35 protein-coding genes are annotated in these 45,239 nt (G+C 50.5%); 15 read left to right on the forward strand and 20 right to left on the reverse strand.

The genetic code is table 11. The features are described 5' to 3' along the window. From L0156_00285 to L0156_00295, 3 genes are all read right to left on the reverse strand, one after another. The coding region (locus L0156_00285; protein ID MCI0601428.1) for a carboxypeptidase-like regulatory domain-containing protein at positions 1-503 on the reverse strand (503 nt) is incomplete at its 3' end. A gap of 263 nt (positions 504-766) precedes the next feature. Beyond that, positions 767-1,528 (reverse strand): LytTR family DNA-binding domain-containing protein, encoded by a 762-nt coding sequence (locus L0156_00290; protein MCI0601429.1) that lies wholly within the window; start codon positions 1,526-1,528, stop codon positions 767-769. Between the two features lie 16 nt (positions 1,529-1,544). Beyond that, the gene (locus tag L0156_00295; GenBank protein MCI0601430.1) at positions 1,545-2,579 is read right to left on the reverse strand and encodes a peptide-methionine (S)-S-oxide reductase; all 1,035 of its coding nucleotides are present in this window, start codon (positions 2,577-2,579) and stop codon (positions 1,545-1,547) included. Positions 2,580-2,892: 313 nt separating this feature from the next. Here L0156_00295 and L0156_00300 point away from each other — a divergent pair, with 313 nt between their 5' ends. Beyond that, positions 2,893-3,120, forward strand: coding sequence for a rhodanese-like domain-containing protein (locus L0156_00300; GenBank protein ID MCI0601431.1), 228 nt, complete (start codon positions 2,893-2,895; stop codon positions 3,118-3,120). Positions 3,121-3,316: 196 nt separating this feature from the next. Here L0156_00300 and L0156_00305 read toward each other — a convergent pair whose 3' ends face one another. The 4 genes from L0156_00305 to L0156_00320 all read right to left on the reverse strand — a co-directional run bounded on the left by L0156_00305 (position 3,317) and on the right by L0156_00320 (position 5,808). Next, a complete protein-coding gene (locus L0156_00305; protein ID MCI0601432.1) occupies positions 3,317-4,084 on the reverse strand; it encodes a sulfite exporter TauE/SafE family protein in 768 nt (255 codons plus the stop codon). An 83-nt stretch (positions 4,085-4,167) separates the two neighbouring features. Continuing rightward, positions 4,168-4,764 (reverse strand): dual specificity protein phosphatase family protein, encoded by a 597-nt coding sequence (locus tag L0156_00310; GenBank protein ID MCI0601433.1) that lies wholly within the window; start codon positions 4,762-4,764, stop codon positions 4,168-4,170. A gap of 82 nt (positions 4,765-4,846) precedes the next feature. Next, positions 4,847-5,653, reverse strand: coding sequence for a 4-hydroxy-tetrahydrodipicolinate reductase (gene dapB, locus L0156_00315; GenBank protein MCI0601434.1), 807 nt, complete (start codon positions 5,651-5,653; stop codon positions 4,847-4,849). After that, entirely contained in the window at positions 5,650-5,808 is a 159-nt protein-coding gene (locus tag L0156_00320; GenBank protein ID MCI0601435.1) for a hypothetical protein, read from the reverse strand. Before L0156_00320 ends, dapB begins: the two co-directional genes overlap by 4 nt. A 281-nt stretch (positions 5,809-6,089) precedes the next feature. Here L0156_00320 and L0156_00325 point away from each other — a divergent pair, with 281 nt between their 5' ends. Beyond that, positions 6,090-6,236 (forward strand): hypothetical protein, encoded by a 147-nt coding sequence (locus tag L0156_00325; GenBank protein MCI0601436.1) that lies wholly within the window; start codon positions 6,090-6,092, stop codon positions 6,234-6,236. 64 nt (positions 6,237-6,300) lie between these two features. On the opposite strand, the gene L0156_00330 is transcribed toward L0156_00325, so the two are convergent. Continuing rightward, on the reverse strand, positions 6,301-7,266 hold the full coding sequence (locus tag L0156_00330) for a hypothetical protein (protein ID MCI0601437.1): 966 nt from the start codon (positions 7,264-7,266) through the stop codon (positions 6,301-6,303). 106 nt (positions 7,267-7,372) lie between these two features. On the opposite strand from L0156_00330, the gene modA reads away from it, so the two are divergent. Both modA and L0156_00340 read left to right on the forward strand, forming a co-directional pair. Continuing rightward, the gene (gene modA / locus L0156_00335; GenBank protein MCI0601438.1) at positions 7,373-8,131 is read left to right on the forward strand and encodes a molybdate ABC transporter substrate-binding protein; all 759 of its coding nucleotides are present in this window, start codon (positions 7,373-7,375) and stop codon (positions 8,129-8,131) included. A gap of 70 nt (positions 8,132-8,201) precedes the next feature. Continuing rightward, entirely contained in the window at positions 8,202-8,570 is a 369-nt protein-coding gene (locus L0156_00340; protein MCI0601439.1) for a VOC family protein, read from the forward strand. Positions 8,571-8,634: 64 nt separating this feature from the next. Here the strand turns inward: L0156_00340 and L0156_00345 are convergent, their stop codons facing one another. Next, entirely contained in the window at positions 8,635-9,333 is a 699-nt protein-coding gene (locus tag L0156_00345) for an alpha/beta hydrolase (protein ID MCI0601440.1), read from the reverse strand. 93 nt (positions 9,334-9,426) lie between these two features. Between L0156_00345 and L0156_00350 the strand changes: the two genes are divergently transcribed. Together L0156_00350 and L0156_00355 are read left to right on the forward strand one after the other, a co-directional pair. Then, positions 9,427-12,225, forward strand: coding sequence for a peptidase (locus tag L0156_00350; GenBank protein MCI0601441.1), 2,799 nt, complete (start codon positions 9,427-9,429; stop codon positions 12,223-12,225). 60 nt (positions 12,226-12,285) lie between these two features. Then, on the forward strand, positions 12,286-17,883 hold the full coding sequence (locus L0156_00355) for a hypothetical protein (protein ID MCI0601442.1): 5,598 nt from the start codon (positions 12,286-12,288) through the stop codon (positions 17,881-17,883). A gap of 8 nt (positions 17,884-17,891) precedes the next feature. On the opposite strand, the gene L0156_00360 is transcribed toward L0156_00355, so the two are convergent. Further along, positions 17,892-18,308 (reverse strand): hypothetical protein, encoded by a 417-nt coding sequence (locus tag L0156_00360; GenBank protein ID MCI0601443.1) that lies wholly within the window; start codon positions 18,306-18,308, stop codon positions 17,892-17,894. Positions 18,309-18,344: 36 nt separating this feature from the next. Next, positions 18,345-18,596, reverse strand: a complete 252-nt coding sequence (locus tag L0156_00365; GenBank protein MCI0601444.1) for a hypothetical protein — start codon at positions 18,594-18,596, stop codon at positions 18,345-18,347. A gap of 175 nt (positions 18,597-18,771) precedes the next feature. Here L0156_00365 and L0156_00370 point away from each other — a divergent pair, with 175 nt between their 5' ends. The 6 genes from L0156_00370 (at position 18,772) to L0156_00395 (ending at position 30,775) form a co-directional block, all read left to right on the forward strand. Then, positions 18,772-21,033, forward strand: a complete 2,262-nt coding sequence (locus L0156_00370) for a hypothetical protein (GenBank protein MCI0601445.1) — start codon at positions 18,772-18,774, stop codon at positions 21,031-21,033. A 73-nt stretch (positions 21,034-21,106) separates the two neighbouring features. Next, on the forward strand, positions 21,107-22,528 hold the full coding sequence (locus tag L0156_00375; GenBank protein MCI0601446.1) for a hypothetical protein: 1,422 nt from the start codon (positions 21,107-21,109) through the stop codon (positions 22,526-22,528). A gap of 293 nt (positions 22,529-22,821) precedes the next feature. Then, positions 22,822-24,003: a metalloregulator ArsR/SmtB family transcription factor gene (locus tag L0156_00380; GenBank protein ID MCI0601447.1), complete on the forward strand. Its 1,182-nt coding sequence runs from the start codon at positions 22,822-22,824 to the stop codon at positions 24,001-24,003. 23 nt (positions 24,004-24,026) lie between these two features. Beyond that, entirely contained in the window at positions 24,027-26,165 is a 2,139-nt protein-coding gene (locus L0156_00385; GenBank protein MCI0601448.1) for a carbohydrate binding family 9 domain-containing protein, read from the forward strand. 458 nt (positions 26,166-26,623) lie between these two features. Further along, the gene (locus L0156_00390; GenBank protein ID MCI0601449.1) at positions 26,624-28,036 is read left to right on the forward strand and encodes an aminotransferase class V-fold PLP-dependent enzyme; all 1,413 of its coding nucleotides are present in this window, start codon (positions 26,624-26,626) and stop codon (positions 28,034-28,036) included. A 66-nt stretch (positions 28,037-28,102) separates the two neighbouring features. Next, positions 28,103-30,775 (forward strand): protein kinase, encoded by a 2,673-nt coding sequence (locus tag L0156_00395; protein MCI0601450.1) that lies wholly within the window; start codon positions 28,103-28,105, stop codon positions 30,773-30,775. 8 nt (positions 30,776-30,783) lie between these two features. Here the strand turns inward: L0156_00395 and L0156_00400 are convergent, their stop codons facing one another. The 9 genes from L0156_00400 to L0156_00440 form a co-directional block, all read right to left on the reverse strand. Next, entirely contained in the window at positions 30,784-31,791 is a 1,008-nt protein-coding gene (locus L0156_00400) for an NAD(P)-dependent alcohol dehydrogenase (protein MCI0601451.1), read from the reverse strand. A gap of 188 nt (positions 31,792-31,979) precedes the next feature. Next, positions 31,980-33,773, reverse strand: coding sequence for an amidohydrolase (locus tag L0156_00405; protein ID MCI0601452.1), 1,794 nt, complete (start codon positions 33,771-33,773; stop codon positions 31,980-31,982). Between the two features lie 39 nt (positions 33,774-33,812). Beyond that, positions 33,813-35,987, reverse strand: coding sequence for an ABC transporter permease (locus L0156_00410; GenBank protein MCI0601453.1), 2,175 nt, complete (start codon positions 35,985-35,987; stop codon positions 33,813-33,815). Then, positions 35,935-36,261: an ABC transporter permease gene (locus tag L0156_00415; GenBank protein MCI0601454.1), complete on the reverse strand. Its 327-nt coding sequence runs from the start codon at positions 36,259-36,261 to the stop codon at positions 35,935-35,937. Before L0156_00415 ends, L0156_00410 begins: the two co-directional genes overlap by 53 nt. A gap of 113 nt (positions 36,262-36,374) precedes the next feature. Continuing rightward, positions 36,375-37,385 carry a DJ-1/PfpI family protein gene (locus L0156_00420; GenBank protein ID MCI0601455.1) on the reverse strand — a complete coding sequence of 337 codons (1,011 nt, stop codon included), beginning with the start codon at positions 37,383-37,385 and terminating at the stop codon, positions 36,375-36,377. A 102-nt stretch (positions 37,386-37,487) separates the two neighbouring features. Beyond that, a complete protein-coding gene (locus L0156_00425) occupies positions 37,488-37,673 on the reverse strand; it encodes a hypothetical protein (GenBank protein ID MCI0601456.1) in 186 nt (61 codons plus the stop codon). Positions 37,674-37,714: 41 nt separating this feature from the next. Further along, a complete protein-coding gene (locus L0156_00430) occupies positions 37,715-38,923 on the reverse strand; it encodes a protein kinase (protein ID MCI0601457.1) in 1,209 nt (402 codons plus the stop codon). 161 nt (positions 38,924-39,084) lie between these two features. After that, positions 39,085-40,137, reverse strand: coding sequence for a DNA polymerase IV (gene dinB / locus L0156_00435; protein MCI0601458.1), 1,053 nt, complete (start codon positions 40,135-40,137; stop codon positions 39,085-39,087). A 99-nt stretch (positions 40,138-40,236) separates the two neighbouring features. Further along, complete coding sequence (locus L0156_00440) at positions 40,237-42,336, reverse strand: protein kinase (GenBank protein ID MCI0601459.1); 2,100 nt, start codon at positions 42,334-42,336, stop codon at positions 40,237-40,239. 164 nt (positions 42,337-42,500) lie between these two features. Here L0156_00440 and L0156_00445 point away from each other — a divergent pair, with 164 nt between their 5' ends. The 3 genes from L0156_00445 to L0156_00455 are packed head-to-tail and all read left to right on the forward strand — an operon-like array spanning position 42,501 to position 45,057. Continuing rightward, positions 42,501-42,764 (forward strand): arsenate reductase, encoded by a 264-nt coding sequence (locus L0156_00445; protein ID MCI0601460.1) that lies wholly within the window; start codon positions 42,501-42,503, stop codon positions 42,762-42,764. A gap of 17 nt (positions 42,765-42,781) precedes the next feature. After that, complete coding sequence (locus L0156_00450) at positions 42,782-44,224, forward strand: Nramp family divalent metal transporter (protein ID MCI0601461.1); 1,443 nt, start codon at positions 42,782-42,784, stop codon at positions 44,222-44,224. Positions 44,225-44,229: 5 nt separating this feature from the next. After that, positions 44,230-45,057 (forward strand): DMT family transporter, encoded by an 828-nt coding sequence (locus tag L0156_00455; GenBank protein MCI0601462.1) that lies wholly within the window; start codon positions 44,230-44,232, stop codon positions 45,055-45,057. Positions 45,058-45,239: the final 182 nt, after the last annotated feature.

The following is a 45,239-nucleotide window of genomic DNA, read 5'->3' on the forward strand; positions in this document are numbered from 1 at the left end:
ATACGGTCATTATCAACACCGGGGGTCTGTTCGATGATGACCCACGGGTCGCGACCGCTGGGAACTTTGTCCAAGTATTCCCGGTTGAATGTGGATTCATTACCGGTCTTCTTGGTATCCACAACCGGCGTATCTGCGACAACGACAAATTCTTCTGCCAGTGTCGGCTTCAACGTGATTTCCAGATTGACCGAACCACCGATGGAAACGCGCACGTCTTCCTGACGCACTTCTGTGAAGCCTTCAATGGAAAACGTCACAGCATACGTTCCCGGAGGCAGGTTCGCAAAACGGAAACCGCCGGTCGGACCGCTCGTTGCGGTCTGAGGCTGAATCTGTGTAGATTCAAGCGTAATACTTACGCCAGGCAGCGGAGCCCCTTTATCGTCTGTCACTTTACCGAAAACTGATCCCGCTTTCGTCGCAACCTGCGCCGAAGCGGAAAAGGCAAGCGCTAGAACGAATAAAGGCACCGCCACCAGTACAAACCACTTTAGTTTCATAGTTACTCCATATTGTTTTGAAATTCGTTTTATCTTGAGCAAGGGAGATGCCAGAAAGGCCGGCCGAGAATAGATCAAGATTTCAGGATCGGCAGAATCAAAGTTTAGTTCGCTATGAAAAACATTTTTCCAGACAGAACCGCGCGTTTCATTCCTGAAAGCGAATGATTCGCGCCATTTTCTGCATACTTCGCGCATGGAACGTAAAGTTGAATCAGGAATCCAAAGCAAAGACGCAAAGTCGAAGAAATTCTCGAAGAAATTTACAGCAGAGAAGAGGTTTCGTTAAGGCTCGGAATGATTTTTCCGCTGACTGCGCGAAGTTTGGATTTACGGCTCAGGACGAGATGAGTTCCGTCCTGTAGAGTTAACTGGTAGGTTCTTCGGTGATTCCAGGGTTGTATGCGGCGAACCCGATCGACGTTCACAATCGTAGAACGATGAATTCGCACAAACTGAAGAGGATCCAATTCCAATTCTAAAGCAGAAATACTGATTTTTAGAAAGAGCACTTCTTTCCCGATATGAAGGCGAACATATTTTCCTTCAGCGTCTGCCCAATCCAGTTCTTCCGGTTTTATGAAGATCACAGAGCGACCACTTTTAATTGCAATCTGCTTCGGATTCCGCCGCGTTGAAGGCCAGGCTCCCTGGTTCCTGGAGAATTCGATTTCTCTCCGGGCCCGCTCCAGAGCAAGAAGGAGGCGTTCGCTGCGAACAGGTTTTACTATGTAATCGGCCGCAGAAACTTCGAAAGCGCGCGAACCAAAGTGATCGAGATTACTGAGAAAGATGGTCACCGGTCTATCTTTAGCTGAAATAGTTTCCAGCAAAGCAAAACCGTCCAGGCCCGGGGTTTCCACTTCACAGATAAAAACGTCCGGCCTGAACTCGCGCAACGCAGGAATCGCTTCCAATCCGTTGACGCATTCTTCAATGATCCAGTTAGCAGAATCATTTGACAAAAGCTCGATGACTGCGGCCCGCACAACAGGATCGCTGTCCAGAACAAGAGCGCGCAACATAGTTTTTCCTATTTATTCAATCCTTTTCTTTCCAAATTGACCGCAAACGGCGTTCACGACCACATTGCATCTTGTAACGCTTGTATTGAAACGCATTCTTTTTGTAATAGTCCTGCTGTTTTTCATCGACTGGAGAAAACTGCGTGGCCTGGAGGATGGGAGTGATCACTTCCTCATTCAGCATCTTTTGAACCTCGCGTTTTGATTCTTCCGCCGCCGCCTTTTGCTTATCGTCATGATAGAAGATCGCGCTGGTATACTTAAATCCTCGATCACAGAATTGACCTTCGGAATCGGTTGGATCGATGTTTCTCCAGAAAGCTTTCAGTAAATTCTCGTAACTGATTTTCTCAGCATCATACAAAACCTGAATCGCTTCAATTTGGGCAGTGAAACCGGAACTCACAAAAACAACACCGTCCACATGCTCAAAAGCTTCTTCCATACACCAGTAACAGCCACCGGCAAATGTTGCCGTGCCCGTTTTTGTTTGCGCAGACGCAGTTTGGGCTAAAGTTAGAATGAATATAGTAGAGATCAGTAAACGGAAAGAATTGCTCATAGTTAACCCCGCGCGTTTTAAACTTGGATCGGGACGGTTCGAGAAACGGCTGACCGTCAGCGAAATGGGTAAACCTACACAAAAGATGTGTATGGTTAAACCGGTCACAAGGCTTTTTGGAAGAAGAGTGATGCTGTGGGGAAAAGCTGACAGTGGCACCACCACCAGTTGCATGAAGAAGTAAACCGCAATGCCATAAAGGATGCCGGAGATAACAGGCGCTTTCAAAAGCAGCGGTACTTTGCGGCTGGCGGCATAGAAGACGGTTGTGGCGCCGAACGCAATCGAGAAATGCAACAGAAGGCCCAGGTAAGCGGTAATCAAACCGCCATCGTAGGATTCAGAGCCAAGCAGGCCGCTAGCGACCGATTGCAGAATGCGCTCAGCGCCTCTTCCCCATAAAAGACCGTAAACCATGACTGCGGCAGTGATGTCCATAGTGCCGCATAGCAATCCGCCCCACAAAATGGCACGATAATTTTTCATCATGCGCAGAAGAGTACAGCACAGGACATTTAGACGACAATGGGATTGTCACAAGCGGTTTCCGTGAGAGAACAAGTGAGAGAACGCCAACTATCTCCGGTAAGAAGCGCATGCTGAGGTTGTTGAATAATCAATTGGAGCGCGGACTTCCAGTCCGCAAAAACGTGTTTGCTCGACAAGCATTTTGCGGGCAAGATGCCCGCGCTCCCACTCTAGGACCGCCCGCGATCTGAATTATTCAACAACCTCGGCTTCCAGCCTGCTTGGGAGTTGTCAGTAAGTAAATCGGGTATAACTTACATAGCAGAGGTGGTCCATGTCAGCGGAACCAACGATTAAAACGATTGATCGTGACGAGCTCGAAAAAAAAATCGAATCGGGAGAACATTTCTTTCTTGTGGAGACTCTGCCCGAAGAAAAGTATAGGAAAGCTCACCTTCCGGGCGCCCTGAATCTTCCACCGGATCGTTTAAGAGAATTGGCGCCATTCATTCTGCCGGACAAGAATGCACTGATAATTGTTTATTGCGCAAGTCCTACCTGAAACGCATCCGATAAAGCCGCCCGTGAGTTGGCGGCTATGGGGTACACAAACGTCGTTGATTATGCCGGCGGCAAGCAAGATTGGATCGATGCCGGCCTGCTTGTTCAAGAAACAAAGGGATAGAAGCTCATACCAAAAAATATCCGTTCTATCCTTTAATCCGGTTTATCTCCTATGTTTTTTGAACTTCTTTGTTTCAACGCATCCTGAAGAGCATCAAGATGCCAATCGTAAGTCCGATGAGAATGACAAGGCCCCGGACGAGAGATCTGTTTAAACGCCGCGCAACACTTGCTCCGAAATAGCCGCCCGCAACAGCTCCCATCGCCATCACAAACGCGGGAGGCCATGATATCAGTCCTGCAAAAATGAATCCGATAATCGCAACAATGTTTAAGCAAATTGCGAGAAAAATTTTGAGACCGTTGGCCACATGTATGTCGCTGATCCCCAGCAGCCCGAGAGCAGCTAAAATCAGAATGCCATTTCCTGCGCCAAAATACGCTCCGTAAGTAGCGGCCAAAAATTGAATCATCACAGCGGGAATCCGCCACGTATCATTCAGTGTGGAACGAGACTTCAACCACCGTGTGACCGGTTCTTGCAAGGTAAAAAGAAGCGTAGCGAACAGAATCAGAAAAGGAACGAGTCGGGCAAAAGTTTCAGAAGGCGTTTTAATCAATAGGAACGTTCCGAGGACTCCTCCGCACAGGCTGACCAACCCGAGTTGGATCATGAATGAACGTCCCGCTTGAAGCTCACGCCGGTATCCTAAAAGGCTACCCGCTAATCCCGGCCAGAGAGCCATTGTGCTGGTTGCATTTGCAATTTTTGGATCGAGTCCGATCGAAATCAATGCGGGAAAACTGAGTAGTGTTCCGCCCCCCGCTACGGCATTGATGGTTCCCGCTCCGAAGGCGGCCGCAAATAACAAAATAATATGGTAGAAGGAAATCCCGAACATCGCTCGTGTTCAGAATTATAGTCTGGATAACCACGCTGCGGAGATGCGTAAGAAGACGTACTCAATAAACCCTGAAAGACTTCTTAGTTGCCAGCTTTCGTGCTGACAACAGCTTGCGCCGGTGCAGTCTTTGTCTGCGTCAATCCGTTGTAATACTCGAAAACGAAACTCTTGAATTCAGGATGCAGGAAGCTGGGCCCAAAGTCATATTGTTTCATTTCCTTATATGCCTGATCAGCATCCCACCCTTGCGTCATTCGATACACGGCAGTCATCAGGCCGGTGCGATGCCGGCCTCCAACGCAATGAACGTAAACGGGTTGACTCGCAGGATCATTAACGAGTCTGAGGAATTCGGTAAGTTGGGTTGTGGTGGGTGGCTGATGTGTGGTCATCGGGATCTGGTAATAATTCATCCCTGCGTTTTCCACCAAGGATTTTTCATCGGCTTCGGCATCATCGCTCGTTAGATTGATTACCGTACGGATACCTAGCGCTGCGAGATCCACATAGTCCTGACCCTCGGGCTGAGCACCGCGATAATAGTGATCAGCAATGCGTCCGAAATTCTTAATAGTGGATAGATTCTTGATGTCCTCCGCTGGAGCCGCAACAGAAAGCGCCAGCAGGAGAAAAGCGACGATTCCAGAAGAACGGGAAGCTTTTTTGTAACCGGTCACCTCTTCAACCTCCGATTCTAGTACTTGATTTCTTAAGATAAAAACAATGGCAAAACTTGTCAAACCTGTGTCACGTTTGTGACTACTGGAACAGAAAGGAATCGATCCCGCGGATCAATCCGGTCGAGCTGCCGACGTTGCGGATCGCGATCAGCGCGCCGGCCAGATAAGGCGCCGGGCTCGCTCCCGCATCGTAACGAATGCTTAACCGTTCATCCTTCTCGCCGAAGAGGACTTCCAACCCGATCACAAAACCGGGCAATCGTATCGAATGAATTTGAGTATCGTTCAAAGTTGCGCCGCGGCTCTCAACCGGTCCTACTGTACTGGAAATGGGGCGCTCCATTTCCGGTTTGCGAATTTCGGAGAGTCGAAAAGCTAATTGCCGCGCCATACCACTCGGCGAATCCGGTTTGCCCGCCGCAGCATAATCGATCACTTCCCAGTGCGAGAGGAACCGAGCAGCCTGACATGCAAAACGTTGCAACAGAATTGCTGAAGTTGCAAAATTTCCGCATGCGACCACTCCGACTCCGTTTTGCAACGCTGCTTCATGAATCTCCAGATAATCCTGATCGGTCAAACCGGAACTTCCCACCACCACATGCACCCTTTTATTCAACGCGGTTAAAACGTGATCTTTGACTACGTTCGCACTTGTGAAATCGATGTAAACGTCCGTGGGTACGGTCAGTGCGTCGCCAACCGATTTTTGGATGATCAAGTTCAGATTCGGTTGATCAAGAATTTCACCGAAATTCTCCCCCGCGCGTTTGCGCGAAACTGCCCCGACCAGGCTGAGATCTTTGGTTTTAAGAATTTCGCGGGATAAGGGCAACCCGGTCCATCCTGTAGCACCCCCCACGCAGACATTGAGATGCTTGTTCATCGTTTTCTTTTCTTTTCCGAGTCAAGCAGATCACCGTAAAAAGTCCGGGCAACTTCATCGACATCTTGCACGTTATTTTTCGCGCGGGGTTCCTCTGCCTTTTTGAACAGGGATTGCCAGAAAGCAACAATCGCCGCCAACAGTCTATTGATCACTACTCTCCCTTATCTGAGTACAATCATACTCAGCTGAGCCAAGGTTTGCCACTTACATTGATGGAGCCTCAGGCCCGAAAGCTATACAAGAAAGATAAAGAGTTGTAAATGGCAAATGCGTCAAGCATGAAGGCGGACAGCAAGTCAATGAACAGCTGGGGACCACCTGGGCGGTCCTCACGGAATGCTTTTTCCTGCTGAATTTCAGCCCGCAGATTCAGGATGATCTCTGGGAATTCAGCAATAGAGGAGGTTTACAGATCCATCATCCTAACCGATCCATGAATGAGCGGTGCCGGGAGATGAGGAAGAAGTATCACGATTTACCAGTGGACCTGGCCGACGCTACGATGGTGAGTATGGGGAAGAGCTTGGAATTGATCGCATCCTCACACTGGACCATCGTGATTTCTCAGTATATAGAATGAAAAATGGCAAACGCTTTAAGATGCTGCCAAAGCTATCCTAACGCTCGCAACCACACCGTCCGGATCAGTCGCCCTTATAGGTACGCACCTGTGTTACTTCGTAATCCATTTGCCGGACGTAGCTGGGATTCCTAAGTCCATCTCCCTGTTTGAAAAGCTTGCCGGTATCCTGATCAACGTAGAATTTTCCCAGGCTATGTCCTTTCGCGGCGCCCGGATCTCGGAACTGGTAATAAAGACGGCCATCCTTATCGTAACCACGACCGATAATCGTGACGAAATGATCGGTCATCTTGTCCTTATTAATTCCGAGCCGGTCATGGCTCACACCCACCAGAACCGGCTGACCGTTCTCCAATTTCTTATCGATGTAGTCGCGCGCAACTTGTGCTTGAGTGGAATCTGCTTTGAGTCGTCCATTCTTATCTTCGCCATATGCAATTTGAATGGCTTGATCGGGACCATTTAAATCCGATGGTTTGTGATTCGCTTTGTTGAAGTCTTTCAATTGTTTTTCGGCGGCTTCTCTGCAAGCCTTCTGCGCTTTTTCGTCGTCCGTCGGATAGAGATCCATCTGATTCACATGTTTTACGTCCAGGATCACGTGATTCTTGCGCTGTTCTGCCGGCACGACCAGAGCATCGCTCATCTTGAGCTCCGGTTGTCTCCTTGATCTGATTCCCGGATCTCCATACTTCGACTGTAAACGGTTTTGTTCGACCTCATTTTTGAAAGCATCGAACAGTTTTCCTCCTGTAGTTTTCATTACGTTACCGCCGCAGGTTTCGGCATGTGTTTCAAAGGACCTTGGGCTTCCTATTTCATAGCGATCGACAGCTTTATAAAGCTTCTGAAATTCTTCCTTCCCCTTGATTTGTCCATCGGGACCGGCAATCGCTCTCAGCTGGTTTTCAGAAATGCCATTCACTTCCAGACTTTTTTTGAGTCCATCACTCAGATTGTTGACGTCGATGACGCCATGTTTCGCAGAAAGTTCATTGACAAACTGGTTTCGCGTAATCGTTGACATATGTGTTCCCTTCCTCCCATATAGGAATAGCGGGAACTGAGCGGAAAAACTGTCAATTGGTTTTATACAGCTGGGGTGTGCACTTCAGGTTATTATCTAGCGATATATGAACCACATTTCGGCAATCATATTTTCTGTAGTCGTACTGTTGGTGGGAACAGGTTACCAGGCACGCGCGGAAGTCCTGGTGCACGCTGCTGCGAGTCTTGCGGACGCCCTCAAGGAAACCGGAATGCTTTATGAACAGAAGACAGGAGAGAAAGTTTCGTTCAACTTTGCCGCTTCCAGTCTTCTGGCAAGGCAGATTCAGGAGGGGGCGCCTGGCGACATTTTTTTCTCCGCCGATGAGGGGAAGATGGACGGTCTGGAAAAGGAAGGATTGATTCGAAAAGATATGAGGAAGTCGCTGCTGTCGAATACTCTGGTGATTGTTGTTACGACAGATTCGAATGCAAAATTCTCTTCCGCTGCGGACCTTGTTAACGTGAAAGGAAGTATCGCGATTGCAGAACCGCAGACTGTCCCAGCCGGCATCTATGCGAGAGAATATTTGAAGAAAATTGGAATCTGGGACAAGGTCATGGATCGGCTCATTCCTACCGATAATGTTCGTGCTTCGCTCGCAGCAGTTGAATCGGGCAATGTAGACGCTGGAATCGTGTACAAAACCGATGCCGGCGTATCGAAACGAGTCAGGATCGCGCATGAAATCCCCCGAGGAGAAGGCCCTAAGATCAGTTATCCTCTCGCAGTTCTGACGCACGCAAAGGATTTTCACGCTGCTAAGAAATTCTATGACTTTCTACTGAACCCCAGGGTTCTGGATATTTATCTGAAGTACGGATTTCTGCTCTCCGATTCTTGACAAAAACAGACTTGATAGTCTAGTATAGAAACATTCATATGTTACAGGACACTCTTGAAGGAGAGAACAAATGTTTCAGACGGTAAGTTACATCATGATCAACGTTTCAGAAATGACAAGATCCATCCGATTCTATCGCGATCAACTGGGTATTCCACTGAGATTTGAATCACCAGGATGGACTGAATTTGAAACAGGCTCTACGACTCTTGCTCTTCATTTGGGAGAGGCCATAGCGGACCCGAGTGGTCGCGCCGCCGGCAGTTGCACAATCGGATTTGAGGTACAGAACCTGGATATGGTTTACGAGGAACTAAAAGAGAAGGGTATACGTTTCTCCATGCCGCCCAAGAACCAGGAAAATGAAGGGATTCGTCTAGCCGTGTGTCAGGATCCCGATGGATTATCCATCTCATTTGCAGAGCTACTCAAGAAATAATTTTGAGCAACTTCAATGCAGTCTGAGCATTTTCATGAATGCTGGCTTTCCTTAATTCTGTGTCTTACGGCGCTGAAAGGAACCGCAGAATTTCCAGCATGAGCCGCGCAGCCTGATCAGTTTCAAAAATTGCCTGAGCATGTGCGGAACCCTCCAGGATGATCAGCTCTTTTGGGTCAGGAGTCTGTTCGTATTGCTCGCGAATTTTCACGAGTCGCACAACACCGTCACCGCGTGTATCTTCTCGCGCCACGATAAACAGTTTGCGCCCTTTTACCTTTTGCGGCGGACTATTGAGGATGGATGCAAGGAAAACAATCCGTTCGATTTGACCGGCGATTGAGCGAATAGAAGCATCTGCAGCAGCACCGCCACCCATGCTTGCACCAATAATCGAAATTGTTTTGGCGCCCGACTGGCGCAAATAACGGACCGCGGCTAACAAATCCTGGTACAATGGCGCGCTCATCGGATCTTCCTGGCCCGGACCACGCGATTGTCCATAACCCCGGAAGTCGATCGCTAAAACCCGAAATCCTGCTGCCTGGAGTTCTCGCGCCTGCTTTTGCCAGCTCCCTTTATGAAATCTTCCGCCATGAGCCAGAATCAGTGCATGATCGCCCCTGCCATAAACGTCGCCGAAAATCTCACCACCATCTTCCGTGGGAAATGAAACTGTCACTGCATCATTCGGCTCTGCAGCAACGGTTCCAATGAGTATCAAAAGGAAGGCAACAGAAAAGAAGATCCGGTTGATATACATATCATTGGCTCCTTCATGAAGCAGTATGTAACCTTGAAGCAGACATGTCTATAATGAACCTGCGTTCCGAGTTCAAACCAAGAGAGGTCATGCATGCAGAATGTACGTCGCTTTGTAACTTTGAGCTTATTCATTTTTCTTACGAGCCTGATTGTTGTTGCGCAGAATCCGTATGACCCGGACACGCCGGAAGCGGGGTCTGTTCAAGCTATCGCACGCTATACAACAGAAACGAAATTCGGGAATCCCTGGGTAGCTTATGTTCCGGATTCTTCTACAGTCCCATCTCCTACAAAATATCTGGGACATGTTGTTGGGGCGGCGGGCGAATTATCGCATACAGCAAAGATTTACGGTTACCTTCGCGAACTGGCGAAAGCATCCGACCGCGTGGATGTAGAAGTAATCGGAAAATCAGAAGAGGGGCGCGACATACTTCTCGTGCTTGTATCCGATGGGCAGAACATTAAGAATCTTGCTCAGCTTCAGCAAGCCACAGCGGCGCTGGCCGATCCACGCAAGACATCACCACAAGAAGCGGAACGAATCATCGCGACTGCAAAACCGATTTATTACTTCAACGCAGGGCTGCATTCTACGGAGACCGGAAGTCCGGAGATGGTAATGGAAATGGCCTACAGACTTGCAGTCAGCGAACAACCGCATATCCAAGAGATTCGGCGGAATGTTGTTGTGCTGATCAATCCGGTGTCCGAGCCGGATGGTCGCGACAAAGTTGTGGACTGGTTCTACCGCTACCTGAAAGGAAAAACCGATTTTGACAATCTCCCGAGGCGCACTCCTCCATTCTGGGGTAAGTATGTTTTTCACGATAACAACCGCGACACACATCAGCATGCGTTGAAGCTCACGCAAGCGGTCCACAAAATGTTTTACAACTACCACCCGACCGTCATGCACGATCTGCATGAGTCGATTCCACTGCTTCTGATCTGGAACGGGACTGGGCCGTGGAATCCGAATCTGGATCCCCTTGTAATCAACGAAGCATTTGAAACGGCACTGCATGAAATGACTACGCTTACTGGATTTGGAATGCCGGGAGTGTGGACCTGGGGTTTCGGCGAAGGGTGGGGACATCATTATCTTGATTCATTGGCGATGAACCACAACGCACTGGGACGCGGCTACGAAACGTTCGGCAACTCGACCGCCGAAACGGTCGCGCGCGTGTTGCGTCCGAACCAGGAGCGTTATGTGGATAAGCCTGTCACTGAACCGGATTGGTATCGTCCCTTGCCGCCGGAAAAGAAAATGCAGTGGTCACTCCGCAACAACACCAACTACATGCAAACCGGTTGTCTCGCCGTTTTGAGCTACACAGCAAAACATGGTCAGGAAATGTTGCGAAACTTTTACCGGAGGAGTTATAACTCCTGGCAAAAAGGTGTGAAAGGAAATCCGTATGCATTCGTGATCGCGCCCGATCAAGGGGATCGGCGCCGGGTGGCTCAAATGGTGGAGCTGCTGCGCAGTCACAAAATCGAAGTGCATCGCGCAACAGCAGCGATCAAAGTCAAAGAGGGTGAATTTCCGAAAGGGAGTTACGTAGTGCGGCTCGATCAACCGTATCGAAACTACACTGTGGATTTGCTCGTGCCGCAAGAATTTCCGACCGATACCCCATACGAGCCGTATGATGACATCGCATGGGCGTTTCCGGTGCATTACGGCGTTGAAACCAAACGGATCGATGATGCAGCAATCTTGAAAGTGGGGCTCGAACCACTACCCGCTACTCTTGTTGTGCGCGGTCAGGTGAAGGGAAATGGCCCTGTGTTCCTGCTAAAAGATACAGGGCAGGAGTCGTTGCTGGCAACGCGTGTGCAGCTGGCGAATTTTAAGATCGAGATTGCCGAACAGAATTTCAAAGCCGGTGGAATCGATTATCCGCGAGGCTCCTGGATCATCGCCGGACAGGAAGGACTGCGGCAAGCACTCGATCGTGTAGCGCAGGAGTTGGCGCTGGATTTCGTAAGCGCCGGCAATGCGCCGGATGTGAAGCGGCACGATTCACCACTCCCGCGCATCGGTCTGTGGACAATATGGGCCGATACTGAAATGGCGGGTTGGGTACGGATGACTCTGGATCAGCAAAAGATTCCGTACACGTATCTTCGTGATGAAGAGATTCGCGCAGGCAAGTTGCGCGATCAATTTGATCTCATTATCTACCCTGAAAATTACCAGGATCTCAAAACTCAGATTCATGGAATCGATACAAAGTTCGGCCCGATGCCCTACACAAAAACTGCGCAATTCACTCATCATGGAGTTCCTGTTGCTTCGAATGACATCACCGGCGGAATCGGATGGAAAGGGATAGCAAATCTTGCAGACTTTTTAGAACAGGGCGGTCTGCTGGTGACACTCGGAAACGGCTCGGCGCTTCCGCTGGAAGGGGGACTGGTGCGCAATGTACGCCGCGGCAGCGAGGTCACTTCACCCGGAGTGGAGATCGGAACAAAATTTATTCGATACGATCACCCGCTCGCATATGGTTATCCGGAAACAACTTCGGTTTTTCGCCAATCTTATCAGGTCTATTCGGTGCGTCCTGCGGATCGCCGATGGATTGTGATGCAATGGGGAACGCGCCTGCCGAAACCGGAACGGGAGGTGGAAAAAGAGGATCAAAAAGAGAAGAAGGATGAAAAGAAAGAGGAAGAAGCGCCGATGGTTGTAAGCGGTGGGATGAAGAGCACCGATGATCTTGAGGGACATGCTGCGATTCTGGATTTACCAGCAGGTCGCGGACGCGTAATCGCTTTCAATTTCAATCCGATGCATCGCGATTTGAATCACTCGGATTATCGTTTGCTATGGAATGTGATTCTGAACTGGTCCAGTCTGCCTCCGGCAGTTCCTTGAGCTCTTTAAACGCAGACTCGGCGAATCGTCAACGCCGACATTGAGGTAAAATAGCCTCTAATGCAACGCGCATCCCGCCGCCCGGCGTTCTTAGTGTTGATCACAGCGTTACTAATAACGGCGTCTTTTCTATGTAGCGGCTGTTCCAAAGCGAATCAGCCGGCGATCCCTGATTCACTTCAAAATGAAATCAAGAAGCACCCTCCGGTTGCTGATGGCATGACCCCGTATCGGCTGCAAGTTCCGTCAGTTGCGGTAAGCCCCGGATTCCAGGTAGACAACTCTACATTTAGCGCTTTCGATGGCGTACTGTTCGTCTGTATACGTTCCTTTCCGCGCGAAGAAAGCCTTATCTTCATGAGCGTAAATGAAGGGGCGCTGTGGACTGAGTTAAAGTTGCCCGCGCCTAAACCTTTCTGGGTATCATGCGTTGACTCCGGGGCGCTTGCTTATTTTAGCGATGGCAGCTGGATATTGGATCCGAAGCTGCTGACATGGAGCAAGCTCAGTACAAACCAGCAGGTTACATTTTGGCGGTTTGGTCCAACTGAGTTAACGTGGGAAAACGAAGGCTTACTAGTTAAGAGAGATAAACAATGGGAAAAAGCTGCTCGATTTCCACGCGGTTGGCTCCCTATAACTATCGAAAGAATAAAACGCGATGATGCATCTCAAGCTCTTGTATGGCTTTACAATTCCGATAACAATGTCATTTACGGCCATTACCTTACCGGGCCTGGTTACGCTGACCCCTTAAAGCGGCTGCAGTTCGAGGGGCAAGACCCCACGTCAATGACGAGCCTTTCAGGTAAGTTGATTGCCGCGCTTTCCACGGGAATATTGAAGGAGTCCAATGATCTAGGAGATAACTGGCAGGATTTCGGACGCCCGTATCCCTGGAACTTCCAAGGTGAAAATACAACTTCCCAAAATCCGATTCGAAGTCTTGTGACTGCTGGCACCCGGCTTTACGCTGCCACATCTACGGGTCATTTCTCATATGACTTACGCAACGGCAAATGGGCAAGGTTGCAGAATGTGCCGGATGATATTTCGCGCTTCGTCGTTGTGGGCACGGATCGAGTGCTGGCCGTTGCGCCAACTCACCTTTACGTAGCTACTGGCCTCGATAACTTTCAGCAATGTACCTGGCGCAGCTCTGTTGAAGTGCTTCACGCCGGTATCTCACAGAAGATGCTATTTGCGATAACACGCCCCTTGCATGGTAAAGGTGAAAAGACGATATGGCACAGCGATGATTTCGGGAAGAAATGGTTGCCAGGCCTCATTGGACAAGAGATTTACGATGTGGCCCTGAAAGAGCGAATCGTCCTGGCGTTGACGAATCGTGGACTTCAGACTACGCGTGACGAAAGTGGAAATTGGGAGCCGTGGGGTAGCCAAAATGCTCAGAAGCCGGATGTTTTCGATAAAAATGACCAGATCGAGATAAGCTCCGATCACGTATATCGCCTCAGCAGAGGGAAGGTGAGCCGCCAGCAGAAAGAGGACACAAAATGGCAAGAAATTTCAACTGGCCTGAATGATGCTAATCTCATTTCGATAACCACATCTGATAAAGCAGTCTTCGTTTCGACAGAAGACACCGTGTACACATTCAATCCTGAGCATCTTGTGTGGCGTCCGCTGAATGTCAGGAAGCTGAGCGATATCTCAAGACTCATCGCAAGTGGTTCTTGTGTGTGTGCGGTGATGGGAAATGCGATCCACTGCTTTCGGAACGCAACAGACTCAAATGGCTGGAGACCACGGGCAGTAGGGTTGCGTGGAAAAATTACGGACCTGTGGATTGATCCAGAAGCTGTTCTTCTTGATGGCACCCCCGAAATGCTGGTTGCCGGGAGCGATCAAGGACTCTTTTGGAGTGTGGATGGCGGAGAATCTTTTTCCGAAGCTAGCGAAGATGCTTCAAGGATCTCCAGAGTTAGTTCGATTGCGCGCATGCCAGGAGCATTCGTTATCGCATCTGAACAAAATATTATCTATGTTGTCGACAATGTAGATCGAGGCATTTCCTGGCCAGCAATAATCCGCTTCATTAAGGAAGACATACCGGGAGGATTCTGGACCATTTTGGGGAGTCTCCTGGTTTTGACTTTCTGTTCTACACGATTAGCCTCTCTCCTTCTTCAATTAAACGTGCCGCCGTTCAAATGGATTGCTCCCTGGTTTTATCTAACACCGGTGGGCCGGTGGAAGCTTTATCGCAGATATCGCCATAATATGCGACGCGAGCGCGAGATGACCGTTGTCTCCGAAAGGTATGTCGATCTTCCCTACACCGCGACAGGCCTTTCGGAAGCAGCATCCACAAAATCGATTTCGCAAGCAGCGTGGGAAGAATTGCAGCATAAGGCAGTCACGATTGTAGCGGACGGTGGGCGAGGTAAGAGCACGCTGGCTCGCTACATCGCACTTATGGCGTTAAACGAAGTAGGCGGAAGAAAACACGTTCCCGTATTGGTAGAAGGTTTAGCATATACCGGGAACGTGATTAGCACTGTTACCGGAAGTTTGCGGCGGCATCGGGCATACGTAAATGATACGATAGTAGCCGCACAACTTGAGGCCGGATACCTTCTCGTATTGTTCGATGGATACTCGGAAATTCGCGAGGCTTTTTGGGACGACGCAATGAAGGATATTCCCCAAAAGGTTAAGCAAAATCCTGACGCTAGATTTCTTTTCGCCTCCCGGACTGAGTTGCCCACCGACCTGCGAGATGCTTTAGGACAGCCCGTTGAAATTCAGCTTAGAGACTTATCTAATGACGACATTGTTCCCTTCTTAGCGCGGTACCTACCGGAACCGAGGCCGGCTTCATCAGCACCCGAAATAACAAGCGCGAATCACTCACTGGAGCGGGCTGGCAAACTCAATGACTTGCTTCAGGAACGCCTCCCAAACCTGCCCCGAATTCCACTTATGCTTCGGCTGGTAGCTGAGGTCTATGCTTCAGAAGGAAATGTTCCGAAGGATCTACCTGGTGTCTATTCTAAATTCACTGACAGGCTTCTCCGCCCCGACGCTACAGGAGTCAAGAATTCGGCAGGGTTGATTTTCGGCATATGCCATTTAGTCCGCGAGACGTATCTGCGCAACCCCGGATCGCGCGGCGTGACTGTTAACAGAGCCGTGGAGATTCTTTATGCGGTTAAGGATCCTCTCGAAGGCTTCGGTATTAATCGCCCGGCAATCGAAGTGTTGAATATCCTGATTTCCGCGGGTCTCTACCGGCGCGTTGGCGAGTCTTACCTCAAATTCTTTCACGACACATTTGAAAGTTATTTCGCTGCTCGAGCCCTCATCAATGATTTTGACAGTGAGAAAATGGACTTTGTTAAGACCACGCTCGGCCAGGCTGGCTTAGCTGAAGTCCGTGACTTGCTTGCCATGATTCTGGCTGCAGAGGGTCGGCTCCACGATTTTGTAAGTCGCAGCAAAGTCAAAATCCAAAACATTCCCGCTGGGGTTGAGGATTCAAAACCACTGCCACCGCCGCCTGCTTACTTGCCTCCGGCCAAAGAGGAAAGTGCCGCGGATTGGTTTATGGAGGCAAACATAGCTGAGGGCACGGCAGCGCTAGAAACATTCTGGCAGAAAGGTTCTACTGCAATTCCTCACGTCGTCGATTTGTTAAAACAAATGGAAGATATTTCGAATAGGACTCATCGTGAACAGATTCATGATCGGTTCAAGCAATTCTTTGCCAGTTTTGAAGAGGAATCTGCCAAAGCTCTTGTAGAGCTCGTTCGGACCGGTGATTGGAAAACGGGAAGTGTGGCTGCCGAGTGTTTCGATATCTTTTCGGACGAAGAGGTAAAGGTTGAAGCTGCAAATCAGATTGCCGATTCTTTCATCAACAGCAGCGGCGCTCGATTACTCGAAGAAAAAGATCAAGTACGAAACTGCATCGAAGCGTTGGGTTATCTAGGCGCATTCGATTGGAGATATGCCATTCGTGATGTTCTGGAGAAGACCCGAACTGACCTGGATGGAAAATTTAGATTCGTGACTCTTCAGGCTGCGGCGCGATTCCTGACAAAGCAATTGCCTGAACACATTTCATTGCTGAATTTTATGGCGGATTTGTTTGAAGGCTATGAACATGACAATTTCAGCCCATATCCGGATCCCGTGACAGACGGAGACCTTATCGTTCTAAAAAGAATACTGAGGCGTAGAAGTGGCAAAAGCCAGGCAGATCAATTTCTCAAGTGGCTATCTAATAGCGGAAACAACAAATCGTATGAGCTTGTTCGGGAATGTTGCGCCCATGTCCTCGGGTCCTTAGGACTGCAGCGGGCAGTCGCTACTCTTCAAGGCATCCTGATGGATCATCAGGAGCCGCTCGCTCTCAGAGCTGAATGCGCTTTGTCATTAAGCCGGATCCAACACAAGACTTCTGTACAGGCACTATGGAAGGCAACCGAAGCGCTGGGGGATAAGGATGAGACAATCCGACGTTATGCACTCCACTCGCTTTTGCACGTGATTCATCTCGGTGACGATCCACGGGCTTCTCTCGGCAAGATCTTCGAAACTTTTAAACCGGTGTGGAATAAATATCATGCGCGACAAATCGGGTTATGTAAGGCATTTCAATATGCGGATATTTTGGACCGTCTGATTCAAGACAATGATTCTGAAACTAGAGGCCAGGCTGGTTTAGCAATGGCGCGTATTTATGGCGGCGAACGATCCAATATGTTACAGGATTGCCTCGAACAGGCAGATTCTCCGATCGAGCGAATATTGTTTTGCGCCGGTTTGTTGCAGGCAGGAAAATCTCCCGGTGTTTTGCAGGTACAATCCTCGCTTCAGGCCGGGCTTCTCGACTGGCCAGCAAATGTACGACAGGATGTTTTCTCCATTCTTAACGCAGCCGAGCCACCTTATCGGAACGTTGCCGATGAATGGAGAGATTTTCTTTCGCGCGTACCGCCAAATTGTGATTACGGTGGCTTCTCCGCCTTGCGCAAACAGAGCATCGAAAGCGAAAGCACAGCTATGCAATCGCCGATTGAGACTCGAAACAAACGTGTAGAACCACCCGGTTCGAAAGAGGACGATCCGGTCAAAGAAACCAAAGAAGAAACAGTTCCTCGGCAGCGTGAGGATCAAACAGCTCCGGCTTCCATGCGCAGTCTGAAGATTTTCCTCGCTTCTTCTGGAGAGATGGAACCCGAGCGAAGAGAGATCGAGTTACTGATTAGAAGAGAGAATGACCGGATGTTTAACAAAGGTCTGTATCTTCAACTGATTGTATGGGAGGAATTATCACACAGCTTTCGCGGAGCTGGCATTCAAGATCACTTCAATGAGCAACTACTCCAATGCGAGGTTGTCATTTTTCTTTTTTTCAAGAAGGTTGGGAAATTCACGAAAGAAGAGTTCGAACTCGCTTACCAGAACTTCAAAAAGGGCAGCACCAATCCAAGGTATTTGTACGTGCTATTCAAGGATGTGCCGGTCAAGATCAGCGAAATTGATGAGCAGATTTTGCAGATCAAAAAGCTAAAAGATCAAATAGCAGAAGCAGAGCAAATCTACTTGAGCTTTGAATCGATGGCGGAACTTCAGTTGAAATTGAAGCATCAGATCGACTTAATCCTCCAGGAAACAAAAGTCCTATAGCTGTGTGTTCACTGTGCCTTTGTGGCTTGAAGGCGATTTTCAGACGGCGCAACGATGCGAAGAGCGGATTGTACCGGGAAGCGTTTTGAAAGCCACTCGAGAACTTCTTCCGGTTTGTAGCCGAAAGGCCCTGGCTCTCCTTTATAGACGATCGTACCTTTTTCATCGATGATGTAAAACCGTTCGGGCCACGCTGAAAAAGCAGCATTCCCGGGATTTTGAATCGGATCCACCAGTAAAGGGATGTTGTATTGAAAACGCTTTACGAAATCAGTCGCGATCATTAAACGATCAGCCTGAGTTTTGGGCTGCGCGTAACAGACGTCTTCCTTTTCATTGGATTTCACTTGCCACTCATCTTCAGGGTGGGCTTCCTTTATATATACTGTCAAAAAGGTGACTTTGTTTTCGTATTCTCTGTGGATCTTCTTTAGCGTGTCGACCGACTTGCGAAAGGGAGGTCACGTGAAGCTACCGAAAACCAAAACAAGAGGTTTCGGTCCGATAAAAGAGCTCAGCTGCAACTGATTTTTTCCATCCAAAGAGAGGAGCGGAACATCAGGGGCGCGATCACCCACGCGAAGTCTTCCCTCTTCACGCTGATCATAGCGAATCATTCCGATGACCATGCTCGGTCCACCTATCCAGTAAACAAAGGCACCGCCAGCAAGCAGAAGCAGCGCCAGGATTCCCAACAAAATCTTTTTCCACATTTCTACTTTATTATACTGTCTAAAATTAACGCAGAGACGCGGAGTACGCGGAGAAAAAAGAGTCAAACCTCTGTGCCTCTGCGCCTCTGCGTTAAAAACTAGAAGGATTTTCGATGAAACAGTACTCTTACATCAGATGCTGTTTCGGGGATGCGGCCTGTGCGTCTTTGTTTGCATGATCTTTGTTTGCACGAGCAATCATGAATCGGGGCGGATAAAAGAGCGCGGTCCGGCGGAGGCGACCCGCTGGCGAGAGCGCGCGATGCGCGATGAGCATGGCCGGATTACGCCGGATGGCCGGCTCAAAGCATTGCAGCAGCTTGAAGCGAATCTGAGTTACTGGCGAAATCAGAAGGCCTCGGCTGCGATAACTACCGAAGTTTGGACCGCCAGGGGTCCGATCGACCGCGGGGGGCGCGCACGCGCCTTAGTTGTCCATCCAGGAGATCCGCAAATTTTATGGGCCGCGGCCGGATCTGGCGGCCTGTGGAAGAGTGAAGACGCTGGTGCCAGTTGGCGTCCGATCGCCGATAAACTCGGCCTGCCTGCGGGTTCGCTGGTCATCGATCCGCGAAACCCCGATATTCTCTACTTCGGGACCGGTGAGCGTTTTCACAGCGGAGGGCCAGGCGCAGGTATATTCGTTTCGCGCGATGGCGGTAAAAGTTGGAAGCGTCTCAAACGAACCAGGAAGTGGCGCTTTGTTCCGGCACTTGCTATCTCACCAGTGAGTTCAAATGTTCTGCTGGCCGCGGTTGCCGATCCCGAATTTCCAACGCGGTCGGGTGTGTATCGTTCGACCAATGCCGGCAAGAGCTGGACCCGCGTGCTCCAGGGTGATCTTCTTACGCCCTCGGCCCTTGTCTTCCAGCCGCGCAATGGCTCACGAGTTCTTCTAGCTGTCCGCGAGGGCCTCTTTCCAAGCGGCGAAGCGCGGGTGATGATCTCGGACGACGCCGGGCTCACATGGCGGCGTTCGAGTGGCGTCGGTACTACGCAGCTTACTCGCTACGAAATTGCCTACGCTCCATCGCGTCCTCAGACCGCTTATGCGATTTCACGCGAAGGAATTTATCGGTCAGATGACGGCGGTGAATCGTTCACCCAACGTTCCAGAGAAGTGATCTTCGGGTTGGTGTTCTATACGGGTATGCTATGGGTGTCTCCCACCGATCCCGATCTGCTGCTGGCGGGGGGAGTCAGCCTGGCGCGAAGTCGCGATGGGGGCTTTACCTGGCAGCGGGTGAATTACTCCGATGAACAGGCCCGCGACGTCGGTCATGCCGATTATCAGGCGGCGGTCTCTGATTCCGGTTTCGGCGTTTCCGGCAATCGTCAAGTTTATATTCTCAACGATGGCGGGATCGATCGCATAGATGACGTGGAGGCGCGGAGGCTCAGGCCGAAACGCGCCAGCAGCCTCGACCACGGAATGCAGACCACAGAATACTACGCTGTCGCCGGCCACTCCAAAGATGGGCTCATCCTGGGCGGCACTCAGGATCGCGGTGTCTTGCGCAGCAATTTGGGATCGACTCAAACAACAATCGAAATGCACGGCGATGGCGCCTGCGCACTCATCGATCCAAGTAACTCACGCTATCAGTATGGATGCACTCAGTTTTTATGGATCGCGCGCATCCAGCCGAACGGTTTGATTGATCTGACCAACGACCTTCCCGACAGCAATCCTGTGAGCGATCTTCGCGCAAACTTCATCGCACCGGTTCTGCTCGACCCGAATTCGCCGGGACGAATGCTGGGAGGCGGCGCATCACTCTGGCGCAGTGAGAATGTGCGCAAAGCAACGCTGGATGCCGGGAATCGCGCGACCTGGGTGGCGATCAAGCCACCGCTGCTACGCGCTTTTCCGGGAGATGATGGCCACCTCATCAGCGCGATCGCCATTGCGAACGGCGACTCCAATGAGATCTGGGTTGCGCACAACGACGGCCGCTTGTTCCGCACGCGAAATGGTCTTGCCACCACGCCGACCTGGGAAGCAATGGATGACAACGGATCCTTGAATCCCCTGCCAAACCGATGGCCGTCCCGAATCCTCATTGACTCTTCCAACCGCCGGCGCGTGTTCATTGCGTTCGGTGGTTTCACCGCTGAAAACTTGTGGCACACTGATGATGGCGGCATCAGTTGGCGCAGCGCGAGCGGTATTGGCGATGCTGCCCTGCCCTCCGCGCCGCTCTGGTCGCTGGCCCAGCATCCACAAAAATCCAACACGCTCATCGCCGGCTCAGAGATTGGCGTCTATATTAGCCGCGATCGTGGTGGAAGTTGGGAGGCGATCCGGGCGCCCTTCACTGCCGCAGCCCAGGACCTCTCCTTCCTGCAAGGTTCGACAACACTCGTAGTCGGCACTTTTGGCCGTGGCCTCTGGACTATTGAGCTCGACAGCAATGAGCAATTGCCGGATTTCTGAACGTTCGAGAACTGGCGATTGAAACAGGGATCGGACCTTCTTTCATTTCGGGAAATGATGAATACTAGAAGAAATGCTTGTCTTCTCCTTTCTTCGCGTGAAAAATACTTTCTTACTTCAATTCAGCTTAGTAATACTTGGTTCTATTCTATTGCTCTGGGCTGCGATCAATAATACTTATCCATTGGTTCATTCAGACACAGCAGCGTATGTTAGTTCGTCATTCAAACTGAAAGTACCCCTAAATGACAAACCGATTGGCTATGGTTTGTTTCTCATGTCAGCCCGTTTATTCAACTCACTTTGGGTTCCACTGATTTTGCAGTCTCTCATAACTGCTGCATTGCTCTTTCGAATTGCAACTTTAATTCTCCCGGTTGTTAAACGACAGTATGTAATAGCATTCAGTGCAATACTCATTACTGTATTAACGACTGACATTTCGAAATATGTCAGCTGCATTATGCCTGATATTTTTACAAGCTGGCTCTTTTTGGGCGGATTCCTTTTTCTTATCTCAACGCAATCTGTGGATAGATTTTTTTCTGCCGGCGCAATCATGGTCTCGTTCATATCGCACAACAGTCACTCATTCTTGATGTACTCTTCGGTGATTCTCCTGCTGCTCTTGTCCTGGGGGCTTCGTTCCAGAAATGATCTTTTCTGGAAAACTTCAAGACAATTATCCCTTTTAGCGATAGCTGCTACTCTCGCTCTTTGCATGTTGAATCTCGCTGTAAATGACAGATTCACATTAACAAATAACAACTCCGTTTTTTACATATCCAAACTAATTTACCATGGCACTTTAACCAAAACATTGGATAAGTATTGCCACGAAAAGAATTGGAAACTTTGTAATTACAGGGAGGTGATTAAACTAAATGGTAACGAAAACTTTCCAAACTGGTATTTTTGGGGGGAAGATTCACCGATGCGTAAAATGGGCGGCTGGAAACCGGCTCCGGAGGACCAGGCTGAGTATCAAGACATTATTTCGCATTCTCTGAATTCCTTCTCTCCAATGATCCTTCGTAGGTGTCTGAAGGAAACTTTCAAACAACTAACCAAAACCTCTTCAAAGCTTTTCAAGTATGACGAAACCTTTGGCGTATTCAAAGTCTTACGAAGTTATTATCCTTTTGAATTCAACCAGTTTATGAACGGGAAACAGCAGAGAGGGCTGGAAGTAAAAGGCAGAATTTTCTCTTTGAAGGAGAAGATTGCGCAGATATTATTTTTTGCAGCAGCAATGATCGTTTTGCTTATTTGTCTTTCAAAAAAATACTACTTCCTATCCGGAATCATGCTCGCTTTGTTCATTTTCTTACTCTTAAATGCCGCTTTCGTGGGATTTACTGTAGCGGCGGAAGGACGTTATCAGGGTAGAGTGCTTTGGCTGATTCCTTATTTTGTATTTTTGGTGTTATCAAGTTTATTTATAAAACTCCATAAGAACGTCCCTCATCTCATTCCTTTGTCAATGCGGTCGTGATCAGCACTTCTCCGAATTGTGCGTCGTTCTGATTCCCACTGCTAGTGTGTCCTGTCCCATCTAAAACTTGCATTTTGCTGCTGGCTCGCAGGCTTGATGGCGAGGCGCATACCCTCTGCGGTACGTAACGAGCGAGCAACGAAGCCAGCGAGCCTGCGAGCCGTAGCCCTTGAGGGGCGCGGCGGCGCTCGCGCCAAAATGGAAAGTTTTAGACGGGACAGGGCACTACAGTCGCCCGCCAGTGTTTTCAGTGATTTGACAACTATATAATGTTAGTTTATAATCTATCTACTATGATTAATATCAAATCTAGATTCGAGTTTGTTGTCAGTCCCTGTTTCGAGCCCTTCTTTGCCTTGCAAACGCTGACCGATGAGAACTCGCGGATCCACGAAGGCTGGAAAAGGCTTGCGCTGCAACGAATCCCGCAGAGTTTCCATAGAAAGTTTGCTTTGATCGGTGGGTCTCCTTACCTCTGGCCTGCTGTTTCCGATACTCTTTTAGACGCTCCGCTGGATCTGTCCTTTGAAAACAGGATCAGAAGGATCGCCAAACTGACGGTCCAGGAGTTGCAGAAAACAATCTTCTTTGGAATCTTCCACGAATGGGGACCGGTAGCCTCTCTTCTTTCAGGACGCTACGATCTCTTTCAAACCGTAATGCGGATTTCAAAGACCAAACGTGAATGGCTCGCATTTATCGGTCTTTATCCGGCTAAGAAGTCTTCGCCAATCTTTCTGGGTTTAAATTGCCTTCTCCGCACACCAAAAGAGTTCCAGAAAATCCTGGTAAACCTGTTGGAAATCTTTTGGGAAACAGACTTTAAACAAACGTGGGACTTCCTTTCCGCGCAACTGGAGCGATCGAGGGAAGAGAAGGAGCGGCTATTTCAATCCTGCACACTCGAAGAATTTGCGCGTCTCGCTTTGCTCCGCGTACAGATTGACGAAAGGCGAGGTTTTCTGGAAGCGGTGCGCGGAGGTTATAAGCTTCCGCTCAAGAAACTTTCAGGCGCTGTGATTTTGCCTTCAGCGTTTAATGATAAACGCCACTGGACTACATACGAAGGAGACCCGAGCAGAATTCTTGCTTTCTTTCCGTACTTTGATCCCGCAATTTCATTAAGCCAGGCCACTTCCGGACCTCCAGAGATACAAGTCGATGAACCGGAACGTGACCCGGCCTTGATTTTCAAAGCGCTGGGAGACACGACTCGGTACGCGATGGTGGCTCTGCTGGCTAGAGATCCCCTGACCTCCGCAGATCTTGCAAAGGCAATCGCCTTATCCAGGCCAACTGTCTCACATCACATTCAGGTTTTGCGAGAAGCAGGACTGCTGGAAGAAAAACTTCAGGGTAATGCTGTTCTGCTTTCTCTGAGACGCGAAGTTTTTGAAACTCTTTCGGATCTGGTAACGCAAAAATTGTTTCATTCCGAAGAAACAATCGATCTGAAAAAAACAAGGACTAAATGACCGTCAAATAAAAGCGGAAAGCAGTGAAACTGATCTCGTTCATTCTGTTGAATGCGGTGTTTCTCTCGCTTTCTCTTTTTGCGGAGGATTCCATTCAAATTCCTCCACGGATAACAAATCCACCGAGAATCGATGGCAATTTGGATGAGGAGGTATGGAAGGGGGCGTTGGTTGTTTCGGATTTCAAACAAAGACTTCCAAGGGAAGGTTCGACCCCTACGGAACAAACGGACATGCTGATTTTGTACACCGAAAGATCTCTTTTTCTGGGCTTTCGAGCTTACGATAGCCAACCTCAAAAAATCGTCGCCACCGTGATGAAACGGGACGACTTCGATCTCGTTCAAAACGACCAGCTGGCTTTCGCCATCGACTCGTACAACGATGGAAGAAACGGTTACTGGTTTTCGACAAATCCTCTGGGAGCTCGCGTGGATGCTCAATTTGCAAATGAAGGCGACCTGTGGGAACCCAACTGGAACGGGATTTGGGAATGCAAGAGCCAAATCACCGATCAGGGGTGGATTGCAGAAGTTGAGGTTCCCTTTTCAACGCTTCGTTTTCACAAAGCAAGCATAAACATCATGGGAATTAATTTCTTCCGGCGGATAATTCGGACCAATGAACAGATCTTTGCGCCGTTGATTCCGCTGCAATTATCGAACGGGACACCGAACGTCTCCGCAGCAAGAAAGTATCGATTCGAAGCAATACAGAGCGGAGATCATTTGTTCGTCAAACCATACGCTCTCAGCGGCTTTTCAGCGGAAACAGGAAATACGGAAGCTGAAAAAGATGCTGGCCTGGATATCAGGTATCAGTTGACAAACAATTTGATTTCCAACTTCTCAGCAAACATGGATTTTGCGGAAGCGGATGTTGACGACCGGCAGGTAAATTTGACTCGATTCCGGCTCTTTTTTCCGGAAAAGCGAGAATTCTTTCTGGAAAGCGCCGGCAATTTTCAATTTGGAATTCCGGGAGAAACCGAGATCTTTTTTAGCAGAAGGATCGGCCTTTCGGAAGACGGAACAGAAACAGTCCCGATTCTTTTTGGCGCAAAGCTCACCGGAAAAATCAACCGTCTGGATATCGGCGCGTTGAATGTTCAGACACGTTCAGACTCTGGCTTTCCCGCAGACAATTTCGCTGTTCTCCGTTTGAAAGCTGGAATCAGTTGCCGATCCTATATCGGCAGCATCTTAACAAATCGCTCCACCGACGGACTTTCTTCCAAACAGACCTTAGGAGTGGACATCAATATTCATTTGTGGAACGAAATTTTCTTGACTGGCTTCGCGACAGGAAATCATTCTTCCCAGGACGGTATGAGTTTTTCCGATTCTACAGCCTTCGATTTGAATCTTTCACGAAGTGGCGAACGAACCTCCTTCCGAATTCGTTACTCGGACATTGATGCAGGCTTTGATCCTGCAATCGGATTTGTGCAGAGACCCGACACGCGCCGCCTGTCCGGCAACCTCTTTCTTCCCTACTACACAAAATCAGGACCCTTGCTAAGTCTTACGCCCGGCTATGAACTAATCCGTGAAGAAGACCATGCAGGCACGCAGACTCTTCTGTTCCATGAAGCTTCGATAAAAGCGCTTTTTCAAAGCGAGGATCAATTCCGATTTTTTGCAAGCCGGAATGAAGAACTTGTTCCCGTAGAATTTCCAATCTTTCGAACCATTACAGTGCCTGCGGGAAATTATCTCGACACGCGCTTTGGAATGGAGATCTCGACGAAACCTGGAAGGAACATTTCAGGCACTCTGTCCGTTTCTCATGGAGGTTTCTATGACGGTTCCCGTCTTGAACTCAGCCCTTCCATCCTTTGGAAAATCAGTGAACACCTGACCGTTTCTCAAAATTTTGTTTCAAACTTTGTTGGATTGGATCAAGAGGACTTTCACATTTATCTGTCACGGACCCGAATCAGCTATTCGCTGAACACAAGTCTTTCCTCATCGGCAGTTCTTCAGTACGATAATTCTTCCCAGGAGTTTGGATTGAACTGGCGCGCTGGCTATCTCTTCAAGGAAGGGACTGAGCTGTTTATCGTCTACAACGAAATCATGGATAGAGCCACTTACACTGACCTTCCTGTTCGCAGGGACAGATCACTTCTGATCAAATTCACGTACCTTCTCAGGATCTAGTGTCCTGTCCCATCTAAAACTTTCCATTTTGGCGCGAGCGCCATGCAGGCAGATGCAAGGCGCCGCGACGCAGTCGATGCCCCAGCGCATCGTCGAGGAGCGGCAACGCAGCAGATGCCTGTCCGCCCCCGCGCCCCTCGAGGGCTGCGGCTCGCAGGCTCGCTGGCTTCGTTGCTCGCTCGTTACATACCGCAGAGGGTATGCGCCTCGCTCGCGCCTCGCCATCAAGCCTGCGAGCCAGCAGCAAAATGCAAGTTTTAGATGGGACAGGACACTAGAAAGCACCCCTGGATGTTTTGGATGGTTGTGGCCCGAATAAAAGCGGAACGATCCTGCTATCCAATCGGGCGCTTAAATCAACTGTTCCACTAAAAACTTCGGCATACTGATCACCCTCAGCGTTCTTGCTCGAACCTATAATTATGGTTCGAAGCATTTCAATGGAATGGAGACCGGGAATGAATAAAAGCTCACTTTATTTGCCGCTACTGGAACAGGCGTTTAAACACGCGACTTCGCATTTGAAGAATATGGAAACTGCGAGAGTTTCCGCATCCGTGGAATTGGAGGAATTGAGAAGACGGCTGCGGCATGAATTACAGCCCGGTGGGATTCCTGCAAATGTCGTGTTGAATGATTTGATCGCAGATGTCTCCGGTGGGCTGCTCACGAGCGGAGGAGGAAGGTTCTTCGGGTGGGTGATTGGCGGTTGTTTACCGGTTGCACTGGCGGCAGATTGGATTACATCGGCCTGGGATCAAAATGGGGCAATCCATGCAACAAGTCCGGCTGTGGGTGTAGTAGAAGAAGTCGCGGGAGATTGGCTGAAAGAAATTCTGGCCTTGCCGAAAACAGCAAGTTTCGCATTCGTTACCGGTTGCCAGATGGCGCACTTCACCTGTCTTGCTGCAGCAAGACACAAAGTATTGGCTCGCGTGGGATGGGATGTTGAACGGAACGGCCTGATCGGCGCACCGGTGGTTCGGATTTTCGGTAGCGATCAACGTCACGGTTCCGTTGAACGCGCTGTTCGTTTTTTAGGTTTTGGCACCGATAACATAACAACAGTGCCTTGCGATCAACAGGGCCAGCTGATACACGGAGCTCTTGAAGAGTTACTGAGTAAACAACCCGATCTGCCGGCAATCGTGCTGCTGCAGGCAGGCGAGTTGAATACGGGATCCTTCGATCATTTTGCCGAAATCATTCCTGTGGCTCATAAATACAATGCATGGGTACATGTGGATGGAGCTTTCGGATTGTGGGCCGCTGTGAGCTCCGAATTGAATCATCTTCTAAAGGGAGCGGATCAAGCAGACTCCTGGGCCACAGATGGTCACAAATGGTTGAATGTTCCTTTTGAATGTGGATATGCGTTTGTTGCCGATGCCGCATCGCACCGCGCGGCCATGTCTTATTCCGCAAGCTACTTCATTCATGAATCGGGCGCTCGCGATGAAATGGATTGGAATCCGGAATGGTCCCGCAGAGCGCGTGCGTTCGCTACCTACGCGGTGATTCGACATCTGGGAAAGAGTGGAATTGCCGAACTCGTGGAACAAAACTGCAGGCAAGCGCGTAGACTCGTGCAATCCATCGCAAACCTGCCCGGTGTGGAATTGGTTTCGGAACCGATCATCAACCAAGGCCTCGTCCGCTTCCTGGATCCCAAGCCTTCCGCCACGGAGGAGGACCACGATACGCGCACAGACAAAGTCATCAGGACAATCATCAAAAACGGAGAAGCGTTTTTTGGTGGAACAAAATGGAACGGGAAACGCTGCATGCGCGTATCCGTTTGCAGCTGGCAAACGGACGACAATGATATCGAGCGCGTCGTTCGCGCCGTTCAAAATGCACTCTTAAGCTAGTCCTCCTCAGACTTACCATCAGGGCATTTGCGGTACAATATTCGTCCGTTGGAAAAATAAACAATGATGCCGGAAAACATTTCCCATTATCGGATCCTGTCAAAACTGGGATCCGGAGGAATGGGCGAAGTGTACCTGGCAGAGGATACGAACCTGGGAAGGACCGTTGCAATCAAATTGCTTCCTGTGGAAGTTGCAGCGGATCCGGAAAGGCTAAGGAGATTTGTTCAGGAAGCAAAGGCCGCATCGGTCTTGAAGCATCCCAACGTCGCAAGCATTTACGAACTCGGCGAGTCTGAGAATATCCGGTTCATCGCAATGGAGCACGTGGAAGGGGAAACGCTGGAAGCCAAACTTAAGGGAAATCCGCTGGAAGTGAACAGGTTACTGGAGGTTGCTATCCAGACAATCGACGCTCTGGATGAAGCGCATTCCAGAGGAGTTGTGCACCGCGATCTCAAGCCCGCAAACATCATGATCACTCCCCGCGGTCAGGCAAAGGTTCTTGACTTCGGACTCGCGAAGTTCCTGCAACCATCCGATCCACAATCGGAAGCAAGCAAATTGGCCACAAAATCCGGAACCGAACCGGGCCTTGTCATGGGAACCGTGCAGTACATGAGCCCGGAGCAGGCGCTCGGGAGAGTAGTCGATCACAGATCCGATCTGTTTTCTCTTGGCGTCGTGTTGTATCAAATGGCAACCGGACGCCTTCCGTTTGCGGGTGATTCCCAGACAGAAACGATCAACAAGATCATCAACAGCGTTCCGGACGCGCTGGCTCGACTGAATTATGCGGTTCCTCCCGAGCTGGACCACATCGTCCGGAAATGTCTGGAGAAAGATCCGGACAACCGTTATCAATCCGCGCACGACCTGCTTATCGATCTTCGAAATCTAAAACGCGATACGGAGTCCGGTTCGTTATCAGCACGATCGGCAACCACCGTTCCTGCCGCCGCGCGATCCGCTCGCTCCTGGAAACTTCCGGCAATTGCCGCGATCGCTGTGCTTGTTGTTGTTGCAGCTTTCCTGTTTCAACAACGAAAGCAAGAATCAGCATCCGGCAAAACAGTTACGGCAACATCCGAAAAAAGGAAGATGCTTGCTGTCCTACCGTTTGAAAATCTTGGATCCGCCGAAGATCAGTATTTTGCAACAGGAATGACGGATGAAATTACAAGCCGGCTATCTACGGTCAAAGATCTCGGAGTGATATCGCGCACGAGCTCCATGCAATACAACAAAACGAACAAAAGTATCAAGCAAATCGGGCAGGAGCTCGGAGTGGATTATGTCCTGGAGGGGAGTATTCGATGGAGCCGTTCCGGCGGCTCCAGTAAGGTGCGCGTCACGCCCCAGCTGGTTCGTGTTGCTGATGATACGCAGGTCTGGTCCGATAACTTCGATCGTGTCCTCGATGATGTGTTTAATGTGCAATCGGAAATCGCCAGTGCGCTGATTGCACAACTCGGAATTAATTTACTTCAGACACAACAGGAAAATCTTACCGCTCAGCCCACTTCCAATCTGGAAGCATATCAGGCATATCTCAAAGGCAATGAAAACATGTTCCTGGCTTCCTACGATCAAAAGACGTTCCGGGACGCCATAGAGCAATACACCCGCGCAACCCAACTGGATCCAGAATTCGCCCATGCGTATTCCTATATTGCCAGATCCCATCTTCACATTTTTCACGAAGGCTACGATCCTACGCCACAACGACTGGCGCTGGCAAAAGAAGCGGCAGATACTGCGATCCGACTGAAGCCGAATCTCCCGGAAGCGCTGGTGGCAATGGGCTACTATTATTATCACGGCTTTTCCTACTATGAAAAAGCGTTGCAGTATTTCGGCGCGGCGGCTGCAGCGGCACCTAACAACATTGAGCCAATCTCCGGAATTGCATATATTGAACGCCGACAGGGTAAGTTTGAAGAATCGATCCGTCACTTAAAAAAGGTTCTTGAGTTGGATCCCCGCAACCCTCAAATGCCCGGAGAATTGGCCTCTTGTCTCATGCGGCTGCGCCGCTATGCGGAGGCGGATAATTTCATCGATCGCTCCCTGGCTCTTGCGCCTGAGCAGGTTTATGGATATGGAATGAAATCGGCCATTGCGATTCTCTGGAAAGGCGACTTAAAGCAAGCACGGATGATTCTGGAAAAGATGCCGGATCGGGAACCGGCATTTTCGCAGTTTTACTGGACCAACCAGGAAACCATGGAACGAAACTACACGGCTGCTCTCGAGCGTTTGGATCGCACACCTGTAGAGCTCTTCCAGGAAGAAGGAATTTTTGTTCCCAAAACCCTGGCACAGGCGAGGGTCTATTCATTTTCAAAACAGGAAGCCATTGCTCGAACGTATTACGAAAAAGCGCGAAGCTTCCTGGAAGAAAAAGCGTTGGAAAGACCAAAGAGTCCGGCGGTACATTCCTCTCTGGGTATCGCCTACGCCGGGCTTGGTCGAAAAGAAGACGCGATTCGCGAAGGGAAGCTGGCAGTCGAACTCCTTCCCGTTTCACGCGATGCATTGATCGGTGACGGCTATTTGCAGGTTCTCGCGGAGATTTATGCGATGGTAGGAGAGTACGATCAGGCTTTCGATCAAATGGATCACCTTCTTTCGATCCCATCCTGGTTCTCGGTAAACCAGTTGAAGTTAGATCCCAGATGGGATCCCCTGCGGAGCCATCCGCGTTACACGACAGTTCTCGCGAAATACTCGTCCTAATTGCGACATCATCCAACACGAATGCAGATCTTTCCGAAATGAGTGGCTCCCCCTAAATACTGGAACCCTTGAACCGCTTCAGAGAAAGGAAACACGCGGTCCACAACCGGGTGCAGTTCATGAAAAGTGATTGCCCGATTCATTGCGACGAACATCTCACGTGAGCCGACATCAATCGCCTGAATCCGTGCGCTCTTGCCCATCAAAGCGACCAGATCCACTTTGCTATTCATGCCGGTCAACAAACCGACAAACGCCACGCTCCCACCAACGCGGATCGCAGCGATCGCTTTCTCCAAATCGCCGACGGTGTCTACGACATGATCGGCGCCAACGCCTTGTGTGATTTCCAGAACCGCTTCAGTCCAATCGGTAGATGCGTAATTCACGCCGGCTGACGCGCCCAGCTTCGCAGCCCGCGCAAGTTTCCAGTCACTGCTCGAAGTCACGATGACTCTCGCCCCGAGCATTCTTGCAAACTGCATCGCAAAGAGAGATACGCCTCCTGTTCCCAACACCACGACAGTGTCTCCCGGCCGGAAGCGGCCTGCGCCGACCACTGCATTCCAGGCGGTAACGCCCGCGCAAGGAAGTGTCGCGGCTTCTTCATCCGACAAATGCGGAGGAACCGGAACCACGCTCTCTTCATCCACTGCGACATATTCAGCAAGAACTCCATCGGCTACTGCGCCTCCAAGGGGAGAGACCAGCTTTTCCGGCGAGACCTCACCCTCCAGCCACCTGGGATAAAAGATGGGCGCAACGCGGTCTCCCCTTTTCACTCGCGTTACTCCGCTGCCCAACACTTCAACGACTCCGACAGCGTCCGATACGGGGACACGTGTTCCAGCAGGTCGCCACCGGTTGACACCATTCACCACGAGCAGATCCCTGTAATTGAGCGAGACCGCCCGGATCCTTAAAACAATCTGGCCGGCTTCAGGCACAGGTGCCGGGCGTTGAACAACCCTCAACGAATCAATCCCGAACGTTTCGCCAATTTCAATGACTCGCATCGGTATGAAAATTAAGATTTCAGATCCTGGATTTCAGATTGAAATGTTAAGATTTTTGCTTGTAGCGCCGGCGGCTCGCCGGCAAGACTTACGCTTTTCAAATCTACAATTCTCCAATTTCAATCTGCAATCTCACATCTGAAATCTAAAATGTTGCGGCTTTGGCCGAGTCGCACTGTTGAATTGATTTACCGGAACAGATCTGACTGGTAGACGACTTCACCTCCGACGACGGTAAGGAGTACCTGGATGTTGGCGATCTCTTCGGCGGGAATCTTGAACAGATTGCGGTCGAGCACGATGAGATCTGCCATCTTCCCGACTTCCAGCGATCCGGTCTCTTTTTCCTGGTGCAGTTCATAGGAGGAGTTCATTGTAATTGCGCGAACTGCCGTTTTTCGTGACAGGCCCGGATCGTCACTCAATCTGCCCGCGTACTTGTCACCGGCGCTCGGATCGTTGGTTCGGGTCACTCCGACTTTCAGTGCAAACCATTGGTTGAGTAGATCAACAGGCCAGTCGCTACCGAAAGCGATTCTGGCGCCGGCTTTGTGGAGAAAACCTTCCGGCTCCAGGTACTTGAAACGGCCCGGCCCGAGAAAATCTTTTGCACCCTCGATTGTGTCGGACGCCGGTTTTGCCCACTGGAACGAAAGAACCGGGATGACATCGAGTTCCGCGAAGCGTCGAAAATCAGCGGGATCGACGATTTCGGCGTGAGCAATAGTTGCGCGGATTTGCGCTCCCGGAAACTTCACGCGCATGGCGTGGTAGCCGTCCAGCGCATAACGCACGGCGCCGTCGCCGTCCGCGTGAATGTGCGGATCGATTCCTGCGACCGCTAATTTCAAGAGCAGCGTTTTGAGAACTTCCGCTGAAAAATAAGGCGCGGGTCCTGTATTGCCGCTGTCCACCCAGTTCGGCTTTTCCGGCGTTCCTGCATTCTTCAAGTACGGAGCAAGCATTACTCCGGTAAAGGATGGCGCGGTGATGACTCCATCCATAAATAGTTTTACATTCCGGACCGTGATGCCTGGTTGCGCGGTAACAACGCCCTGATCATACTTATGAACAATTTCCATTACTGAAGCCACGGCCTTGTCCGGATCCTTTCCTTCTTCAGGACTGATGAGAACTGCAAAATGACCACGTGCGGTAAGCTTGCCTTCCTTTTGAAGAGTCGAGTATGCAGCAATGGCTTCGGCACCGGCAGAGGCGTCAAGAAATGTGGTGATTCCCTGTTTGCGCATGGCGTCCAGTGATGCTTGAGCTGCCGCCACGCGGTCGGCATCCGTCATTTTCGGCAGTAAACTGTCGAATAGCGACTGAGCTTCATCTTCAAAAATGCCTGTGGGATTGCCTGCCGCGTCATGTGCAATCTTTCCTGCGACAGGATCCGGGGTCGTCGCAGTAATCTGAGCCAGCTGTATCGCGCGTGAGTTTGCCAGCGTAGTATGGCCGAATGATGTCCGCACAAGAATCGGTCGCTTTGTAATCAATGCATCGACGGTTTCGCGGGTTGCCTCGGTTCCGGGCGGCAGCAGGCTTTGCTGAAACCAGTTTTGTACCTCCAGCAAGCCGTCCGGTTCTTTTTCGCGCGTGCTGTCCAGGCAATTCTGAATCCTCGCCTGGAATTGAAGGATGGTGAAAGCCTCGTAGTTCAGGTTGCAGCTTGCAAGCTTCACGCCGGCCTCAAACGGATGCATGTGCCCGTCCACGAGTCCCGGCATCAACATCCGGCCCTTCAGCTCGATGACTTTCGTTTCTTTGCCGACATAACGTTTGACGCCGGAGTTGCTGCCGACGTAAACAATTTTCCCTTCGCGAACGGCGAGCGCCTGCTGCACGCTATTTTTTGCATCCACCGTATAGAGGTAACCGTTGCGGAAAACGGTATCTGCCGCAGGACCTGCCGCAAGAGCACTGGAACATAGCCAGAACTGAACCAGCAGAAAAATTACAGTTCGGAAAATTGCAGACATCTCAAATCCTCCCAATTGCAATTGTGCTGAGTGTATCAGCTATTCCGAGCGGAGAGCAATGACCGGATCGACTTTCGCAGCACGGCGCGCGGGAAGGTAACTCGCCAGTAACGCAATCAGGATGAGTATCAGCGGCATCGAGACAAAGGTGGACGGATCAGTGACACTGATCCCATAAAGTAAGTTCGACAGCACTCGCGTCAAAATGTATGCGGCGATCAATCCGAGCGCCACACCCATGAAAACAATTTTCAAACCGCTTCCAATCACCAGCTTGAGCACGTCCAATTTTTGAGCGCCCAATGCCATCCGAATCCCAAGCTCCTGTGTGCGCTGGGTCACAGAATAAGAGATCACAGCGTAAATTCCCATGCATGCGAGTATCAATGCGGCAACGGAAAATATCCCGAACAGGAACAAATTGAAGCGGCTCGGCGCAAGCGACGATGAAAGATATTGCTCCATACTCTTTGTGTTGCTTGTAGCGACGCTCCCATTGACGGATTGAATTTCGCGCCGAATCGCGGCGGCCAGTGTCAAGGGTTCTGCAAAGGTCCTGACCACCCAATTCATATTGTTGGTCAGCATGGAAACATTCTCTTCAGGAATTTGAGAGATAGGAACGTAAATCTCCGGCGCAGGATCCAACTGTAATCCTGTGTGTCTTACATCTCCCACTACACCTACGATTTCAACTTCTCTTGGACCCTGATTGTTATCATCTATATTTATATGCGCGCCAATCGGGCTTTCCCCCGGCCAGTGGCGGCGGGCAAATGAGTCGCTGATGATTGCGACGGGCTGAGATTGCAACGTATCTGTATTTGTAAAATCGCGCCCGGAACGAATGGGAATACTCATTGTGCGGAAATAATCAGGGCCGGTCATTCGATACTGAGTGATGGGTCGTTCTGATAGAGATAAAGGTGGACGCCCTGAAATAGTGAAATTGATTCGCACATTAGACCCGCTCAACGGAAGCACCGATGTAGCACCGGCCGATTTCACGCCGGGCAAATTTTTGATCTTGTTGGAAAGCTGTTTATAAAAGGCCGTGACCATTTCAGGTTTTGAATACTGCGCATTGGGAAGAGAAAGGCGCATTACGAGCAAATTCTTAAAATCAAATCCTGGCGATACCGACTGTAATCGAATGAAGCTTTTCGCTAACAGACCCGCGCCTATCAGCAATAAAAGCGATAGCGCCACTTCGGTAAGTATTAGCACGTTGCGAACGCTGTTTTTGCGACTCCCTTCAGACGCTCCTTTTCCACTCCCTTTCAATTCTTGAGTGAAACTCTCCTTTGCGGTATGAAGCGCAGGCAGTAAACCAAAGAGGACGCCGGACAACAATGAAATTAACAAAGTGAAGAACAACACTGTGGCATCCATTTCGATTTCGCCGGCGCGAGGAAGCGAAGTCGGGCTGAGAAGAATGATCGCTTTTATTGCAGGTTGCGTAAGTACCAGCCCCAGAGAACCGCCTAACAGAGCAAGCAAAATATTTTCGGTCAAAAGTTGCTTCATCAAACGCCCTCGCGTTGCGCCGAGCGCCAGACGAATCGCCATCTCTCTATACCGGGTGGAAGCTCTGGCAAGCACAAGGTTGGCTAAATTTGCGCAGGCGATGAGCAGCACCAGTCCCACCGCGGCTGATAATACCAGGAATGCAAGCCGAAAATTGCCGACAATTTCTTCGTGCAATGGAACGGCTTTCACTCCCTTCTTGCTCGCATTGGCAACCGGGTACAAGCGTTGCAGTTGACTGGCCATGGAATTCCAATTGCTTTCAGCCTGCTGTAGCGTGACGCCTTCTTTCAATCTTCCGATCACGCGTAGAAAGCTGATGGAATTTCTTTCCTTTCGCAACGGATCAGCATCCGGCACAAGAGGCACCACTATGTCGGCGGCATCCATTCCGGGAAAAGCAAAATCGGGAGGCAGGACCCCGGCAACGATATAGTTCTCATCATCCAGAGTGAGCGGCTTGCCAACGATATCGGCGCTCATCCCGAAACGCCGGCTCCAAAAACCATGGCTGAGTACCAGAACTCGCGGGTTGCCAGGGTTGTCATCCTCATTTAATAAGGTGCGCCCGATTTCGGCGTCAACTCCGAGCGTCTGAAATATGTTGGCCGAGCTGCGGACACCAAAAATGCGCTCAGGCTCCCCGGCGCCCATCAGATTGGCGCTCCAGGTTGCAAAACCTGACACTTTGCTCCAACGTGCGATTCTGATCCCTGTAATCCATGAAATCCGGAAGAGAAAAAGTGCTTTTGTCCCTGTCTGTCCGACTCGACCAGATCCACACCAGTTGATCCGGCTTCTTAAAAGACAACTGGCGCAGCAGCACGGCATGAACCAAACTGAAGATGGCCGTGTTGGCGCCGATGCCTACGGCTAACGTAAGCACCGCTACAGCAGTAAAACCACGATTCTTAAGCAACACACGAAGTGCAAATCGAAGGTTCTGGATCCACGCGTCCATAACTCTGTAACCCCAACCAAAGAGTATAAAGATGGACCAGCGGTGTTTAACGACAGAAGAGGATCAGTTTGCGCCAAAAAAAGAAGCCTACACTCATGAGAAGGTTGGGGGCCTTATTGTTCTGCGAGTTTTTGACGATACTTGTGCGGAGTAGTTCCCATGGTACGAAGAAAAGCGCGCCGCATCATGCCTGCATTTGCAAAGCCGCAGATAAACGCAATATGTTTGAGGCCTCGATCGGTTCTTTCGAGTTGGAGTCGCGCTGCTTCCACGCGAATTCGCAGAAGATACCTGGATGGTGTTTCGCCCACCTCACGGACGAAGACCCGTTCGAAGTTTCGAACGCTCATTGCTACGCGGTCTGCAAGCATCTGAACAGAGAGCTTCTTACGAACGTTTTCCAGAATCCAAACTTGAAGTTCCTGAATTGCTTTCATTTCCGATGCCTGAGCTGACAACGATACGCTCACTTGTTTGTGTTTGCCGGATCTGCGCAGAAACAACACCAGCTCGCGCGCTATTTCCTGCGCAATGGATACGCCGCAGTCCTCTTCCACCCAGGCAAGGGCCAGATCGATTCCGGCAGAAATGCCTGCGGAAGTATAAATATTTCCATCCTTCACCCAGATCGGCTCCGATTCAACTCTCACCTGAGGATAGCGGTTGGCCAACTCCTGGCCGAATTTCCAGTGTGTAGTGGCCCTTTTGCCATTCAACAAACCGGCCTCCGCCAGCAAAAAGGAGCCGACACAAACTGAACCGAACCTTCGAACGCCGGGTGCTGTTTTTTTCATCCAGGCGGACAGAACCGGATCGCGCTCCGTGCGCGTTGCAAGTCCGCACACAAGCAGAACCGAATCGAACCTTCCCTTCACATCCTGAAAGTGCCCATGAGCCGAAAAGGAAAGCAGTCCTTCCTCCCCCTGAACAACGAGCTCTTTCTTATTGGTGACAACTTGCACTTCATAAACGGGCTTGGCGGCAAGACGATTCGCAGCACCGAGAACTTTCAGGGGACCGACGAGATCCAGCTCATCAACCGGCGGCACCACGACGACAATGATCCGTCTGCGATCGGAATTTATGCTTCCCTGCAGTTCATTCGCTTGGTAGGCTTTCGCCATTGTTTCAAGTATATTCAGCCAAAACCCTATCAGGCAAGCGGATCTGGATATTCTGGCGGAAAACGACTTTGTTCTGTCGCGAAACAACATGATCAGCGCGCATCAGTTCTCCCGGACTTCGATATTTCCATTCAAGGCCCGAAGATGGATTTTCATTTCGCCGCCTCCATTTAGAGTCGCAATCGTTGTTAGAGTCCGTCCTCCGTTCTCACGACTTTCATTCTGTTGCTGGACCTGCAGGACAAGGTTGGATTCGAAGGAAGAAAGAAAGCCTGTGAATAATTTCAACGCGTCTCGGGAAGCACAGCAGCGGCAGTAGAGAGAACCGGCTAGTTCTTCTCTTGCGAAACAGGTTTTGGGGGAGATGTTTGAGATGCTGTGGCTGCTGCCGCAAAACGGGGTAGCGCAGCTTCAAAATCTTTTCGCATTTCATCTACAGTGCGGTATCTCTGGATCGGATTTTTCTCGAGCGCTTTCAGAATGATCCGCTCCACCTCTTCCGGAATTTGCGGATTGATCGAGCGCGGAGACGGTGGTGAATCTTTTAATTGCTGAAATCCAACGGCAATCGCCGAGTCACCTGTAAACGGCACGCGCCCGGTCAGCATTTCAAACAGGATCACTCCCAACGCATATATATCCGCTCTCTCATCCACATGTTTGCCTGCAACTTGTTCTGGCGCCATGTATTCCGGCGTGCCCATGATCAAACCTGTCGCAGTCATTCCTTCAAGATGGACTGAGCGCGCCAGACCGAAATCGATGATTTTGATCTGACCGGATGGGCCGATCAATATGTTCTGCGCTTTTAAATCACGATGAACCACACCCTGTGAATGGGCCGCCTCCAGACCATCGCAAATCTGCGAAAGGATTTGATACGCATTCAGAAGCGAAAGCGAGCCGCTTCGCTTCAGATGTTCCTTCAAGTTCGTTCCACCGAAATATTCCATGGAGACATAATGAAGGCCATTCACTTCGGATATATCATGAATCCGTATGACGTTCTGATGAGTTACACGGCGAGCCAGGGAAACCTCCCGTGTGAGTCTTTCGAGCGCTTCCTGGTCCGTGCTGAGCAACGGAGAGAGCAATTTGATTGCAACCTGATCCTTCAGTTGTTTGTCGTACGCCTGGTAAACGATCCCCATTCCGCCTCTTCCTAGTTCTGAGAGCACTTGATACCGTCCTTCCAAAGCGGCAGCCAGGCTCAGAAGCGTCGTTGGCATTCCGCTTTTGCCGGCGGAATTCGGTGCAACAAACATTCTGGTTGATATAAGCGAGCGTTCCATTTGCTGATTCAACTCGGTATCCAGGCGACAAATCAGCGCTTCCAGATTTGCGAGTCGCTCTTCCATACGGCTGGACTTTGCCGTCTCTTCAGGACTGATGGTTTTCATTTTCTGTTTGTTCAATTCGTGACGATGACGCATCCAGATCCAGAGGGGCGATATGACAATCGCGGCAAAAGGGATAGCGAGAATTTCTGGCGTTTTGGATGCGAATGCAAAAAGAAAAATCATTGCGAAGATACCCATAGGAATGATCCATTTAGTAGGATTATTTTCGGAGTCCTTGGATGTATCGCCAAAAATATTCATCGTTGAGCCATTCGTATGCCCGACTTACTAGACGTCAAGTAACCGTGTGAAGTTCACGCATCTGTAACTATATCATCCGAATATCGGGCAGTTGAACATTAGCCAAGATTAGGAAAGGGCAATTGCGTCTCACTGACCGGCTTCTCTTTTTCCCTGAATGTGGACAGTGAGATGCCTGCCAGGCGGACCTTGACACTCCCGGCGTCGGTGCGTGACAAAAGATCGCGAGCCACCGAAAATATTTCGTCTGCCGTTGCGATGAAGTCGTCCAGCGTCCGGCGGCGGGTGATGGAGCGGAAGTCGTGATACTTGATCTTGAGCGTCACCGTGCGTGCCCTTTTTCCCTCTTTCGTTAACTGATCGAAAACGCTCCGGGCGCAATCTTTCAGATAATCCTCGATTTGCCGGACGTCCAGCAGGTCATGCTCGAACGTCTCTTCAGCCCCCAACGACTTCCGTTCCCATGAAGGAGTGACCTCGCGTTCATCAATGCCCTGTGCGATCTCCCACAGATACTGCCCGAAGGAGCCGAAGTGCTCCTCAAGCCATTCGCATGTCTTAGCGGCAAGGTCGGCCACAGAGCGGATGCCGAGCTTTGCCATATGTGCGTCCGACTTCGGGCCAATGCCGGGAATTCGGCGAACCGGAAGGGGCCGGATGAAGTCCAGGACTTTTTCCGGTGGAACCACCGTAAGGCCATCAGGCTTCTTGTAGTCAGACGCGATCTTGGCAACGAACATGTTGGGCGCAACTCCCGCGGAGGCGGTAAGGCCGGTTTGTTCGAAGATCTCCTTCTTGATCGCGGCGGCGATCCGCGTGGCGCTCGGTTCCCCGATCTTGTTGACTGTGACGTCCAGGTACGCTTCATCCATGGAAAGCGGTTCGACGAGCTCGGTGTATTTGAAAAAGATGGAGCGGATGATCTGCGAATACTTTTGATACTTGTTGAAGTCCGGTTTTATAAAGACGCATTCGGGACACCGGCGATACGCTTCGGCGCAGGACATCGCGGAGTGAATACCGTACTTTCGAGCCACGTAGTTGGCGGTGGTGACCACGGAACGTGATTTGGGAGAACCACCCACCACCACGGGCCGTTCGCGCAATTCCGGGCGATCCAGCAACTCCACCGCTGCGTAGAACATGTCCATGTCCACGTGAATTATCTTTCGCACCTGCCCAGAACTCGCCATAGGTTTCACTAATACACACATATTGTACGGACCGGGAGTCTGATCGATTACGCGCGCTTATGACTCTGCTATGCCTGCTTCGCGCAAGGCGGCAGTCATGCGACGATCTACATCCTGTGACATCGCACCGAGGCTTCTATGTACGAGCGAGAGAGACAGTGCGTGTTGAACCTGCTGCGCCTGCCGGATCATTTCCCGGGCCTCTTCGATTCTCGCCAGACCAACGGCATTGAGAGCACCCCATATATATCCGAAATAATAGTTTGGGAGAAGTGCAATGAGCCGCCTGCTCACAGAAAGTCCTTCTTCATAGCGTCCTGCGTTCCAATACGCGCCACCGAGCGCATCATAGAATATCCATTCGATCGGATCACGCGGGCTCAAACGCATCGCCCGCTGTACGAGTTCGATGCTTTGTTCGGATGGTTGTCCGATCATGTGGGTCAGGTAAGCCAGAAATGCAAGAGCGAGCGGAAAACTCGGATTCAGATCCACTGCGCGGCGCGCTTCCTCCAGCGCTCCTGCCGAATCTCCAGCTGTAATCAGGGCAAAGGACAGAAATGTATGCGCTTCTGCATCCCTGGGATCCAGAGTTACAGCCTTGCGTGCCTGTGCCAGTGCTACTTCTAACGTCCGATCCGGAGTGTCGGTCCAGGAATTTACTACTTCCCACACTCCCAATTCAGCAAGTCTCGCCAGTGCAGTGGAGAACTGTGGATCCAGAACAACGGCGCGTTGGAGCAGTGCGCGCGCCTGATCGCTGTCCGTTCGGGTAAAACGGTGAAGGAGTGGCAGGGCTCGTTGATACAAACTCCATGCTTCGAGGTTATCCGGGTCCCGGCGCTGGGCGCGAGCATGTTCGGCGCGCTGCAGATCACTCGCGAGTGGCGCAGCAATCGCCTCACTGATTTCATCTTGCACGGCGAAAACGTCAGTCAGCTCGCGATCGTACGTCTTCGCCCACACATGTTCTCCTGAAGTTGCATCAATCAACTGCGCCGCAATTCGCACACGATTGCCGGCCTTGCGAACGCTCCCTTCCACAACGTAACGCACACCGAGATCGGAAGCCACCTGTTTTACATCGACGGCCTTTCCCTTATAGACGAAACTGGAATTGCGCGCAATGACGGGAAAAGATCGCCACAGAGAGAGTCGTGTAATCAGGTCTTCGGCAAGACCATCAGCAAAATATTCTTGCTCCGGATCGCGCGAAAGATTGTCGAAAGGAAGTACAGCGATTGCAGGCCGGCCACCAAAACCGGGGATACTGTTTTCGGCGGATTGCCGGGCAACAACGCCGGAGTCAAACTTGCGGCGCAACGCTTCCAGTTCCTGGCGAATCTCTTTTGCAGTTTGTATCCGCTGCTCGCGCTTCTTTTCCAGGCAACGGCCGATCAATTGAATCAGGACTTCTGGAAGGTCTGATCGCAGGTTAGCCAAATCCGGTGGAGGATCGCGAAGTATAGCAGAAAGCAGTGCTGGGGCGGTCGTTCCGTGGAAGGGCCGGTTCCCTGTTGCCATTTCGTGGAGTACCACACCAAGCGAGAATATATCGGTGCGCGCATCGACATCTCGTCCATCGATTTGCTCCGGCGACATGTAAGGCGCGGTGCCCATTACGACCCCTTCGCGCGTATGCATCTCGGTTGCGAGATCCGATCCGGCCGGCACTACTTGCGCAGAATCCGCCACTTTAGCCAGACCAAAATCCAAAACCTTCACCCGGCCGCTCTCGCTGACCATGATGTTGGCCGGCTTGAAGTCTCGATGGACAATCCCTTTTTCGTGAGCAGCAGCAAGAGCATCAGCGAGCGAGATGCCGATTTCAAAAATGCGTTCAACGGGCAAACCTCCGGTCGGGATCAACCTGTCCAGCGATTCCCCCTCTACAAGCTGCATGGTCAGGAAGTGAACGCCATCGAACTCTTCGACTGAGTAAACGGTCACAATTCCTGGATGATCAAGCGCAGCTAACGCCTTCGCCTCTCTTTGAAATCGCTCAAGACGCTCCGGATTCGAGCCCATTTCCATTGGCAGCATCTTCAGCGCCACGTCCCGATTTAGTTTTGCGTCTGTTGCGCGGTAAACCTTCCCCATTCCCCCAGCGCCGATTGCACCGGTAATCCGATAATGCGCAATTGTGCGACCGATCACCGGATTATATTAATCGCTCTATCTGCGTCTTACAACTAATGAAACAAGTTTATAATGCGTGCATGAAGAAAAATGATGTGCTGACAGTTTATTTGAAGCCGACTTGAAGCAAATGCCGCGAGGCAAACTCTCTCCTGGCAGGAGAAAAGATCGAGTTCAACCGTGTGAATTACTATCTGGAGCCGTTAACCCGCACAAAGCTGAAAGAACTGCTGAAGAAGCTGAGAATGCCGGCAGCAAATCTTCTTCGGGAAGGGGAACCGATTTACCGCGAGTTGAAATTGGCCGAACGGAAAAAGAATATGGTCGATGAGGAATTGATCGACGTGATGATCAAACATCCCGATCTGATGCAGCGTCCGATTATTGAACGTGGAAACCGCGCGGTGATCGGGCGTCCAACCGAAAAGATTCGCGAAATCCTTTAAAAGCTCACCTTCACCATATGAATGGCCCCGTCACGAGCTTAAAGAATATTGAAATCAAGTCTGAAGTTCCTCCACCGCTGGCATTCAAAAGATTCATGGTGTGGATTGGGCCGGTGATGATGGCCCTTGCTCTGGGGTTAGGCGCCAGCGAAGTAATTCTGTATCCAAACTTAACGGCGCGTTTTGGACCGGGATGGTTCGGTTTGATGCTGTTGACTTTATTTTTCCAAACAATCTGGGCCCAGGAACTGGCCCGCTGGACTGTGGTTGCGGCAGAACATGCCGCGCAAGCCGGCGCGCGGATCGTGACTTTCACAGGCAGCATCATCAGCATCAGCTTGTTCATGTTTCTGGCATTTGCGATTCCAACGTGGGCAACCTCCGCTGCTTCGGCTCTACGTGAATTGGTCGGATGGCCGGCCGATTTGAGGACCGGTACCGTTTTCTGGTCTTACGTAACATTCCTGTTCGTATTTGTTTTGGCTTTCTTTTCCAGAGTCGCCAGGAGTCTTGTGGAACGCATTGCATTATGGAGCACCGTTGCAGCATGGTTGATTCTGATCGTTGCAGCGTTTCTTGGGATTCAGAGTTCGACTGTGGAACGTATGCTGCACCACGTGCTTGTATGGGACATTCCTGAACAGATGGATTGGTGGGTGCTCGGCTCTACATTGGCATGGGCCGGTGCAGGTCCCACCTTAACCTGGTACACCTACTGGATGCGCGATGCAGGTTGGGGTATGGCCGGTTACGTGCCACCTTTACCTGGCTGGTTTGGACAGTCGACCAAACCGGAAACAGGCGGTTTTGTTGCGGAACTGAACCAGACCAACATCGCCCGGCTGAAAGTTTGGATCAAACGTTCTCATCTCATTTTATGGATCGCTTATTTCGGCGGCAGCGCTTTAACGATCTTCATATTTGTCGGCCTTTCGGATTCCATTTTGCGTCCACAGGGACTCGTCCCCTCCGGTTTTGATATTGTCAAACATCAGGCGCAATTCTTTTCGGTGCCGCTTGGTCGTGCCGGATATGTGCTGTTCCTGATCATGGCATGGCTGCTGTTCTTCAACACACAGATCACAGTGGCCGAAGCTTTGATCCGGCAGAACGCCGATGTCACATCGACGTTCTTTTCGCGCAGGAGGAAGAGCGTTCAACCGGATGTAAAGCGGATTTACTTCTGGTGGTGGGTGATCTACCTGTTGATTTCGTTCGTTTTGATCGGCGCTCAATATCTTGTGGAAGGTTGGAATCCATTTGCCTTCGCAACAGGATCCGCAATGCTCTCCTTTGTATCCATGATCGTTTCGATGGGGACCACACTCGTAGGATCTATCGTCCTGTACCGTCACGGAATTCTACGGCATGTGCGCCCCCACGCGGTCACAATCTTTTTGCTGTTCGCAGGCTTTGTTCTGTATCTATATTTAATTGTTCGTGCGGTTGCTTACTATTAACGAAAATGGCCTATCTGCTGGGATTGATGTCCGCAATTGTATGGGGCGCCGGCGATTTTTGTGGTGGTCTTGCTTCGCGCCGCGCTCCTTTGCTCACCGTATTGATTGTTGCTGAGTTCACAGGTTTTTGTTTACTTGTCGCATCAGCGTTTTTAGTGAACGAAACATTTCCCGCTTCCCCGGCGGTCGCATACAGCGTTGCTGCCGGTCTCAGCGGCACAATCGGACTGGGCTGTCTGTATCGTGGTCTTGCGATAGGACGTGCGAGTATCGTTGCGCCTGTGTCCGCAGTGATAGGCGCCGCGATTCCGGCCTTGTTCACCGCTCACATGCAGGGTTTACCTGGAGAGTTGAAGCTTGCCGGATTTGCGTTGGCGCTCGCAGCAATTGTGCTTGCGAGCCAATCCAGTCATGAAGCGAAAACGCAAAATGCGCTTCCGTTTGGCTTGCTGGCTGGTCTCGGTTTTGGCGGATTTTTTGTTTTAATGGATCAGGCAAGCGGCCCGCACTCCACGTTTCTTCCGCTTGCAATTGCGCGCAGTTTCCCGATTCCAATCATGCTTGTGATCTGTTTGGTTCGGAACCGCACCATGCTTCCAACGCTTCCCGCGGTTCCACTTGTTGTGTTGACCGGAATACTGGACGCCGCCGGCACCGTTTTCTTCCTTTTATCCAGCACGTTCGGACGCCTGGACGTTGCCACGATCTTATCCTCACTTTATCCAGCCTCGACAGTGATTCTGTCCCGCCTGATTTTGCGCGAACAAATTTCGTTGCTGCAAAAACTCGGAGTGGTGCTCGCGCTGACCGCAATCGTGCTGATCGTCTGGTAGAGGCTGGTCTTTGCTTGCTGTATGTCAGATCTCTGTTTTCCGAGCACAATTTAAGATCGCAGATTACTGATTTCAGATTGAAATTGAAAAATTAGAGATTGAGAGAGAGCTGTGATGTATGAGATGGCGCAAAAACGCGAAGGCGCTAGTTTCCTTGCAGCTTCGCAACTACTTCCGAGTCG

The sequence above is a fragment of the bacterium genome, assembly GCA_022616075.1.
Classification (GTDB): domain Bacteria; phylum Acidobacteriota; class HRBIN11; order JAKEFK01; family JAKEFK01; genus JAKEFK01.

Excerpts from the sequence above, each read along its gene's own strand:
- L0156_00290 (MCI0601429.1), bottom strand. The coding sequence starts at position 1,528 with ATGTTGCGCGCTCTTGTTCTGGACAGCGATCCTGTTGTGCGGGCCGCA.
- L0156_00295 (MCI0601430.1), bottom strand. The coding sequence starts at position 2,579 with ATGATGAAAAATTATCGTGCCATTTTGTGGGGCGGATTGCTATGCGGC.
- L0156_00300 (MCI0601431.1), top strand. The coding sequence starts at position 2,893 with ATGTCAGCGGAACCAACGATTAAAACGATTGATCGTGACGAGCTCGAA.
- L0156_00305 (MCI0601432.1), bottom strand. The coding sequence starts at position 4,084 with ATGTTCGGGATTTCCTTCTACCATATTATTTTGTTATTTGCGGCCGCC.
- dapB (MCI0601434.1), bottom strand. The coding sequence starts at position 5,653 with ATGAACAAGCATCTCAATGTCTGCGTGGGGGGTGCTACAGGATGGACC.
- L0156_00325 (MCI0601436.1), top strand. The coding sequence starts at position 6,090 with ATGAATGAGCGGTGCCGGGAGATGAGGAAGAAGTATCACGATTTACCA.
- L0156_00330 (MCI0601437.1), bottom strand. The coding sequence starts at position 7,266 with ATGTCAACGATTACGCGAAACCAGTTTGTCAATGAACTTTCTGCGAAA.
- modA (MCI0601438.1), top strand. The coding sequence starts at position 7,373 with ATGAACCACATTTCGGCAATCATATTTTCTGTAGTCGTACTGTTGGTG.
- L0156_00340 (MCI0601439.1), top strand. The coding sequence starts at position 8,202 with ATGTTTCAGACGGTAAGTTACATCATGATCAACGTTTCAGAAATGACA.
- L0156_00345 (MCI0601440.1), bottom strand. The coding sequence starts at position 9,333 with ATGTATATCAACCGGATCTTCTTTTCTGTTGCCTTCCTTTTGATACTC.
- L0156_00350 (MCI0601441.1), top strand. The coding sequence starts at position 9,427 with ATGCAGAATGTACGTCGCTTTGTAACTTTGAGCTTATTCATTTTTCTT.
- L0156_00355 (MCI0601442.1), top strand. The coding sequence starts at position 12,286 with ATGCAACGCGCATCCCGCCGCCCGGCGTTCTTAGTGTTGATCACAGCG.
- L0156_00365 (MCI0601444.1), bottom strand. The coding sequence starts at position 18,596 with ATGTGGAAAAAGATTTTGTTGGGAATCCTGGCGCTGCTTCTGCTTGCT.
- L0156_00370 (MCI0601445.1), top strand. The coding sequence starts at position 18,772 with ATGATCTTTGTTTGCACGAGCAATCATGAATCGGGGCGGATAAAAGAG.
- L0156_00375 (MCI0601446.1), top strand. The coding sequence starts at position 21,107 with ATGCTTGTCTTCTCCTTTCTTCGCGTGAAAAATACTTTCTTACTTCAA.
- L0156_00380 (MCI0601447.1), top strand. The coding sequence starts at position 22,822 with ATGATTAATATCAAATCTAGATTCGAGTTTGTTGTCAGTCCCTGTTTC.
- L0156_00390 (MCI0601449.1), top strand. The coding sequence starts at position 26,624 with ATGAATAAAAGCTCACTTTATTTGCCGCTACTGGAACAGGCGTTTAAA.
- L0156_00395 (MCI0601450.1), top strand. The coding sequence starts at position 28,103 with ATGCCGGAAAACATTTCCCATTATCGGATCCTGTCAAAACTGGGATCC.
- L0156_00400 (MCI0601451.1), bottom strand. The coding sequence starts at position 31,791 with ATGCGAGTCATTGAAATTGGCGAAACGTTCGGGATTGATTCGTTGAGG.
- L0156_00405 (MCI0601452.1), bottom strand. The coding sequence starts at position 33,773 with ATGTCTGCAATTTTCCGAACTGTAATTTTTCTGCTGGTTCAGTTCTGG.
- L0156_00415 (MCI0601454.1), bottom strand. The coding sequence starts at position 36,261 with ATGGACGCGTGGATCCAGAACCTTCGATTTGCACTTCGTGTGTTGCTT.
- L0156_00420 (MCI0601455.1), bottom strand. The coding sequence starts at position 37,385 with ATGGCGAAAGCCTACCAAGCGAATGAACTGCAGGGAAGCATAAATTCC.
- L0156_00430 (MCI0601457.1), bottom strand. The coding sequence starts at position 38,923 with ATGGGTATCTTCGCAATGATTTTTCTTTTTGCATTCGCATCCAAAACG.
- dinB (MCI0601458.1), bottom strand. The coding sequence starts at position 40,137 with ATGGACATGTTCTACGCAGCGGTGGAGTTGCTGGATCGCCCGGAATTG.
- L0156_00450 (MCI0601461.1), top strand. The coding sequence starts at position 42,782 with ATGAATGGCCCCGTCACGAGCTTAAAGAATATTGAAATCAAGTCTGAA.
- L0156_00455 (MCI0601462.1), top strand. The coding sequence starts at position 44,230 with ATGGCCTATCTGCTGGGATTGATGTCCGCAATTGTATGGGGCGCCGGC.